This window comes from Archangium violaceum, from assembly GCF_016859125.1.
In the GTDB taxonomy this organism is placed as follows: Bacteria; Myxococcota; Myxococcia; order Myxococcales; family Myxococcaceae; genus Archangium; species Archangium violaceum_A.
This window is the reverse complement of record NZ_CP069338.1, coordinates 8,142,642-8,185,000: the sequence shown is the minus strand read 5'-3', so window position 1 is coordinate 8,185,000 and position 42,359 is coordinate 8,142,642. Positions and strand designations below refer to the sequence as shown.

General features: G+C 67.8%; 36 protein-coding genes, 1 rRNA gene and 1 pseudogene (1 of these 38 only partly in view). 8 read left to right on the top strand and 30 right to left on the bottom strand.

The features are described 5' to 3' along the window. From JQX13_RS35045 to JQX13_RS35035, 3 genes are all read right to left on the bottom strand, one after another. Positions 1-322: ribosomal RNA gene (locus tag JQX13_RS35045) — 16S ribosomal RNA — on the bottom strand; it reaches 1,213 nt to the left of the window's first position. A 1,058-nt stretch (positions 323-1,380) separates the two neighbouring features. Beyond that, a complete protein-coding gene (gmk, locus tag JQX13_RS35040) occupies positions 1,381-2,013 on the bottom strand; it encodes a guanylate kinase (RefSeq protein ID WP_203403806.1) in 633 nt (210 codons plus the stop codon). Beyond that, entirely contained in the window at positions 2,010-2,888 is an 879-nt protein-coding gene (locus tag JQX13_RS35035; protein WP_203403805.1) for a YicC/YloC family endoribonuclease, read from the bottom strand. Before JQX13_RS35035 ends, gmk begins: the two co-directional genes overlap by 4 nt. 76 nt (positions 2,889-2,964) lie before the next feature. Between JQX13_RS35035 and JQX13_RS35030 the strand changes: the two genes are divergently transcribed. Continuing rightward, positions 2,965-4,068 (top strand): glycosyltransferase family 9 protein, encoded by a 1,104-nt coding sequence (locus JQX13_RS35030; protein ID WP_203403804.1) that lies wholly within the window; start codon positions 2,965-2,967, stop codon positions 4,066-4,068. On the opposite strand, the gene JQX13_RS56005 is transcribed toward JQX13_RS35030, so the two are convergent. Genes JQX13_RS56005 through JQX13_RS35000 form a run of 6 tightly spaced genes read right to left on the bottom strand, consistent with a single transcriptional unit; the run spans position 4,057 to position 9,236 of the window. Continuing rightward, entirely contained in the window at positions 4,057-4,305 is a 249-nt protein-coding gene (locus JQX13_RS56005) for a Trm112 family protein (protein WP_203403803.1), read from the bottom strand. The genes JQX13_RS35030 and JQX13_RS56005 overlap by 12 nt on opposite strands. A gap of 7 nt (positions 4,306-4,312) precedes the next feature. After that, positions 4,313-4,804 (bottom strand): adenylyltransferase/cytidyltransferase family protein, encoded by a 492-nt coding sequence (locus JQX13_RS35020; protein WP_203403802.1) that lies wholly within the window; start codon positions 4,802-4,804, stop codon positions 4,313-4,315. Then, the gene (locus tag JQX13_RS35015) at positions 4,801-5,814 is read right to left on the bottom strand and encodes a bifunctional heptose 7-phosphate kinase/heptose 1-phosphate adenyltransferase (protein WP_203403801.1); all 1,014 of its coding nucleotides are present in this window, start codon (positions 5,812-5,814) and stop codon (positions 4,801-4,803) included. Before JQX13_RS35015 ends, JQX13_RS35020 begins: the two co-directional genes overlap by 4 nt. Before the next feature lie 49 nt (positions 5,815-5,863). Beyond that, positions 5,864-6,934 carry a tetraacyldisaccharide 4'-kinase gene (gene lpxK / locus JQX13_RS35010; RefSeq protein ID WP_203403800.1) on the bottom strand — a complete coding sequence of 357 codons (1,071 nt, stop codon included), beginning with the start codon at positions 6,932-6,934 and terminating at the stop codon, positions 5,864-5,866. Then, positions 6,931-7,953, bottom strand: a complete 1,023-nt coding sequence (locus tag JQX13_RS35005) for a glycosyltransferase (RefSeq protein ID WP_203403799.1) — start codon at positions 7,951-7,953, stop codon at positions 6,931-6,933. Before JQX13_RS35005 ends, lpxK begins: the two co-directional genes overlap by 4 nt. Next, the gene (locus tag JQX13_RS35000; RefSeq protein WP_203403798.1) at positions 7,950-9,236 is read right to left on the bottom strand and encodes a 3-deoxy-D-manno-octulosonic acid transferase; all 1,287 of its coding nucleotides are present in this window, start codon (positions 9,234-9,236) and stop codon (positions 7,950-7,952) included. Before JQX13_RS35000 ends, JQX13_RS35005 begins: the two co-directional genes overlap by 4 nt. 261 nt (positions 9,237-9,497) lie before the next feature. On the opposite strand from JQX13_RS35000, the gene JQX13_RS34995 reads away from it, so the two are divergent. Beyond that, positions 9,498-11,660: a M4 family metallopeptidase gene (locus tag JQX13_RS34995; protein ID WP_203412350.1), complete on the top strand. Its 2,163-nt coding sequence runs from the start codon at positions 9,498-9,500 to the stop codon at positions 11,658-11,660. A 163-nt stretch (positions 11,661-11,823) separates the two neighbouring features. Here the strand turns inward: JQX13_RS34995 and JQX13_RS34990 are convergent, their stop codons facing one another. From JQX13_RS34990 to JQX13_RS34980, 3 genes are read right to left on the bottom strand one after another with little or no spacing between them, the layout of a single operon-like run. Further along, a complete protein-coding gene (locus tag JQX13_RS34990) occupies positions 11,824-12,996 on the bottom strand; it encodes a PHP domain-containing protein (RefSeq protein WP_239014040.1) in 1,173 nt (390 codons plus the stop codon). Further along, positions 12,993-14,774 carry an ABC transporter ATP-binding protein gene (locus tag JQX13_RS34985; RefSeq protein ID WP_203403797.1) on the bottom strand — a complete coding sequence of 594 codons (1,782 nt, stop codon included), beginning with the start codon at positions 14,772-14,774 and terminating at the stop codon, positions 12,993-12,995. The genes JQX13_RS34990 and JQX13_RS34985 overlap by 4 nt, the downstream gene beginning before the upstream one ends. Then, on the bottom strand, positions 14,774-16,657 hold the full coding sequence (locus JQX13_RS34980; protein ID WP_239014039.1) for a DUF4388 domain-containing protein: 1,884 nt from the start codon (positions 16,655-16,657) through the stop codon (positions 14,774-14,776). Before JQX13_RS34980 ends, JQX13_RS34985 begins: the two co-directional genes overlap by 1 nt. A 239-nt stretch (positions 16,658-16,896) precedes the next feature. Between JQX13_RS34980 and JQX13_RS34975 the strand changes: the two genes are divergently transcribed. Together JQX13_RS34975 and JQX13_RS34970 are read left to right on the top strand one after the other, a co-directional pair. Beyond that, a complete protein-coding gene (locus tag JQX13_RS34975; RefSeq protein ID WP_203403796.1) occupies positions 16,897-17,079 on the top strand; it encodes a hypothetical protein in 183 nt (60 codons plus the stop codon). Continuing rightward, positions 17,079-17,645, top strand: a complete 567-nt coding sequence (locus JQX13_RS34970; RefSeq protein WP_203403795.1) for a GNAT family N-acetyltransferase — start codon at positions 17,079-17,081, stop codon at positions 17,643-17,645. Before JQX13_RS34975 ends, JQX13_RS34970 begins: the two co-directional genes overlap by 1 nt. Before the next feature lie 5 nt (positions 17,646-17,650). Here the strand turns inward: JQX13_RS34970 and JQX13_RS34965 are convergent, their stop codons facing one another. After that, positions 17,651-18,277: a TIGR02265 family protein gene (locus tag JQX13_RS34965; protein ID WP_203403794.1), complete on the bottom strand. Its 627-nt coding sequence runs from the start codon at positions 18,275-18,277 to the stop codon at positions 17,651-17,653. Positions 18,278-18,478: 201 nt separating this feature from the next. On the opposite strand from JQX13_RS34965, the gene lpxB reads away from it, so the two are divergent. From lpxB to JQX13_RS34950, 3 genes and pseudogenes are all read left to right on the top strand, one after another. Beyond that, positions 18,479-19,633 (top strand): lipid-A-disaccharide synthase, encoded by a 1,155-nt coding sequence (gene lpxB / locus JQX13_RS34960; RefSeq protein ID WP_203403793.1) that lies wholly within the window; start codon positions 18,479-18,481, stop codon positions 19,631-19,633. A 39-nt stretch (positions 19,634-19,672) separates the two neighbouring features. Beyond that, entirely contained in the window at positions 19,673-20,377 is a 705-nt protein-coding gene (locus tag JQX13_RS34955) for a polyprenol monophosphomannose synthase (protein ID WP_203403792.1), read from the top strand. Positions 20,378-20,385: 8 nt separating this feature from the next. Then, positions 20,386-21,012, top strand: a pseudogene (locus JQX13_RS34950) (MarC family protein); the annotation flags it as partial. A gap of 26 nt (positions 21,013-21,038) precedes the next feature. On the opposite strand, the gene JQX13_RS34945 reads toward JQX13_RS34950, so the two are convergent. From JQX13_RS34945 to JQX13_RS34875, 15 genes are all read right to left on the bottom strand, one after another. Beyond that, a complete protein-coding gene (locus JQX13_RS34945; protein WP_203403790.1) occupies positions 21,039-21,485 on the bottom strand; it encodes a hypothetical protein in 447 nt (148 codons plus the stop codon). A gap of 26 nt (positions 21,486-21,511) precedes the next feature. Beyond that, entirely contained in the window at positions 21,512-22,531 is a 1,020-nt protein-coding gene (locus tag JQX13_RS34940; RefSeq protein WP_239014038.1) for an OmpA family protein, read from the bottom strand. Between the two features lie 204 nt (positions 22,532-22,735). Next, positions 22,736-23,539, bottom strand: coding sequence for an LpxI family protein (locus JQX13_RS34935; RefSeq protein WP_203403788.1), 804 nt, complete (start codon positions 23,537-23,539; stop codon positions 22,736-22,738). 7 nt (positions 23,540-23,546) lie between these two features. Then, positions 23,547-24,323, bottom strand: coding sequence for an acyl-ACP--UDP-N-acetylglucosamine O-acyltransferase (lpxA, locus tag JQX13_RS34930; RefSeq protein WP_203403787.1), 777 nt, complete (start codon positions 24,321-24,323; stop codon positions 23,547-23,549). Between the two features lie 21 nt (positions 24,324-24,344). Continuing rightward, the gene (gene fabZ, locus JQX13_RS34925; protein WP_203412347.1) at positions 24,345-24,818 is read right to left on the bottom strand and encodes a 3-hydroxyacyl-ACP dehydratase FabZ; all 474 of its coding nucleotides are present in this window, start codon (positions 24,816-24,818) and stop codon (positions 24,345-24,347) included. Next, entirely contained in the window at positions 24,818-25,882 is a 1,065-nt protein-coding gene (gene lpxD / locus JQX13_RS34920; protein ID WP_203403786.1) for a UDP-3-O-(3-hydroxymyristoyl)glucosamine N-acyltransferase, read from the bottom strand. The genes fabZ and lpxD overlap by 1 nt, the downstream gene beginning before the upstream one ends. 7 nt (positions 25,883-25,889) lie before the next feature. After that, the gene (locus JQX13_RS34915) at positions 25,890-26,456 is read right to left on the bottom strand and encodes an OmpH family outer membrane protein (RefSeq protein ID WP_203403785.1); all 567 of its coding nucleotides are present in this window, start codon (positions 26,454-26,456) and stop codon (positions 25,890-25,892) included. 103 nt (positions 26,457-26,559) lie between these two features. Further along, positions 26,560-28,848, bottom strand: coding sequence for an outer membrane protein assembly factor BamA (bamA, locus tag JQX13_RS34910; RefSeq protein WP_239015420.1), 2,289 nt, complete (start codon positions 28,846-28,848; stop codon positions 26,560-26,562). Positions 28,849-29,085: 237 nt separating this feature from the next. Then, positions 29,086-29,760: an ABC transporter ATP-binding protein gene (locus JQX13_RS34905; RefSeq protein WP_203403783.1), complete on the bottom strand. Its 675-nt coding sequence runs from the start codon at positions 29,758-29,760 to the stop codon at positions 29,086-29,088. A gap of 5 nt (positions 29,761-29,765) precedes the next feature. Next, on the bottom strand, positions 29,766-32,123 hold the full coding sequence (locus JQX13_RS34900) for an ABC transporter permease (RefSeq protein ID WP_203403782.1): 2,358 nt from the start codon (positions 32,121-32,123) through the stop codon (positions 29,766-29,768). A gap of 12 nt (positions 32,124-32,135) precedes the next feature. Further along, on the bottom strand, positions 32,136-33,683 hold the full coding sequence (gene lysS, locus JQX13_RS34895) for a lysine--tRNA ligase (protein ID WP_203403781.1): 1,548 nt from the start codon (positions 33,681-33,683) through the stop codon (positions 32,136-32,138). A 76-nt stretch (positions 33,684-33,759) separates the two neighbouring features. Next, complete coding sequence (locus JQX13_RS34890) at positions 33,760-34,113, bottom strand: anti-sigma factor family protein (RefSeq protein WP_239014037.1); 354 nt, start codon at positions 34,111-34,113, stop codon at positions 33,760-33,762. Between the two features lie 26 nt (positions 34,114-34,139). Further along, the gene (locus tag JQX13_RS34885; protein ID WP_203403779.1) at positions 34,140-34,775 is read right to left on the bottom strand and encodes an RNA polymerase sigma factor; all 636 of its coding nucleotides are present in this window, start codon (positions 34,773-34,775) and stop codon (positions 34,140-34,142) included. A 114-nt stretch (positions 34,776-34,889) separates the two neighbouring features. After that, a protein-coding gene (gene prfB / locus JQX13_RS34880; protein ID WP_239014036.1) for a peptide chain release factor 2 occupies positions 34,890-36,009 on the bottom strand; the annotation gives its coding sequence in 2 pieces (ribosomal slippage) (positions 34,890-35,939 and positions 35,941-36,009; 1,119 coding nt in all). Between the two features lie 51 nt (positions 36,010-36,060). Then, positions 36,061-37,377 (bottom strand): DUF4105 domain-containing protein, encoded by a 1,317-nt coding sequence (locus JQX13_RS34875; RefSeq protein ID WP_203403778.1) that lies wholly within the window; start codon positions 37,375-37,377, stop codon positions 36,061-36,063. Positions 37,378-37,923: 546 nt separating this feature from the next. On the opposite strand from JQX13_RS34875, the gene JQX13_RS34870 reads away from it, so the two are divergent. Continuing rightward, the gene (locus tag JQX13_RS34870; protein ID WP_203403777.1) at positions 37,924-38,880 is read left to right on the top strand and encodes a UbiA family prenyltransferase; all 957 of its coding nucleotides are present in this window, start codon (positions 37,924-37,926) and stop codon (positions 38,878-38,880) included. A gap of 147 nt (positions 38,881-39,027) precedes the next feature. Here JQX13_RS34870 and JQX13_RS34865 read toward each other — a convergent pair whose 3' ends face one another. Beyond that, positions 39,028-40,362, bottom strand: a complete 1,335-nt coding sequence (locus JQX13_RS34865) for a cytochrome P450 (protein WP_203403776.1) — start codon at positions 40,360-40,362, stop codon at positions 39,028-39,030. Positions 40,363-40,369: 7 nt separating this feature from the next. After that, positions 40,370-42,265, bottom strand: coding sequence for a methyl-accepting chemotaxis protein (locus tag JQX13_RS34860; protein ID WP_203403775.1), 1,896 nt, complete (start codon positions 42,263-42,265; stop codon positions 40,370-40,372). Positions 42,266-42,359 lie beyond the last annotated feature (94 nt).

Genomic DNA, 42,359 nt, shown 5'->3' with positions numbered 1-42,359 from the left:
TGTGGCTGATCGTCCTCTCAGACCAGCTACCCGTCGTCGCCTTGGTGGGCCATTACCCCGCCAACTAGCTGATGGGCCGCGGACTCATCTGGATGTGATAGCTTGTATACAGAGGCCACCTTTTCCCTCAGGAGCCGAAGCTCCCGGGGCTTATCCGGTATTAGCCAATCTTTCGACTGGTTATCCCAGACACCCAGGCAGATTATCCACGTGTTACGCACCCGTGCGCCGCTCTACTAGGATTGCTCCATTCGCGCTCGACTTGCATGTGTTAGGCACGCCGCCAGCGTTCGTTCTGAGCCAGGATCAAACTCTCCAATTGAAATTGAAGGTTTTGAACCGGCATCCGTCAGGGCCCGGCTACGGGACTCCCGACTTCGCTGTTCAGGGCACCCCGGAATCGACTCACGCCGACTCTCTTGGGGCGCCGTTTAGAATTGACTGCGGTTTCCGCAATCGTCTTCTTCTTGGGCTTGCTATTTGGTTTTCAAAGACCGAGCCGCTTGTTGCCGCCGCGGCTTTCTGCTACGCTTCCTCTACTTCTCGGCTGCACCCCATTCAACCTCGGGGGCTGCATTCTTTATTTCGAAGCGGCTTTTCTGTCAAGCGGCCGTTGTCGCCCCGCTTCACCGTTTCGCCTCGTGGGGAGCCAACACCGCGCCGGGGCGCCTTGTTTCTTCCTGTCGAGGGGGCGCGGAATCTACTTCACTTCCGCGTCTCGTGTCAACCCGCTTCGTCGACTCTTTCTTCCGCCCCGTCCCGGCTTTGTCGCCTGCGCGACTTCCGCCGTTTCGTGGGGAGGCGGCTTCTACCACCGCCGCGTTGAGAGTCAACTTCGCTCGCTGACTTTCTATTTCCTCTTTCACTTCGCTCGTCCGGAACTCCTGGCCGCCGTTGCGACCTCGCTTCCCGTCCGAGGGGGCGCGGCTTCTATCACCGCCGCGCCTGGAGTCAACCACCGATTCAGCCCGGTTGATTCCACTCGCCGTCGGCTTTTTCCAGCCGGACTGACGAGGTTCTCAGTATCTAGGACCACCTTCAGGACTTGTCAACTTCATCGACCCGCCCCATCCAGCCCTGGCTAGTCGCCGCGTCTACAGCCGACTCTGCCCAAGCCTTCCGGTCCTAATATTGATGATCAAAAGAACAGCTCACTTCGCTGAAGTGTCACGCGTGTGACACCGCGCCGAGAGGTGAAGCGGCTTATCCACCAAGAGATCAGGCAGCGCAAGCTATTTCACCTACGCCACACCACCCCGTGTGGCCTTCCCGGACTCCCCGTCCTGGAGGAGGCGACGCCTCCCTGCCTGGTCATCCGCACCGACTCCAACTCGGCGGTGAAGGGGAAACCGCTCCCGAAACTCACTTCATTCCTTCCGTTCAGGTTCCCGACTTCTCCAGCCGGAGTTTCGAAAGATCTACCCGACCCCGGCGGCAGCGCTCGGCGACGACGATCGCGTGCAGATCCCGATAGGCGCGTTCGAAGTCGTCGTTCACGATGATGTAGTCGTATGAGGCAACTCCTCGCTCAATCTCCGAGCGGGCTGCCAACATCCGGCGCCGGATCGTGTCCTCCGCGTCCGTTCCACGCTCGCGCAAGCGTCGCTCGAGTTCCTCCATGGCGGGAGGTACGACGAAGACGAGCACCGTGTCGGGGTGCTTGCGCTTGATCGCCAGCCCGCCCTGCACGTCGATGTCGAAGAGGGCCACGCCCTTCCGCGCTCGGGCCTCGTCCACCACGGCTTGGGAGCTGCCGTAGAAGTGACCGTAGACCTCGGCCCACTCGACGAACTCGCCCCGTTCGATGCGCTCCTGAAAGGAGGCGACGTCCACGAAGTGGTAGTCCACTCCGTCCTGCTCCCGTCCTCGGGGCTTCCGGGTGGTGACACTGATGGAGAAAAGGGCATCCGGCAGCTCGCCGAGCAGGCGGCGCGCCAAGGTGGTCTTTCCCGTCCCCGACGGCGCGGAGAGGACGAGCAGGATGCCGGGCTGGAGAGAAGTGGGCTCGTTCATTCGACGTTCTGGACCTGTTCGCGGATGCGCTCGACTTCAGCCTTCATCGATACCACTCGCGAGGAGATCTCCGCGTGCTGGCTCTTCGAGCCAGTGGTGTTCACCTCGCGGTGCATCTCCTGCACGAGGAAGTCCATGCGGCGGCCCGCCGGCTCGCTCCCCGCCATCAACTGGCGGAACTGCTCGAGGTGACTGGCCAGCCGCGTCATCTCCTCGGCAATGTCCGTCCGCTCGGCGAAGACGGCTACTTCCTGAGCGAGCCGCTGCTCGTCCACGGAGATGCCTCGGGCCAGCTCCGCTACGCGTTCGGCCAGCCGCTGGCGGTACTCCTCCACTGAACGGGGTGCCAGCGCGGCGACCTCCCGGCTCCAGCGCTCGATGAGCCCGAGCCTCGCCTCAAGGTCCGCGTGGATCGCCTCTCCCTCCACCTGCCGCATCCGCTCCAACGCGCCGAGCGCCTGCTCCAACGCCGCCTGTACCGCCTGCGCCGCCGACTCCACGTCCATGCCCCGCTCCTCCAGCCGCATCACCCCTGGCTGGTTGGACACATGGGTCCAGGACACCTCGGCCATCATCCCGAGTGCCTCGGCGACCTCACGGAAGGCCCGCGCATACTCCCGCGCCAGAGCCACATCCACCACCGGCACCGTCCCGGCCGCCGTCGCCGTCTGCCTCTTGATGAAGACCTCCACCGAGCCGCGGGCGAGTCGGTCCTTCACCTGCTTCGTCACCGCCGACTCCAGCGCCGCCAGCTCCCTCGGCAGCCGCGCCTTCACCTCGCAGAATTTGTGGTTGAGGGAGCGCAGCTCCACGGAGAACTCCTCGTCCCCCACTCGCGCTCGTCCCGCTCCAAACCCGGTCATGCTCTTCAACATTGGCGGCTTGCTAGGCGCTTCCGGCCAGCAGGTCAAGCCACCTGCGCGGATCCTCTCTGCTATGGTCCGCCCCCCGATGGTCTGGCACAAGCGGCTCGAGTTGTGGGCAAAGTTGGCACTCGCTCTCGTGGCTTCCTCCCTCCTCTGGCGCCCTGGTCGCCGGAGAAAGGTGGGAGCCCCCCTCCCCTCCCCCCGGCGCGTCCTCCTGGTTCGTATCGACAACCGGGTGGGCGAGGCGCTCCTCACCACTCCCCTCCTCAGTACCCTCAAGGCCTCGCCCCAGCCCCCGGAAGTGCACGTCCTCGTCCACTCCAAGGTCGCCCGTGTCATCGCCGGACACCCCGAGGCCGACCGGATCATCCCCTTCAACCGGCGTCTGCTCTGGCTCGGGCCCCTCGCCCCCGGCATCCGCGACCTGCGCCGCGAGCACTATGATGTCGTCGTCGACTGCGCCAACTGGTCCACCCCCTCCGTCACCTCCGCCCTCATCTCCCGGCTCGTCGGGCCTCGCTCCATCGTCATCGGCCCCCGCATGTGGCCCGTCCACTACCTCCACTCGCTCTCCGTTCCGGCCCGCTCCGATACGAATCGCGAGGTGCTCCAACGCGTGCACCTGCTCTCCCCCCTCCTGGAGAGTCCTCCCCACGAGCTGATGTCCTTCCGCGCGCCCCAGGTCAGTGAGAAGTTCCGCGCCTGGCTCGAGGCCGGCTCCGGCTCCCCTCGCGCTGTCGTCAACCCTGGCGGAAGGCTCGGCTGGCGCCGCATTCCTCCCGAGGCCTTCGCCTCCGCCGCTCGCGCGTTGATCGCCTCCGGGCGAACCCCCATCGTCACCTGGGGGCCCGGTGAGGAGGGACTCGCTCGCACCGTCGTGGCCGCCGCCCCAGGCGCCCAGCTCGCTCCACCCACCAACATCGACGAGCTCGCCGCCCTCATGCGCTCCGCCGGTCTCACCGTCTGCAACAACACCGGCCCCATGCACCTGTCCGTCGCCATCGGCGCACCGACCCTCGGCCTCTTCCTCCGCATGGACATGGACCGCTGGGGACACCCCTACCCTCCCCATCGCATGGTCGACCTCACCCCCGTCGTCGACTCGGGTGGCGACCTCCAGGCTCGCGTCTTCGAGGAGGTTCGAGCCTTCGCCCACGGGTTTTCGGCCCGGGATTCTTCAACTCCCTGAGCTTGGGAGTGGGCGCGATTCTTCGGGCAACAGTTCCGGAACTCCGTCCCGGATGGGGTACGCGAGACGGCAGTTCTCGCAGTGCAGTTCCTCCAGAGGGGGGTTCATAGGATTCGTACTCGGGGCTCGCATACCCTCACCCCGACCCTCTCCCAGTGGGAGAGGGAGTGGGGGGGGCAGCGTGCCCTTGCACTTCGGGCATGCCAGCGTCGCGAGCAGCCAGTCCGGAAGTGGCATGGACTCTCTACTTCGACCCTCGCTCCGCCTGCAGCCTCCGCGCGAGCTCCGTCGTGCTGTGGTTCTTCGGATCCCCCGCAACCGCCACCCGGCCCCCGTAGGCCCTCACCTCGTCCGCCTCCGGTATCGTGTCCGGTGTGTAGTCCGTCCCCTTCACGTGCACGTCCGGTTTCAATGCCCGGATGATGTGGCGCACGTTCGGCTCGTCGAAGATGAGCACCCGGTCCGTACACGCCAGCGCCGCCACCATCTCCGCCCTCTCCCCCTCCGGAATGTGCGGCCGGCCCGGTCCCTTGTACGCCCTCGTCGACGCGTCCGAGTTCACCGCCACCACCAGGTAGTCCGCCAGCTGCTTCGCCCCCTCCAGGTAGCGTACGTGCCCCACGTGGATCAGATCGAAGACCCCGTTCGCCAGCGCCACCTTCTTCCCCTCCGCCCTCCAGCGCTCGCGCTGCTCCACCACCTCCGACAGCGTCTTCACCTTGTTCGAGGTGCTCACCGCGCGCTCCTCAGCTCGCCCAGTAGCTCATCCCGCGTCACCGTCGCCGTGCCCAGCTTCTGCACCGCCAACGCTCCCGCGACGTTCGCCAGCCTCGCCGCCTCCCCGAAGCCTCCCCCAGCCGCCAACCCCAGCGAAAAGGCCGCGATCACCGTGTCCCCCGCCCCCGTCACGTCCACCGCCTCCTTCGCGCCATGCACCGGAATCATGTCCACCCCGCCCTTCGCATCGAAGAGCGCCATCCCGTGCCGGCCCCTCGTCACCAGCAGCGCCTGACACTTCATCCGGCGCACCACCTCGTGCCCCGCCTCCACCAGCTCCGCTTCCGTCCGCAACGGCCGGCCCACCAGTGCCTGTAGCTCCGGCTCGTTCGGCTTGCACACCGTCACCCCGGTGAAGGCCGACAGGCTGTAGCGGCTGTCCACGCACACCGGTAGCCCGTCCGCCGCCAACCTGCCCAGGGCCTCGCGCATCTCCTCCCCCACCACCCCCGCGCCGTAATCGGAGACCACCACCGCGTCCATGTCCCTCGCGGCCTCCTCCACCCGCTTCACCAACGCTCGGCGGAGCTTCGGCGGCAACGGGCCCCGCTGCCCTCGATCCAGCCTCAACATCTGCTGCCGCGTCGTGTTCACCCCACCCGCCAGAATGCGCGTCTTCGTCTCCGTCTCCACGCCCTTCGCACTCACCGCGCTCAGCTCGATTCCCGCCTCGTCGAACAGCTTCCGCAGCGCCCTCCCCATCTCGTCCGCCCCCAATACCCCCACCGCCGTCACCCGTCCCGACAGCGCTCGCACGTTCGCCGCTACGTTCGCCCCGCCCCCCAGCTTCACCTCCGAGGACTCGTGGCGGACGATCAGCACCGGCGCCTCCCGGCTCACCCGGTCCGTCTGACCGTAGATGTAGTGGTCGGCGACCAGATCCCCCACCAACAGCACCTTCCGGCGCGCGAAGACCAATGGAAGTTGGACCAGGGGAGGAGTCACTCGGGCGGGCAGCACGGCAGCCATGGCGGCGCGTTGTCCCACAGCAACTCCCCATCCACAAGCCGACCGTTTCCTACCCGAGCCCGAGCGCCCGGCGAAGGTGCGACTCGCCCTCGAGCACCTCCACCCCCAGGCGCACCGTCCACGTCTCGAAGCCCCCAGGCAGCCTCACCAGGTCCTTCTCCGTCGTCACCACTCGCGCCCCCAGGCTCGCCGCCCGTGCGCCCACCTCGTGGAGCTCCCGCTCGCTGAAGCGATGATGGTCCGGAAAGAAGGCCGTGCCCCGCACGTCCGTTCCCAGCTCGCCCAGCGTCCGCAGGAAGCCCCCCGGCCGAGCAAGCCCCGCCAACGCCAACACCGGCTGCCCGGACAGTGCCTCGGGAGGATGGAGCGCTCCCGAGGGATCCACCCACGCCGTGGGCCGATACCTCGTCCGCACCCGCGGAGCCCCGTGCAATGGCAAGGCCCGCCCGGGCGTCGTCGCGGCTCGCACCCAGAAGAGCGTCGCCCGGTTCAAGCCCGACAGCGGCTCGCGCAACGGGCCTCTCGGCAACATCCGGCCGTTGCCGAAGCCCACCGCCTCGTCCACAACCACCACGTCCTCGTCCCTCGCCAGCTTCCGGTGCTGGAAGCCGTCGTCGAGCAGCACCACCTCCAGCCCGAACTCGTCCCTCGCCCGACGCGCCAGCATCCGCCGATCCGCTCCCACCAGCAGCCGGGCCTCGGGACAGCGGCGCGCGAGCAGCAACGGCTCGTCCCCCGCCTCCTCCACCGAGGGCAACGGCCCCGCTCCCGTGAAGGTCACGGGCGCCTTCGAGCCTCGCCCATACCCTCTCGTCAGGATGCCCACCCGCTTGCCTTCCCGCACCAGCAGCTCCGCCAGGTACAGCACCGCCGGCGTCTTCCCCGTCCCTCCCACGTTCAGGTTGCCCACCGAGATGACGCGCAATCCCTCCACCCGCTCGCCCCGCAGCAGGCCCGCGTCGTAGAGCGCTCCCCTCAGCCTCACCCCCGCCCCGTAGCCCCAGGCCAGAACCTCCAGCGGCGCCAGCAGCGCCTTCCGGCCCCAGTCCTCCTCCCTCCCCGGGTAGAAGACCCGCTCGATCGCCGTCGGCGCTTCCTGCCTCGGAGCCGGCTCGCTCACCGCTCCGCCCTCGCCTGCTCGTACAGCGCGAGCACTTCCGCGGCGATCTCCTCGTTGCTCGGGTGCGCCACCAGCGCCCTCGTCCCCGACTCCGAGGCCTCCACCACCGCCTCGGGCGTCGGCTCCTCCACCAGCACGTCCGCCAACGACGGCAGGTTGCCCTCCCCCACCGCCACCACGCGCACCCCACAGGCCCTCGCCTGCGCCGCGGCCCTCGCGCTCCAGTCGTTCCCCAGCCCCAGCACCCACACCTCGTCCAGCGCTCGCAGCCAACGCACGAACGTCTCGCCCTTCTGGTACCCCGCGAAGGTCACCGCCGCCTCCAGCCCCAACGCGCGCACCTGCTGGCGCACCGGCTCCACCAGCTCCCCGTCCCCCACCAGCACCAGTCTCGCTCCGGCGTGTCCCTGGCGCAGCCTCGCGAACGCCTCCACCCCGAGCGCGTGCCGCCGCGAAGGCTGGAAGGTCGACACCATCCCCACCAATGGCGAGCCCGTCAGCCCCAACTCCCGCCTCAGCGCCTCCCGATCCTCCGCCGGTCGGAACATCGGATCCACCAGCGGCGGCAACACCCTCACCCGCCGGCCCACCAGCCTCGTGATCACCGAGGACGACGGCACCGTGTACGCGTCCGCTCCCGGCAGCGAGCTCCTGAGCGACCTCGGCGCGTGCACCGAGCGGATCAACACCGCGCCCCTCGGCCGTCCCCACCTCGCCACCAGGTGATCATGCGTGAAGTGCGCGTGCACCACGTCCACGCTTCGCGCCTTCAACCGCCGCAGATCCCTCCACACCCTCCACGGCGGCGACTTCACCGACAGCTCCAACCCTCCCTCGTCCAGCAGCCCCAGCGCATCGAACCGCGGCACCGCCGGCTCCTCCGCCGACACCTCCGTCCGCAGGCGGTCCACCGCCACCGTCACCTCGTGCCCCGCCTCGCGCTGCGCCAACGCCAGCAACGCCACGTTCTCCGCGGGGCCACTCCAGAACGGGCTCGCGAGCAGGTGCAGGATTCTCATCGGGACCCGGGCAGCCGCTCGGCGAGCACTCGCGCCATGTGCTCCACGTTGCGCTGGCTCGCTCCTGAAATCTGCCGCACCGTCGCCCTCGCCAGCTCCCCCAACGACGCCACCGTCTCCGGCTTCGCCAGCAGCTCCGACATCACCCGGTACAGCTGCTCCGCGTCCTTCACCTGGATGCCTCCCCTCCCCACCAACACCTGCACGCTGTCCCGGAAGTTCTCCATGTGCGGCCCGAACAGCACCGGCTTCCCCTGCCCCGCTGGCTCCAGGATGTTCTGCCCTCCTCGCTTCGTGAACGACCCGCCCACGAACACCAGCGTCGCCAGCCCGTACGCCCTCGACAGCTCTCCAATCGTGTCCAACACCACCACCCGCCCTCCCTCCTCGTTCCCCTTCGAGCGCAACCCCACGCGCAGCCCCGCCTCCCTCGCCAACGCGACGATCCGCCCCGCTCGCTCGATGTACCTCGGGGCGATCACCAGCCTCAGGTCCGGGTGCGCCTCCAGCAACCGGCGATAGACCGCCAGCAGGTGCTCCTCCTCGCCCTCGTGCGTGCTGCCGGCGATCCACACCCGCTCCCCCACCTTCAGCCCCAACGCGCTCCGCAGCGCCTCGTCCTCCCGGCCCACATCCACCGCCGCCAGCGCGTCGAACTTCGTGTTCCCCGTCATGAACACCCGCTCGCCCGGCGCCCCCAACCCCAACACCCGTTCCGCCTCGTCCTCCCCTCGCATCAGGAACAGGTCCATGTCCCGCAGCGGATTGCCGATGAGCGAGAACAACAGCCGGTACTTCCCCTGGTGCGCCGGAGAGAAACGCCCGTTCGTCAGGGCCACGCGCACTCCCGCCCGCCTCGCCGCCCGGATGAGGTTGGGCCAGATCTCCGTGTACTCGAGCACCAACAGGTCCGGCCGTATCGCCCGCACCGCCCGCCGCGTGGCACCCCACAGGTCGTATGGCGCGTACACCACCCCGTCCACCTGCTTCGCCAGGCGCTCGCGCCCCATCATGTAGCCCGAGTTCGTCATCGTGGAGAGCACGATGCGGCACCCCGGGAAGCGCGCCCTCAGCGGGCCGAACATCGGCGAGAGAGCCAGCAGATCCCCCGCGCTCGCCCCGTGCAGCCAGAACGTCGGGCCGGGTCCTCGCTCAGGCAGCTCTCCCCGTGCGTAGAAGCCGAGCCGCTGCCGCAGCCCGTGCCGCGTCTTGCGGTGCAGCGACAACACCGGAAAGAGCACGGCGAAGAGCAGGTAGCTGGCGAGGACGTAGAGGAGGCGCATGGCGACCGGGGCCGCGTCCCTCTACCAGATGCCGCCCCCGCCAGCAGCACACGCCCCCCACGCCACCAGCACCACCCCGTCCCTTCATCGCCCATTATTTCTTAATTTCTAGGATAACAGCAAAACCATAATTTGCTCGAATTGCTTGAAATTGTCAGACCCATTTGTCACGCTCACGACACCCTGAGTCACAGGGCACAGGAGGCAGCCACAGTGGAGCATCAAATTCGTGGAGTCCTTGGAATAGCGGCGCTGTCATTGATGATGGGAGCGTGCACCGAGAGCAACGCGCCCGCGGGCAACAAGCCCGAGGCCACCCGGACGCTCGCGTCCGCCCTCGGCACCAACGTCGTGGATGCCGACGAGGCGGGCGTGGCCCGCTTCATCACCGGCGAGCTGGGCAACGTACCGGAGCTCGCGTCCCCTGGCGCCGCGCTCACCACGGACCTCGGCCCCACGCTGGCGAGCATCGCGCCCCAGTTCCGGCTCGACCCGGCCAACCTCGTCCTCAAGCGCGCCTACACGGACGCCCAGGGTGACACCCACCTGCGCTATGGCGTGCGCCACAACGGCCGGGCCATCTACGGCGGCGAGCTGCGCCTGCACGCGCGCGGCGGGAAGATCTTCGCGGCCAATACCAACATCCGCGGCGACCTGAAGGGCCCGGAGAAGGCGACCATCGCCCCCGAGGCCGCCATCTCCGCGGCCGAGCAGGACCGCTCGGCCCCCAAGTCCTCCCGCATCGCGGGTGAGCCGGAGCTCTTCTACTACCGCTCCGGCGACAAGCTCCTCCTGGTCTACGAGGTCCGCCAGACCGGTGAGCAGGCCGATGGCACCCCCGTGGATGACTCGGTGCTCGTGGACGCCGCCGATGGCTCCTTCGTCGCGCGCATCCCCCACGTGCACACCGCCGGCCTCAGCCGGAAGATGTACGACGGAAAGAACCTGACCACCCTGCCGGGCACCCTGGCCCGCACCGAGGGTCAGGCGCCCGTGGCCGATGCGATCGTCAACGAGAACTACGATCACCTCGGCACGGTCTACAACTGCTACAACAGCCTGTTCGGCCGTGACTCCATCGACAACGCGGGCGCCACGCTCATCAGTACGGTGCACCACCGCGTCAAGTACGTGAACGCGTTCTGGGACGGCACCCAGATGGTGTACGGCGACGGCGACGAGGTCACCGCCATCAACCTGGCCAAGTCGCTCGACGTCACCGCGCACGAGCTGACCCACGCCGTGACGGACTACGAGTCGGAGCTCATCTACTCGGGTGAGTCCGGCGGCCTCAACGAGTCCATGTCCGACATCTTCGGCGCCGTGTGCGAGTGGTACGGCGACGGCAAGGTCGTCAGCGCCGAGACCTGGCTGGTGGGTGACGACATCTGGACGCCGGCCACCCCGGGCGACGCCCTGCGCTACATGGCCAACCCCACCCAGGACGGCGACTCGCTGGACTACTACCCGGACTACTACTCCGGCGTGGACGTGCACTACAGCTCGGGCATCTCCAACCTGGCCTTCTACCTGCTGAGCCAGGGCGGCACGCACCCCACGGGCAAGACGACCACGGCGGTGGAGGGCATCGGTATCGAGAAGGCCGCGCGCATCTTCTACAAGGCCAACGCCGACATCATGACGGCCAGCACCACGTTCGAGCAGGCGAAGATCGCCACCGAGCAGGCCGCGCAGCAGCTCGGCTACGACGCGGCCACCATCGCCTCCGTCTCCAACGCCTGGAAGGCCGTGGGCGTGGGCGTGCCCATCCCTCCTCCGGCCAGCACCCCGGTCGAGAAGAACGTCCCCGTGTCCGATATCGCCGGCTCCAAGGGATCCAAGACGTACTACAGCTTCCAGGTGCCCGAGGGTGCGTATGATCTGAGCGTCAGCATCAGCGGCGGCACCGGTGACGCGGACATGTACGTGCGCTTCAACAGCGCGCCGACCACCAGCCAGTACGACTGCCGCCCCTACAAGTCCGGCAACGCGGAGACCTGCGCCTTCGCCGCCCCGTCCCAGGGCACCTGGTATGTGATGCTCAACGGCTACAACGCCTACTCCGGCGTGACGCTGACCGTGACCTGGAAGGGTGGCTACATCCCCCTCGAGCGCGGCGTGCAGCTGGACGGCCTCTCCGGCATCGCGGGCTCGGATCAGATCTACAAGCTCGAGGTTCCCGCCAACCCCAACGGCAGCCTCCGCAACATCCACATCCGCATCTTCGGCGGCTCCGGCAACGCGGACCTCTACGTGCAGCACGGCTCCGCGCCCAGCCTGTTCGAGTACGACTGCCGCGACGTGAAGGATCACAACACCGAGAACTGCAACCTCAACAACGCCCGCCCCGGCAACTACTACATCAAGCTCTTCGGGGCGAAGGGCGGGTACGAGAACCTCTCGCTCCGCGCTGACTACAACTGAGGATGACCTCGGGTGACGGCTCCGCTCCGTGGCTGAGCGGCGCGGGCCTCTCCTCCTGACGGGGTAGGATTTGGGACGGCCGCTCTCTCCTTGGCGAGGGCGGCCGTTCTCCTTTTTGGGCACGGATTCGATTCACGGAGGGGAGCCCGGGAGGTACATACCCTCACCCTTTCCCTCTCCCGGAGGGAGAGGGGGTGGTGCGCAGTACCCGTACCGGGCTCGGGACGAGCCACGGCCGCCACTGTGTGCCGAAGAAGCGTCCCGGTGCTCGCACCCACGCCTCCACCTGCACCGATCCTTCTTCCACCAGTTCCACCGACCTGCCATCCGGTCTCAACCGCCCCGCTCCCCGGACCTCGACTCGGACCTGGTCCCCCACCCCTGGCGGCAGGCGCACCGTGAGCACGTCGCCTACGTGCGCCTCCCGGCTCCCGGTGGACAGGCCCTCCAGTGCGAAGCCCTCCGGCTCGCCCAACGCCCGGAAGGCGCACACCGCTCCGCCTCTCGCGAGCCCCTTCACCACCAGTTCCGCCGCGGCCCGTGCGTCCCCCGGTAGCTCCCGGGTGTCCGGCAGGTACATCGCCAACGCTCGGAAGACGTCCTCGTAGCGCGGAAGCCCGTGCGCGTCGTGCGAGCACAGCGCCACCCGCGGTTTTCCCCGCTCGAGCTCCAGCAACCGTGCCATGGGCTCGGGCCCCGGCTCGACGAGCAGCATCACCCCGTGCACCGGATTGCTGAAAGACGCGCCCACCGCGGGCAGCAACCGGCTGAAGGGATGGCGCAGCGCGTCCCGGAAGAACGTGTCCGCGGAGTAGAGTTCGAAGCCATCCGCCCGCCGCGCGGCCTCCTCGTGGCGCCAGGGGTTGCGCTCCTGCACCGGGTGCGCGAGCACGCTCACACCACCCGCCTTCTCCACCGCCGCCTCCGCCTCCCCTCCGTCCATCCACGGCCGCACCCCCTCCAGCGGACGCTGCATTCCGAACGCCACGAGGTGGCCATGGGCCGTCGAGATCTCCACGCCCGGCACCAGCAACACCCCGTCCAGGAAGACGGGCTCCCGCGGGGTGAAATCGTTGTGGTCCGTGAGCACCACGAAGCGCAGCCCCGCCGCCTTCGCCGCCGCGGCCACCTCCTCCACCGTGCCCCGCCCGTCCGAGCGCGTGGTGTGCACATGGAAGGCCCCGCGCAGCCACCCGGGTCCCTCTGCCAGGGAGGGCACCACCGGATACTCGACGTACGAGGCCGCGAGGGTGAAGAACCCCGCCATCCCCAGCACCAGCAGCACCAGCCCCAGCAGCGCCCGGAGCAGCTTGCCCGCAAGCACCGCCGGCTTCACGCGGCACCCCGCTCCGCGCCCGACGTCTGCAGCGCCCACAGCGCCGCGTAACGGCCTCCCGCCTTCAACAGCTCCAGGTGGCTGCCCCGCTCCACCACCCGTCCCTCCTCCACCACGCAGATGACGTCCGCGTCCACCACCGTCGACAACCGGTGGGCGATCACCAACGCCGTCCGTCCCGGCAACACCGCCGCGAGCGCCGCCTGCACCTCGCGCTCGCTCTCCGGATCGAGGCTGCTCGTCGCCTCGTCCAGCACCAGCACCGGCGCGCGCGACAGCACCGCCCTCGCGATGCACAGCCGCTGCCTCTGGCCTCCGCTCAGCTTCACGCCGCGCTCGCCCACCCGGGTGTCATACCCCTCGGGCAGTGCCCGGATGAAGCCGTCCGCGTTCGCCACCCGCGCCGCCGCCTCCACCTCCTCGCGCGTCGCGTCCGGCCGCCCATAGCGCAGGTTCTCCAGCACGCTGCCCGAGAAGAGCAACGGCTCCTGCGTCACCAGCGCGAACTTCGCCCGCACGCTCGCCGCCGTGTACCGGTCCACGTCCACCCCATCGAAGCGCAGGTGGCCTTCCTGGGGGCGCTCGAAGCGCAGCAGCAGATGGGTGAGCGTGCTCTTGCCCCCACCGCTCGGCCCCACCAGCGCCACCACCTTTCCCAGGGGCAGCTCCAGCGTCAGTCCCTCCAGTGCCCGCCGCTCCCCGTAGGAGAAGCGCACGCCCTCCACCTGGATGCCTCGCTCCAGCGCCGGCGCCTCCGTGGCCCCCGGCGCGTCCTCCACCGGGTGGCGCAGGTCCAACAGCGCGAAGAGCCGCTCTCCCGCCGCCCCCGCCTGCATCGCGAACTGCGTCACCCGCCCCAGATCCTTGATGGGCTGGTACACGAGAATCACCGCGGTGAGGAACGACAGCAGGGACTCGGGCTCCATCGCGTGCGTGGCCGCCGCGTAGGCCAGAGAGCCCGCGAGCGCCGCCGCCGCCAGCACCTCCATCAGCCCGGGCACTCCGCCTCGCGCCCACGCGGCCCTCACCAGGGCCTCCTCATGGGCCCGCGCGTGCGCCGAGAAGCGCGCCAGCTCCGCCGCCTGCCCGTTGAAGGCCTGGATGGTGCGCATTCCGCCCAGTCCCTCCTGGATCTGCCCCGCGAGGTGCCCCAGCTGCACCTGGCCCTCGCGCGTGCCCCTGAGCGCCTTGCGCGTCAGCCTCGAGGCCGGCAGCGCCGCCAGGGGCAGCACACACAGCATCAACCCACCCATCAACGGGCTGATGGACAACGCCACACCGGCCAGCACCACCACCTGCAGCGAGTCCCGCAGGTACGAGCCCACGGTGTACATGGCCGCCATCTCCACCGCCTGCACGTCCGCGGAGAAGCGGCTGAGCAGATCGCCCATCCGCTCGCGCGCCAGCTGCGCCGGTGACAGCGAGGAGAGGCGGACGAAGAGCTCCCGCCGCAGGTCCGCCACCACCTTCTGGGCGAAGAGGCCCATGAAATAGAACTGGCCCAGGTACCCCACGCCCTTCACCAGCCCCACCGTCACCACCACCACGGGGAAGGCCCAGAGCGCGGCCTCGCGAGGGAGGCCCGACAGCCACGGCACCGGCTGCGCGCCGCCAAAACCCTGCTCGCCGCCCGACAGGAGGAAGCGCAGCGCCGGGCCCATCAGGTACGCGTAGGCACCCGTGGCGAGCCCCAGCACCGCCATGCACACGAAGGCCACCACCAGCACGCCCACGTGCGGCCGCGCATGACCCAGCAACCGCCACAACGACTTGTGCATCACCGACCTACTTTGCGCAGCGCGGCCTTGGCGAGCTGGGCATTGGGATTGAGCTCGAGCACCTTCAGCAGCTTCTTGCGCGCGACGGACGCCTCATCCATTTCGCTGTCGATGATGGCCGAGATGATGAGCGCCCGCTCCAGGTACGGGTTGAGCGAGAGCGCCTTGCGGAGCACCTTCTGCGCCGCCTTCGCCCGGTCCTCCTTCGGCCCCGTGCCGGCCAGGAACGTGGCCCAGGCCAGGTACGAGTAGTACTCGGGCTCCAGCGGGTTGAGCGTCACCGCCTCCTCGAAGTGGATGAGGGCCGAGCGGTACTGCTTGCGCTTGAGGGCCGCCTCTCCGCGCCGGAGGATGATCTCCGCGTCCACGTTCACCGTGGTGGCGCGCCCCACGTCCATGCGCGACATCAGGTACTGGAGGTACGCCTTGCGCTTCTCCTCCACCGACAGCACCCGGTACGCCGCCGACAGCTTCTCCTGCACCGAGTCCAGCAGATCCTTCATCTCCGAGGTGTCGAACTCGGCGTAGCTGTCCGGGTGGAAGCGCGTGGCGAGCTCGTGGTAGGCGCGCTCCACGGCCTCCGTGTCCGCGGCGATGTCCAACCCCAGGCACCGGAAGTAGCTGCCGGTGATGATCTTCACCGCGCCGTCGCGCAGGCTGGCCGCCGTCTCCGCGTCCAGCGGCTTGCGCTTGCGAGGCGCGATGACGTCCGGCACCGCCACCACCTCGCCGGGCCCGGTCGCCACGGGAGTCGGAGAGAAGCTCATGCAGCCGGCCAGCTTGAGGAACCACAGCAGCGAGTACCCACGCCGCAAGTCCCCGCGCCCGTGCGCCAGCAGGTCCCGCAGCGCGATGCGCCCGTTCACCTGCATGACGATCTTCAGGTCCTCCGTGTTCAGCCCCAGCGCGCCCAGGTCCCTGCCGAACTCGGGCGTGCGCACCGGGAACTCCGCCTGGTGCGCGCGCAACGGAGCGGCCAGCACCTTGAGCGGAATGGCCCGCCGCGCCCCATCGAGGATCGGCGCCAGCGCCGGCGTCTCCACCGTGGCCACCTCGGCCTGGAACTCCTCGCCGGGGTAGAAGGCATAACGGCCCTCGCGCATGCCGATGACCTGCGCCAGCCGATCCTGCGTGTAGTCGCGCAGCAGTTGCAGCAGTTCCTCGCCCGCCGCCTCCACCCCGGACTCCGCCAGCGCGGCGCCGATGCGCAGGCCCGAGGCCAGCGCCTGCACCAGCCGTTCCGCCTGGGCCTCGGTCACCACCTGGCGCTGCAGCAGATACTGGGGCAGCGTGTCCTGCCGCGCGCTCGAGTCGTAGTTCACCGCGCCACCGCGGGCGAAGAAGACCCGCCGCGTGAGATCCTTGTAGGCCACCACCAGCACGCCATCGCGGCGCACCCGGTACAGCGACACCAGCAACGCCGGCAACGGGAAGCCCTTGAGATCGCCGCTGACCACCGCCGGGCGCGACAGCATCGCCCGCACGCCCTTGAGCGGAGCCTCGTTCTGCGCGGCACCGGCCACCAGCGACTGCAGCTTGCCCACCAGCTCGCCCGGCTTGAGCGGGTCCGCCACGTAGGCATTCACCTTGAGATCCAACACCGATGTCACGCCGCGCGCCCGGCCCAGATGCCCCTTGTCGATGGCCACGATGGGCACCCGCGCACCCATGCTGTGGTTGCGGATGAGGTGCCCCACGTGGGTTCCCTGCAGGCGCGGCAGATCCACGGACACCACCACCAGGTCCGGGTTGTCGGCGACGAAGTGCTCCATCGCCGAACCGGGGTCGCTCACCGCTCGCACGGTGTACCCGGCTTGAGACAACAACCCGGTGAGGTGCTCCAGAGTGGGCGGATGGCTCTCGGCCAGAAGAAGCGTCTTCAAGGGCCGGCGAGTGTACACATTCGGCCCGCTCGCATCAGTGGGTATCCACATCCCCTGGCCCGCGGTCCCCTGCTTCCACCCGGGGCGCGACACCGCCTGGCCGCCCAGGGAGAGGCGGAGCGCTCTCCAGGTGAAAGAGTTCAGGGAGACCACCGCGAGGGTTGCCCCTCATGCTGGAGTCCGGCCGCCTTGAAAGCGGCACCCGGACGTCCCCACCTTCTTGGCGGAGGAGGTGCCCCATGGGCCAGGAGAGATCGGACGTCTTCGACAGAGAAGGAAAACCACCCGCGCGAGATGATACCCAACAGGACTTCGAGGAGGCCAAGCGGGAGCTCCAGCGACGCGCCGGCGAGAGCGAGCAGCCGAAGCACCCCGACGAGCGCACTTCTCCCGAGTATGAAGGCAAGGAGCCGAGCGATTGATGCGTGAGCGCGAGATGGAGGGGGAGACGACCTGGCGCGGCTACACCCTGCGGCGGGCCCTGCCGGAGGAGCTGGCGGCATTGCCGGAGCTCGAGCATCTCGCCGCCCAGCAATTCCTCCAGTCGGCGCACGCCTTCATCGCCGGGGCCGAGACCCAGACGCTCGAACAGCTCCGCGAGTACCAGCGGCTCGGTGGCGCATGGGTGGCCGTTCCAGCGGAGGGAGGGCTGGCGGCCTTCGCGCTCTGCAAGGAGGTGGATGGCACGGCGTACCTCGCGGAGATCGACGTGCACCCGGCCCACGCACGCCGGGGACTGGGCCGGGCCCTCTTCGAGGTGCTGAAACGTCAGGCACGCGAACGGGGCTACCCGGCGATGACGCTCATCACCTTCCGGGACATCGCCTGGAACGCCCCCAACTACGAGCGCTGGGGCTTTCGCGTCATGCGGGACGACGAGGTGGGTCCCGGGCTACGAGCCCTTCGCGAGCACGAGACCCGAGCGGGATTTCCTCCCGAGAGCCGCGTCTGCATGCTGCTGCCACTGGATGGGCGACCCGACTCGTGACGGCGTCACTCCCAGGAGATCTCGTACTCGCTGTCGAGCACATCCGTCTGGCGTCCGGCCACCGTCATCCGCTGGACGGGCATCTTCTCGAGCAGTTCCAGCAGCGTCCCCTCGTGGAACGGGAAGGGCATGAAGATATTCTTCAGTGAGAAGCAGGCACGCCCTGGCCCCACCCACGTCAAGTCGAACTCGCCGAAGCTCAACGCGACCCGATACACGACGGGCAGGGAGTCCAGCAGACGCCGGGCATCGCCTCCGTGCATCACGCCCATGGCCTTGCCGGCCTTGGACTCACGGAAGTCCCTCGCCGCCCTCCGCCCGAGCTGCCGCAGCGCCTCGTCGATGGTGCCGTGCTCCACCGCCAGCAACCGGATCGCTGTGGCGACCATCCGGAGATAGGTGGCCATGGGGTAGTTGAAGAGCTCCACGAACTCCTTCTCGCCACTCTCCGCCAGGCAACGCCGCACCATCACCCCGTCGCCGAGCTCACCCACGGCCCGCAGCAGGCCGATACAGAACACGCCCCGCGTGGTGTCACCCGGACGCGTCAAGGCGATCCGCCGCGCGAAGTCCCGCTCCCAGTATTCCGCGGCCTGGTTGTTCAGTTCGGCCATCTGGCTGTCCTGGCGCACGCGTCCTCCCCCTCGGTACCCGGCCCTCGAGGGGGTTATCGGGATTACCCGGGCGGAAGTTTCCACGTCCGGCTCGGAATGTCGACAAGCCGGTCCGGGATACCCCAGCAACCAGGCAGGGAAGCCCGTGTGACAGGGAGGAATCAGGAACTCGCGTGGAGCCCGCGAACGGCGCTTCGGATAGGATGCGCGCCGCTTCTCATGTCCCCATCCCCCCAGATTCTCGTCGTGGCGGGCGAGGCGTCCGGAGACGCCCACGCCTCCGAGCTCGTCGCCGCCCTCAAGGCCCGCCGTCCGGACCTCACCTTCTTCGGAATGGGAGGCTCGCGCCTCGCCGCCCAGGGCGTGGAGTTGCTCTACGGCGCCCATGAGGTCAGCGTCATGGGCATCACCGAGGTGCTGCCCAAGATTCCACGCATCCTCCAGGTGATGGGAGGGCTGGCCCGCGCCGCCGCCGAGCGCCGCCCGGCCTGCGCCATCCTCGTGGACATTCCGGACTTCAATCTCCGGCTCGCCGCCCGCCTCAAGAAGCTCGGCATCCCCGTGGCCTACTACGTCTCGCCGATGATCTGGGCCTGGCGCCGGGGCCGGGTGAAGACGATCGCGAAGCTCGTGGACCGGATGCTCTGCATCCTCCCCTTCGAGGAGGACTTCTACCGGGAGGCCGGTGTCGCGGCCCGCTACGTGGGCAGCCCCGTGGTGGAGCAGATGCCCTCCCCCGCCAGCGCCACCGCCTTCCGCCAGAAGCTCGGGCTCCCCGTGGAGACGCCCACGCTCGCCCTGCTCCCGGGCAGCCGGATGAGTGAAATCCGCCGCATCCTCCCGGCCATGGTGGGCGCGGCGAAGCAGCTGGTAGCCGAGCGCCCCGGGCTCCAGGTGGTGGTGCCGGTGGCCCCCACCATCCCGCGCGAGGAGATCGTCTCGCGCTTCGAGGGCAGCGGCGTCCAGCCCGTGCTGGTGGAGGGCCGGGCCCCCGAGGTGGTGGGCGCCAGCGACGCGGCCATCGTGGCCTCGGGGACGGCGGCCCTGGAGGCGGGGCTGATGCAGCGCCCCTTCGTGGTGGTGTACCGCGTCTCGCTCGTCACCTACCTCGTGGGTCGCATGATGCTGAAGGTGGCACACGTGGCGCTCGTCAACCTGCTCGCCGGCCGCCGGGTCGTCCCCGAGCTGCTCCAGGGCGACATGACGCCCGAGCGTATCGCCGGGGAGATCCGCCGCCTGTGGGTGCCTGGAGCACCCCGCGAGGAGATGCTCCAGGGATTGGAGGAGGTGCGCACCCGGCTCGGAGAGGCCGGGGCCGCCCACCGAGCGGCCGAGTCGATCCTGGAGCTGCTTCCCCCCGCCGTGAAAGTCTAGGAGCGGATGCCCCGCCGCTCTGGTATGTCCGGCCGCGCAATGAACCCAGCGCTGGTCTGCATCCCCACCTACAACGAGCGGGACAACCTCGAGCCCATCACCCGAGCGGTGCTCGAGGCCGATCCCCGAGTAGACATCCTCGTCGTCGACGACAACTCCCCGGATGGGACGGGGAAGCTGGCGGACGAGCTGGCGGCGAAGGAGCCGCGCATCCGCGTCCTGCACCGCGAGAAGAAGCAGGGCCTGGGGCGCGCCTACCTCCATGCGTTCCGCGTGGCGCTCGAGGCGGGCTACACCTACGTCATCGAGATGGACGCGGACTTCAGCCATGATCCGCGCTACCTGCCCACGCTGCTGGACACGGCGATGGGTGGAGCGGATCTGGTGCTGGGCTCGCGATACGTGAGCGGCGGCGGCACCGTGAACTGGGGCGTGGGCCGGAAGATCATCAGCCGGGGCGGCTCGCTCTACGCGCGCAGCATCCTCGGCGTGGGCACCCGGGATCTCACCGGGGGCTTCAAGTGCTTCCACCGCCGGGTGCTCGAGTCCATCGACCTGGAGGCGGTGAAGAGCACCGGTTACGCCTTCCAGATCGAGCTCACCTACCGCACCCTCAAGAAGGGCTTCACGGTGAAGGAGATCCCCATCGTCTTCGAGGACCGCCGCGTCGGGCAGTCCAAGATGAGCCGGAAGATCTTCCTCGAAGCCCTGACGATGGTGTGGAAGCTGCGTTTCTCGGTGTAGAGGAGCGCATGGCCGAGCACCTGTCCCTGTTCCTCGTATCGCTGCCGGCGGTCCTCTTCGTGGTGGACCCGGTGGGCCTGGTGCCCATCTTCCTGGCGATGACGGCGGGGGACTCGGAGGAGAAGATCCGCAGCACGGCGCGGCGCGCGTGCATGGTGGCCTGCGCGCTGATGCTCTTCTTCGCCGTCTTCGGCGGAGTCATCTTCAAGGTGTTCGGCATCTCGCTGGGCGCCTTCCGGGTGGCGGGAGGCATCCTGCTGCTCATCACCGCGCTGGACATGCTGCGCGCGCGGCCCTCGGAGACGCGCACCACTCCGTCCGAGACGCAGGAGAGCGTGGGCAAGGAGGACGTGGCCCTGGTGCCCCTGGCGATGCCGCTGCTGGCGGGCCCCGGCGCCATCGCCACCGCCATGGTGCTGATGGCCCGCGGCGGAGAGAATCTGCTCTCCGCCATCCCCGTGCTGGTGGCCATCATCCTCACCTTCTTGACGAGCTACTTCGTGCTGCGCGCCGCGGGCTTCGTGCAGCGCGTGCTCAAGCAGTCCGGCGTGGCCATCCTCGAGCGCGTCATGGGGCTCATCCTCGCGGCCATCGCGGTGCAGTTCATCGCGGACGGAGGCAAGGATCTGCTCCGCGAGAAGGGAGAACCGGCCGAGGTGTCTCAGATGCTGGAGGACACCCAGCCGCCCTCGCCCTTCGTCACCGCGCCCTTGGCCTCGCCGCCCAGCGACAACGCGTCGGGTGCCGCGCGCTGCGCGTCGTAGATGTAGCCATTCCCCCGGGGCTGGAGGAAGAACACCACCGCTTCACGGGTGATCGCCTGCACCACCTTGTAGTTGGGCCCGCCGCACTCGGGCTCCCCTCCGACGAAGAGGCGCTCCAGCATGGCCTCCTCGGGCCGGCGCACGAAGACGAGCACCTGCGAGGGCCCGTCGTGCCCGTCCGCCATCAACTCGGACAGGAGCTGCCGCGGCACCTGCTCGCGCATGAGCGTCTGGACCAGCTCGCACTTGCCAGCCTCCTCCGCCGGTTCGATGCGGGCCTCGGCCGAGTGCATGCAGCCGGTGGCGGCGAGGGCGAACAGGGCAGGCAGCACGAGTCGCTTCATCCGTCGGTTCTCCTTGAGAGGGTACATCACAGCTTCCGCCACTGCGGCGGGAAGGGGGTTGAGGACAGGGCCGGCGGCTCCACGGCCAGGATGTACTCGGCGCGCCGGTTGGCGGCCGCGTCCGTCTCGTCCGGAGTGGCCTCGAGCGGGGACTCCTCGCCGAAGCCCTCGTAGAAGATGGGCAGCTCGAGGCCCTTCTTGCGCAGGTACGTCGCGATGCCACGGGCGCGCGCGAGGGACAGCTTGCGGTTGGAGGCCGTGTCTCCCACCGTGTCGGTGTGCCCGAGGATGTAGAGGCGCAGCTCCGCGAAGCGGCCGTAGCGCTTCACCGCGTCGGCGATGAGCGCGTGGCTGGCGTCCAGCTTCCGCCGCTCGGGGACCGGGACCTCCGCGCTGCCCGAGGGGAAGTTGACCTCCTCATGAGGGATGTCCACCCGCCACGGGAAGAGGTCCACGGCCGTGTAGAAGTCGGAGGTGTCGAAGGCCTTGAGCGAGATGCGCAGCACACGACCCTCCGCCGCCGGCCACGTCACCTCCAGCGGCTTGCCCGCGGGCGCGCCGTCGAAGGGCACCTCGCCCTCGAAGGCCTTCTTGCCGGTGTCCATGAGGACCGTCACCTCCGCGCGTGACGCGGGCCGCGACAGCGTGAAGCGCAGCTTGCGCCCCTGCACGTCCACGTCCTCGGGGACCACCGTCAGCTTCAGTGGCCCCAGCAGCTCCGCATCGAAGGACAGCGGCATCGAGGCCTCCTCCGCGTCCGGGAAGCGCACCACCAGCTCGCCCTCGTAGTGGAAGCGGCCCTCGGGCTGCTCCAGCTGCACGGTGCGCGTCACGCCCGGCTCGCCGCCGCCCTTCACCCGGACCTCCTTGCCATCACCGCGCTTCAGCCTCACCTCGAAGCCAGCGATGGGCTCCTCGATGTGTACCTGGAGGGCTGGCAGACCCTTGCCCACCGCGGCCTGGGGTTGGAGCGACACGCGCACCGCGTCCGCGAGCGCGCAGAGAGGAGTCAGGGTGAGGCACAGCAGCAGCAAGCGTACGTTCATGCGGGGGGGTGACCTCCGAGCCAGAGCGTACCCTCGCCGGGACGCGCGGCACGTGCAACGCGAACACGGGTTGGGTCTTGGAGCAGTGTCCGGAACAGGCCCCTGGGGGGCGAGCATTCCACACAGGCACGGGTGAAGACGACCCTCACCCCAGCCCTCTCCCAGAGGGTGAGGGAGCCTGCACGGTGAGCGGCCTGGGAACCTTCACGGCACTCCGACCAGGGTGATGCCCGCCTTCTCCGCCCCCCGGAAGAGCTCCGGAGCGTCCAGCAGCACCGTCTTCCCCGCTTCCAGCGCCAGCACCTTCGCCCCCACCTCCCCCATCACCTCCAGGGTGCGTGGGCCCACCGCGGGCAGATCGAACCGCAGATCCTGCCCCGGCTTGCAACGCTTCACCACCACCGCGCCCTCCCCGCCGTACTTCCCTCCCCGGCGGATGGCCTCGTCCGTGCCCTCCACCGCCTCCAGCGCCAGCACGTGACCGTTGCGAACCACCACCGTCTGCCCCACGTCCGCCTGTCCCAGCAGCGTGGCCACCTCCCGCCCCAGCGCCACGTCCTTCTCCTGCGCGGGGTGGAGTCGCGGGCCCGCCAGGTGCCCCTCGGGGCACAGCGCCTGCGCCAGCCAATCCGTGGGCGCCACGATGGTGATGCCGTGCGACTCGAAGTAATCCGCCACCGCGCGCAGCAGGGTGTCATCCCGGAAGCTGCGCAGGCGCGAGATGATGCGCAGCGCACCCAGGTCCGGCCGTGCGTCCGTCAGCGCCCGCACCCGGCCGATGCCTCCGGCCATCGCCGCCCGCTTCACCCCCGCCTTGTTGAAGGCACGGACGATGCGGTCCACCTGGCCCAGCCGCACCCACGTCAGCTCGGCGACCTCCGCCTCCAGGGCCGGATCCGCCTCGTTGCGGTGCGCCACCGCCACTACCCGCAGCCCCTGCTCCCGGGCCGCGCTCGCGAACAGGAAGGGCAACCGTCCGTTGCCCGCGATGAGGCCGATGGGCTCCACGATCGCGTCAGCGCGTCAGCCCGCGCTTGCTCTGGCTGACGAAGTTCAACAGGTACTCGATCTCCGAGTGGCCACCCATCTCCGTCTTCAGCTGGGAGATGGCTTCGGCCAGCTGCAGCTTCGAGCGGAAGAGGATCTTGTAGGCCTCCTTGATGCGGCCGATCTGCTCCTCGGAGAAGCCGTGACGCTGCAGACCCACCACGTTGAGGCCGGCCAGCTCCGCCCGGTCCCCCTGCGCCGTGCAGTAGGGGGCCACGTCCATCGTCACCATGGACCCGCCCGCGATGAACGCGTGCTTGCCCAGGCGGGTGAACTGGTGCACCGCGGACAGGCCTCCAAGGATGACGAAGTCCTCCAAGTACACGTGCCCGGCCAGCGCCACGCTGTTGGCGACGATGCAGCCATTGCCCACCACGCAGTCGTGGGCCACGTGGCTGTAGGCCATGAAGAGGTTGTTGTTGCCCACCCGCGTCACGCCACCACCGCCGGCCGTGCCGATGTTGAGCGTGCACGACTCGCGGATGGTGTTGCCGTCACCGATGATGAGCTCGGTGTCCTCGCCCGCGTACTTCAGGTCCTGCGGGGCGCCACCCACCGAGGCGAAGGGGAAGATGCGGTTGCGCGCCCCCAGCGTGGTGCGCCCGTCGATGACGACGTGGGGGCCCACTCGAGTCCCCTCGCCCACCGTCACCTTCTCGCCGATGATGGCGTAGGGGCCAACCTCCACCGTCTCATGGAGACGAGCACCGGGGTGAACCACCGCAGTGGGGTGAACCTGCGCCATGGAGTCTACCTCCCTACCTTCTCAGGACGCCTCGGCCGCGGAGCCGCTCTCGTCCTTGTCCTTGTCCTTGTCCACCACGGTGGCGAGGAACTCGCCCTCGGCCACCTTCACGCCGTCCACCGTGGCCGTGCCCTTGGTCTTCCAGATGGCGCCCTTGTGGCGGATGACCTCGACGTTCAGCTGCAGCCGGTCTCCTGGCACCACCGGCTTGCGGAAGCGCGCGCCATCCACGCCCATCAGGTACGACACCTTCTGGGTGGGATCCATGTTCTCGGTCTTGTAGGCGAGAATGGCCGTGGCCTGCGCCAGCGCCTCCAGGATGAGCACTCCCGGCATCACCGGATGCCCCGGGAAATGGCCGTTGAAGAAGGGCTCGTTCATGGTGACGTTCTTGAACGCCACCAGCTTCTGGCCAGGGACGATCTCCACCACCCGATCCACCAGGAGGAATGGATAGCGGTGCGGCAGCAGCCCCTGGATGTCCATGATGTCCATCATCCGCCCTTCTCCTTCTTCTCGAGCATGTCCACCCTGCGCCGCAGGGTACGCACTTCCTTGAGCAGATCACTGATCTGCCCCAGTGCCGCCGACATGCGCAACCACTCTCGATGCGGCATGGCCGGGGTGCCGCTCACCACCTGTCCGTCCTCCACGTCATGCGCCACACCCGACTGGGCCCCGACCTTGGCCAGGTCTCCCACGCGGATGTGACCCACCACGCCCACCTGCCCCGCCAGAACCACGCCCGTGCCCAGCTCCGCGGAGCCGGACACGCCCGCCTGCGCGCAGATGAGCGTCAGCGGACCCACCTTCACGTTGTGGGCGATCTGCACCAGATTGTCGAGCTTCGAGCCGCGCCCGATGACGGTTTCTCCGATCGTCGCCCGATCGATGGTGGTGCAGGCCCCCACCTCCACGTCATCCTCGATGCGGACGATACCGGCCTGGGGCACCTTGTAGTGCTCCGGGCCCCGCTCGCCCTCGGGGTTGAAGGCGAAGCCGAAGCCGTCCGCGCCCACCACGCACGAGGCATGGAGGATGACGCGCGCGCCCACCTGGCAGTGCTCGCGCACGGTGACGTTGGGGTACAGCACGCTGTCCTCGCCGATGCCCGCCTCCTCGCCCACGTAGACTCCGGGGAAGAGCACCGCGCGCGCGCCCACGGTGGCGTGCTTCTCCACCGTGGCACCCGCCATCACCGTGGCCTCCGGATGCACGCGCGCCTCGGGGTGCACGTGCGCCCCGGGCCGCACGCCCGCCGCGTAGGAGGACCGTGGGTGGAAGAGGCTGGAGATTCTCGCGAAGGCCAGATGCGGATTGGACACACGCACCAGGGACACGCCCTCGCGGGGCTCGACATCCGGCCCCACCAGCACGGCCGAGGCCTTCGTGGCCTCGAACTGCCGGCGGTAGCGCGGATTGCCGTAGAAGGAGAGCTCGCCCGGGTTCGCCTCGGCGAGCCCGTTGAGCCCCGAAATCAGGAGGCCGGCATCGCCGATGAGCTCGCCGCCCACATGGGTGGCGAGCTCCCCGAGCCGGCGGGGGTTGGATGCGTGCACGGAAGGCCTACTTCTTGGGAGCGTCCTTGGCGACCGGGGCGTCCTTGGCCTTGCCCTTGGAGCTGTTGTAGGTGCGGATGACCTCGTTGGTCAGGTCATACTGGTTGAGCGCGTACACCAGACCGGAGTCCCGCTTCTCGAAGACCATGGCCAGGCCCTCGCGCTCGGCGATGGTGCGGATGACACCGTCGATCTTCGCGATGATGGGCTCCATCTCCTTGCGCTCGCGCTCGGCGGCCTCACCGCGGCTCTTCTCCCACTTCTGGGCCAGGTCGTAGACCTTCTTCTGCAGGTCCGTGGCCTTCTGGATGCGCGTCTCCTCGCTCATGGCGCTGGCCTGCTTGTCCAGCGTCTCCTTCTCCTTGCGGAGGGCCTCCTGCTGGGCGTCGATCTCCTTCTGACGCGCCTCCAGCCACTTCTGGAGGCGGGCCTTGGCGGACTTGCCGTCGTCCACCTCGAGCATGACGCGCTGGTAGTCGACGTAACCCATCTTCAGGTCGGCGGCGGCGGCCAGGGTCGGCACGGCGAGCGAGAGGGCAAGGGCCAGAACCGACAGTTTGCTTCGAAGCGACATGTGCGACAGCTCCTCGGGGAAGGTTTGAAACTCCGACGTCCCGTCCCGCTCCCCTGTTCAAAGGCCGGGAAGACGGTCACTTGGAGAGCGGGCGGACGACGTATCAGAAGAAATTGCCGATCGTAAACTCGAACAGCAGGGGGTCATCATCCGGTCGCCGCGTGATCGGGATTCCCCACTCGAAGCGCAAGGGACCGACCGGCGAGAACCAACGGAAGCCAAAGCCCACCGAGTGGAACAGTCCCAGGGGGACGTCGTCCTGCAGATCCTGGAAGAAGCGCTCGTTGGTGGCGAAAGCATTTCCCGCGTCATAGAAGACCACGCCGCGGATGCCGGCCTTCTCGAGGATGGGGAACTCCAGCTCCAGGTTGACGATGAGCTGCTTGTTGCCGCCCACGTTGAGCCGCTCGATGGGGGCGTCCGGCGAACCCGAGCGGGGCGCCAGCAGCGAGGGGCTGATGCTGCGCAGCAGGTAGCCGCGCACCGAGTTGATACCACCCAGGTAGTAGAGCTCGGAGATGGGCAGCGGGCGGTTGGGATCCAACTGCTGGATGTAGCCCACGGTGGCGTTCGTCTTGAAGACGGCGCCCAGCGGCAGCGGGAAGTAGAGGCGCGAGTAGGCGGTGTACCGGGTGAAGAGGAACGAGCCGCCGAGGAACGAGGGCGCGTACTCGACCGAGCCGTAGTGGATGAAGCCCTTGGAGGGGAAGAGGCGGTTGTTGCGCTTGTCGTAGGTGAGGGACAGGCGCACCGAGCTCGTCACGCCACTGAGGAAGCGGTTGGCCAGCAGCACGCCGCCGTAGCTCTCCGCGGCCTGCACGTCCACGTGCTCCTGCGAGTAGCCCACGTTGACGAGCAGGTCCTCGAGCACCTGATAGCCCAACGACAGGTTGCCGCCCGTCGACAGACGGGTGAAGTCGAGGTAGTCCGCCTCCACGCGGGAGAAGTCCACGGACAGGAGGAAGTTGGTGTCCAGGAAGTAGGGATCGAAGTACGACAGCTGGACGAGCGAGCGCAGGCTGGAGATCTGCGCCGAGGCCGACACGCTCTGCCCCCACCCCAGGAAGTTGTTCTGCGACACCTGGGCCGTGAAGATGAAGCTCTCCACGTTGGAGAAGCCGAGGCCCACCTGGAAGGTACCGGTGGCCTTCTCCTTCACCTCCACCTGGACGACGATGGTGTCCTCGCGGCTGCCCGGCCGCTGCGTCACCTCCACCGTCTCGAAGAAGCCGAGCGCCGTCACGCGATCCTTGCTGCGGCGCACGCCGGTGCCACTGTAGAGCTCGCCCTCGTAGACGCGCAGCTCGCGGCGGATGACCTTGTCGCGCGTCTTGGTGTTGCCGATGACGTCGATGCGCTCGATGGAGACCTGCGGACCCTTCTGCACGTCGAAGGTCAGGTCCACCGTCCTCTCATCCGCGTTGATCGACGTGACGGGGTTGATGTTGGCGTAGGCGTAGCCGCGGTCGTAGTAGACGTCGGTGATCGCCTGGATGTCCTGGCCGAGTTGCGTGCGGCTGAAGTGCGTGCCCGTCGAGGACGTCATCAGCTTCGCCAGTTCCTCCTTGGGCACCACCAGGTCACCCGCGAAGTCGATCTTCCCGATGTCGTAGCGCTCCCCTTCCGTCACGCGGATGGTGACGTAGATGTAGCGCTTGTCGGCGGAGAGCGAGACGGTGGGCTTGTCCACCCGGACGTTGATGAAGCCCTCGTCGTAGTAGGTGGCCTGGATGACCGCCAGGTCACGCTGGAACACCTCCTCGCGGTAGGTGCCCTCGCCGGTGATGAAGGAGAGGTAGCCGCCCTCCTTGGTGAGCATCACGTCCTTGAGCTTGGCGGCAGGTACCTTCTCCGCGCCCAGGAAGACGATGTCCTTCACCATCACCTTGGAGTTCTCGTCGATGTCGAAGACCACATCGACCTGGCCGCCCTCCAGGGGGACGACCCTGTGGTTGACCTCGGCGAGGAAGTAGCCCTTGTCGATGTACTTCTCCTGGATCTTCTTCTGGGTGCGGCGAACCGCGTCCATGTCCAGGATGGTGAGCGCCCGGATCTCGATGGACTCCTTGAGGTCGTCCTGACTGAGCTCCTCGTTGCCAGAGAGCTTCACGGTCCGGATGGAGGGGCGCTCCTGCACGCGCACCACGTAGGTGATGCCGCCGGTGGGCAGGCGCTGCACCAGCAACTGCACGTCGCTGAAGTAGCCGAGCGCCCAGACGGCCCGGAGATCCTCGGCGGTGCGCGTCTCGTCGAAGACCTGGCCCACCTGGGTGCGGAGGGCGCGGCGGACGGCCTCGGACTCGACGCGGCGGTTGCCCTCGATGCGGATTTCGACGACCTCGCCCTCACGGACCTCGCGATCGGGGGCGACCGGAGCGTCGGAGCCGGGCATGGCGGGAGCCGGAGGGAGCGCCGCGGGAGGCACGGAGGCCGGCGGAGTGCCCTGGTCGTCCGCCTGCGCAAGCACGCGACCGGGCATCACCGTCCAAACGGCGGCGAGGAGCGGGAGAAGGAACTTGAGCGAGAGAACGGGGAGCCTCAAGGCAATCGGGCCGGTAAAGGGCGGAGCAATCTACGAGAGGAATTCAGCGGGTCTCAATGAGAAAGCGCGACAAGAGAGCTGGAGACGTCATGCCTCGGTCACCTGGCCGGTCACCAACCGGAGCCGTCGGGGCATGGAGCGGGCCAGTGCCTCGTTGTGGGTGACGACCACGGCGGTGATGCCCAGGTCCCGGTTCACCTCGCGCAGGAGCTGGTGGATGCCCTCGCCGGTGGCCGGGTCCAGGTTTCCGGTGGGCTCGTCGGCGAGCAGCACCGCCGGCTTGAGGACCAGGGACCGGGCCAGGGCCACGCGCTGGGCCTCGCCGCCGGACAGCTCCCCGGGCCGGTGCTCCACCCGGCTCCCCAACCCCACCCGCTCCAACAGCTCGCGGGCGTAGGCATAGGACTCGGTCCGGTCCCGCCGCTGGATGAGCGCCGGCATGGCCACGTTCTCCAGGGCCGTGAACTCGGGCAGCAGGTAGTGGCTCTGGAAGACGAAGCCGATCGTCCGGTTGCGGAAGTCGGCGATCTCCGCGTCGTTCATCGCGAAGACGCTCCGGCCCTCGAAGAGCAGCTCGCCGGCGGCCGGGATGTCCAGCGTGCCCAGCACGTGCAGGAAGGTGCTCTTTCCCGCTCCGGACGCACCGATGAGGCTCACCAGCTCGCCCTTCTCGATGTCCAGGGACACGCCGCGCAGCACGTCGATGCGCTTGCCGTGCAGGAAGTAACTCTTGAAGACGTTGCGGATGGAGAGCAGTGCCATCGTCCTCACTCCGCCTTCAGACCTTCCACCGGCTCCACGCTGCTCGCCTTGAGCGCGGGATAGATGGACGCCAGGTAGGTGACGAGTACCGCGATGACCACCGAGAGCGCGGTCTGCAGCGGCTCGATCTTCACCGGCAGGTTCGGGATGTAATAGACGGACGGGTCCAGTTTGATGCCCACCTTCAGGATGAAGTAGCACCACGTCAGACCGGACAGGAGTCCGAGCAGGCCCCCCGCCACGCCAATCTGCAGGCCCTCGGCGAGGAAGATCTTCACGATGCCGCCGTCGGAGACACCCAGTGCCTTGAGCACGGCGATCTCCTTGCGCTTCTCCAGCACGAGCATGATGACGGTGGCCACGATGAGGCCGGCGGCCACCACGATGATGATGGACAGGATGATGCCCATCACCAGCTTCTCCAGCCGGAGGGCGGAGAAGATGTTGCGGTGGATCTCCCCCCAGTCGCGGGCGCGGTAGGGGTAGCCGCCCACCTCGCGCGACGCCGCCGAGGCGATACGCCGGGCATCATCCACGTCCGCCACCTTCAGCTCGATGCCGCTGGGGCCATCGGCGCCGAAGAGCTTCTGCGCCTCGGAGAGCAGGATGTAGGCGAACTTGGCGTCGTACTCGTACATGCCCGAGTAGAAGATGCCCGCGACGCGGAAGGCGCGGCTCTTGGGGATGAGACCGGCGGGGCCCAGCTCCGCGCCCTGCGGGGAGATGACGTTCACCCGGTCCCCCACCACCACCCGCAGGATGGCGGCCAGCTCGCGGCCGAGCACGATGCCGGGCAGCACCTTCTCCTCGGCGCTCTTCGAGCTCTTGCCGATGATGGGGTCTACCTCTTCCTCCTCGTCCTGCTCGTTGGAGGGCTGCTGGCCGAATCCCCCGAACGCGCGCCGGGGGACGATCTTCTGGGGCGTCTCGAGGTTGTCCAGCTCGCCGCCCGGCAGCATGTTCTTGCGCAGATCCAACACCGAGCCCACCGTCTCCGGATCGATGCCCTTGAGGACGATGCCCTGCACCTCGTCCTCGGCGAGCACCATCACCGGGTTGTCGATGGAAGGCGTCTGCCCGATCACCCCGGGCACCTTGGAGATCTGCTCCATCAGCCGCTTGTACTCGGGCAGGTGGCCCGCGTACTTCGACACCACCACGTGCGAGTGGGCTCCGAGGATCTTCTTCTGCAGATCCTCCTCGAAGCCGCTCATCACCGACAGGACGATGATAAGCGCCATCACGCCCACGCCCACCCCCCCCACCGAGAGCGCCGTCATCATCATGGTGGGCGACTGCTCGCGCAGCTTGAGGCGGTTGAGCGCGGACGCGGCGGCGAGCGGATCCTGCAGCCCCAGGGCGCGGATGCGGCTGCGCTCCACGGCCGCCTCCACCGCGCGGATGATGCCGTAGACGACGAGGGGCGGAATGATGCCGAACATCAGCACCGCCAGCGTGCCCAGCAGCAACGAGGGGCGGAACACGCCCACGTGGCGCCGGGCGACGAAGAGCTCGAAGCCGAGCTTCAGGTCCAAGCGCCCACTGCCCGCCGCGATGAAGCCGGTGTTGATGCCCAGCACCAGCATGAGCACCAGCAGCGAGAAGACGAGCCAGTACCCCACCACCGGGCGGCCGAGCATGTCCGCCACGTACGTCACCTCGCGCAGCCGGTAGCCCAGCGACACCTGGAGGTCGGGGATCTGCTCGATGAGCGTCAGCATGATGGGCACGGGCAGGCCCAGGTAGATGACACCGATGGTGGCCTCGGGCATGGCCACCCGCCGCGCGCGCGAGGCGCCGACGAAGCCGCACACGAAGGCCACCAGCGACGCGACGATCAGCGAGATACCGAAGGCGATCGTCGGCGCCAGGCCGCGCTCCCCGCTCCCTCCACTGGCCAGGAACGTCTGCAGGAGGATGAGCACCAGCTCCGCCAGCAGGATGCCGCCACCGTAGGCGCCCAGCGTGCTCCAGTAGAAATCACGGTACTGCGCCAGCCGCGGGTACAACGCCGCCCCGGCGGCCGGGCTCGGCCCCTCGGTAGGAGCGGGAGCCCGCCGGATGCCGGTGGCGATGAGCGCCCAGCCCACCAGCCAGGCCGCCGCACCGGAGAGGAGATACTCGGTGCCGACGATGCCCACCGAGGAAGGCACGGCGGACTGCACCGGCATCAGCGCCAGCGCGTTGAGCGTCTGCACGAGCCCGCCCCAACCGATCACGGACAGGCCGAGCACGCCCGTCACCCGCTCCCAGGCATCCGAACGGGTGATGGCCACGCCGAGCAGCACGGCGCCAACGAGCGCCACGAGGGCGCCGCTCCAGATGAAGCTCCAGCGGTAGACGGTCTGCCGTTCGGCGTTCACGAGGTTTCCTGCCTACTTCGCAAGCGGCTTGAGGAGGGGGAAAAGAATGACGTCGCGGATCGACGGTGAATCCGTGAACAGCATGGCGACGCGATCAATCCCGATGCCCTCGCCGGCCGTGGGCGGCATACCGTGCTCGAGCGCGCGGATGTAGTCCTCGTCGAAGTCCATCGTCTCCTGCTGGCCCCGCTGCCTGGCCTCCAGCTGGGAGAGGAAGCGTCCCTTCTGATCGATCGGATCGTTGAGCTCGGAGAAGGCGTTGCCGATCTCCCGGCCGGCGATGAAGAGCTCGAAGCGGTCGGTGATGTCCGGGTTCTGGTCGTTGCGGCGCGCCAGCGGGCTCACGGCCGTGGGGTAGTGCGTGATGAACGTGGGGTGCACCAGCTTCTGCTCCACGTGGTGCTCGAAGAGCGCGCCCACCAGTTCCCCGTGGTGCATCGTCTCGATGGCGCGGCGCTCGGCCTCCCCGTGCGTCGTCTCGAGCAGCTCGTGGCGCAGCCGGTCCGCGTCCGCCATGTCCTTGTCGCTGAGCGAGGGGACGACCTCGCGGATGGCCTCGGTCATGGGGATGCGCCTCCACCCCTTGCCGAAGTCCAGCACGTGACCCTGGTAGGACACCTTCGTGTCCCCCGTCACCGCCTTCGCCGCGCCCGAGAGCATCTCCTCGGTGAGGTCCATCAGGTCCTCGAACGTGGCGTAGGCCTGGTAGAACTCGAGCATCGTGAACTCGGGGTTGTGCCGGGTGCTGATGCCCTCGTTGCGGAAGTTGCGGTTGATCTCGTAGACGCGCTCGATGCCGCCCACCACCAGGCGCTTGAGGTACAACTCCGGGGCGATCCGCATGTACAGATCGATGTCCAGGGCGTTGTGGTGGGTGACGAAGGGACGGGCCGCCGCGCCGGACACCAGCGGGTGCATCATCGGGGTCTCCACCTCGATGAAGTCGCGCGCGTCGAGGAAGTCCCGGATGTAGCGGATGAGCTTGTTGCGCTTGAGGAACGTCTGCTTGACCTCCGGGTTGGAGACCATGTCCAGGTAGCGCTGGCGGTAGCGGACCTCCACGTCCGTGAGGCCGTGCCACTTCTCGGGCAGGGGCCGCAGGGACTTGGTGAGCGGCACGAACTTCGTGGCCGCCAGGGTCAGCTCGCCCGTCTTCGAGCGGAACACCGTGCCCTGCACGGCGACGAAGTCACCCATGTCCGTGAGCTTGAAGAGCTCATAGGCGTCCCCGAGCGCGTCCTTCTTCAGGTGCGCCTGGATTTCCCCGGAGCGGTCACGCAGCTTGACGAAGGCGGCCTTGCCGAAGCTGCGCACGGCCACGATGCGGCCGGCCACGTCATAGGCGGTGGGCTCGGCCTTCTCGAGCTCCTCCATGGACTGGTTGCCGTGGCGGGCGAGGATGTCCGCGGCCAGGTGCTGGGGACGGTAGCCGTTGCCGTACGGGTTGAAACCGGAATCCCGCCATTTGCGCGCCTTGTCGAGGCGCTGGTCGTAGATCTCCTGCTCCTTGGACCCGAGGTCCGCTTCCGCGTTCGTCTTGTTCTCTGGAGTGTCAGCCATGGGCATCCCGTAAGGGCGCGGCACCGTAGCCAAGCGCACCCCGGGACGCAACGAATGGACGCGGGATATGTTCCCTTCAGGGCGCGGACATGATGAGGAAGGCCCCCACCGCCGCCGCGAGGAGCAGCGGGATGAGGATCTCCACCGGCAGGCGGTAATGCGCGTGCATCAGGCTCAACCGCCTCAGCCCGAAGCGGCGCTGCCGCTTCACCCGCGTCATCACCCTGGAAGCCAGCGCGGGCGGAGCCTTCTGCTTCTCCACCTGGCGCAGCCGCAGCACGGTGCTCGAATAGCGCTGCCAGCCCTGCTGGCACTCGCCACACCCGTCCAGGTGCGAGCGGACCTCCTTCGCCTTGTCGGCGGGGAGCTCCTCGTCGGCGAGGGCGATGAAGAGGGCCCTGGTCTCGCGGTGGCTGAGCTGCGCTGGCATGTCCCGGAGTCTCCGCTGAAAGCCGTTCATTCCTCAAGCCGTCCCAGGAGATCCGCCAGCTTTTCCCGCGCCCGGTGGAGCCGACTCTTCACGGTTCCCAACGGTAGCTCGGTGATGTCGACGATCTCCTCGTACGAAAGCCCCTCGATGTCCCTCAACGCCACCAGCATGCGCGGCTCGGGGTCCAGCTGGGAGATGGCCCACTGCACCCTTGCCTGCTCCCGTGCCGACTCCAACGCCGCGTCCGGCCCCGGCGGCGAGCCCAGGAGCTCCGCCAGCGCCCCCTCGTTCTGCTCGCCGTACTCCTCCGACCGTCCCCTCCCCCGCCGATTCAGGTACTTCAGCCGGTTGATGCAGTGGTTCTTCCCGATGCGGAACAGCCACGTGGACAGCCGGGAGTCCTCCCGGAACTTCGCGAGGTGCTGGTGGGCGCTCACGAAGATGTCCTGCACCAGGTCGTTCGCCTCCTCCCGGTCCCCCAGCATCCGCACGCAGAAGTCATAGAGCCGGTCCTGGTGCGCCCGCACCAGCGCCTCGAAGGCCTCCGGGTCGCCCCGCCGCAACCGCGCCAGCAACAGGCGCTCCTCGCTCGAGGCGGCATCGGACTCGCCCGTCACCGGCGTCCCCTCCACATCCACGCCGAGCACCCCGCTCGATGGCACCGGTGACCTCCCACGCGGCCTACACCGCGCGTTTCCATCCTACCCGTCCCGCGCTCCCCTGTTCCGCGACCTTGGACAGCGAGGTCGCGGAAAGGTTCCCGCCTGCTTCCCGGGCTACTCGGGGGCGTTGCGGTTGGGGTTCTTCACGCCCATCAGCTGGGCGGTGACGAACTGCTCGAGGTCCCCGTCCAGCACCGCGTCCACGTTGCCCGTCTCCACGCCGGTGCGAAGGTCCTTCACCATGCGGTAGGGGGCCAGCACGTAGGAGCGGATCTGCGAGCCGAAGGAGATGTCCTTCTTCTGCGCCTCGGCGGCGGCCTGCTCGGCCTCGCGCTTCTTCAGCTCGATTTCGTAGAGGCGCGCGCGGAGGATCTTGAAGGCCATGTCCTTGTTGGCCGACTGCGAGCGCTCCGTCTGGCAGGTGATGAGGATGCCGGTCGGCAGGTGGCGCAGTTGCGCCGTCGAGGAGGTCTTGTTGACCTTCTGGCCGCCCGCGCCACCGCCGCGGATGAACTTCAGCTCGTAGTCCTTCTCCGGGATGTCGATCTGGATGGAGTCGTCGACCTCCGGGTAGACGTCCACCGAGGCGAAGGCCGTCTGACGGCGCGCGTTGGCGTCGAAGGGGCTGATGCGCACCAGCCGGTGCACGCCCACCTCGGCCTTGAGGTAGCCGTAGGCGAACTCGCCCTCGATGCGCAGCGAGACGTTCTTGAAGCCCGCCTCTTCACCCGGCACCGCGTCGTTGATTTCAACCTTCCAGCCCTTGCTCTCGCAGTAGCGCGTGTACATGCGCATGAGCATGGCGGCCCAGTCCATGGAGTCCGTGCCGCCCGCGCCCGCGTTGATGTCCATGAAGCAGTTGGACCGGTCCTGCTCGCCGGAGAGCATCCGCGCCAGCTCCAGCTTGGAGACCTCCGCCTCGAGCGAGGAGAGGGATTCCTCGGCCTCCTTCGCGCTGGCCTCGTCGTTGGCCTCGGCCGCCAGCTCGAAGAGCACCTGCGCGTCGTCCAGGCCGCGCAGCGTCTTCTCGAAGGAGCTCACGCTCGACTCCAGCGTGGACTTCTCCTTGAGCATCGCCTGCGCCTTGGTGTTGTCGTCCCAGAAGTTGGGGAGCGTGGACTCCCGCTCGATCAGCGCGATACGTGACCGCTTGCGATCGAGGTCAAAGATGCCCCCTGAGCGCCATCAGACGCTCGCGAAGCCCGCCGATTTTCTCCATCGAGTCGTTCGCCATGTGTTTCCTCAGTGTGCGAGCGAGGACTCCCCGCGCGCGATTTCCGAATCTTCAGCTGCCAGAAGCCTTCAGGGAAGGAGCGAGTGGCTCCGCGGAGCGATCCGCCGCCGGAGCCCGCCCCCGCGCCAGCGTCAGCGCGCCCGCCATCCCCAACGAAATGGGCAGGATGAGCGCGATGAGGCGCCAGTTGTCCTGATCGAACGGGGGCAGCACCTTGAGCACGAGCCCCAGCACCCCCAACCCGGCCAGCACCCGCCACAGCAGCCGCAACCGCTCCCGGGCCCTCTCCGAGCCGAACATCAACTGGAAGCCCAGCGGCAGCGCCAGCACGGTGAGCGGATTGGCCAGGAAGAGGTTCTCGTTGCGGTACGTCACCGTGTGGTCGGTGAACAGCCACATGACGAACAGGGCGAAGCCGGGAATCCCGAACACCAACCCCACCAGCACGTTCTGCAGGCCGAGCAGCACGCGGGGAGCGCGCCCTCCGCTCCGCCGGCCCCAGAGCGCGAGACCCACCGCGCCGCCTCCAAACACGAGGCCCAGCACCAGCAGCACGGGCCCGTACTTCGGGGGCTGCTCGGGAAGCGCCGGACGGCCCTGTGCCGTGTAGAGATTCACGGTCTTCGCGACCAGCGGGCGCTTCTGCCCGTCCTCCCCCACCACCTGCGTCTCCGCCACCCGCCGCTCCAGCTCGTCCGGGAGGAAAGCCTCCTGCCAGCGGGTGACGGGCTTGTCGATCTCGTCGTTCATCAGGAAGTCGAGCAGCAGGCTCATCGGCGGGCCGACGTCCGTGTAGCGGCGCGTATGGTCTCGCAGCGTCATCCGCCCGGGAACGTTCATCGCATGGTGCAGCTGCCCACCGAGCACCTTATCGATTCCATCACGCAACCGCGTCACGCAGTTGTCGTTGTAGTGGTGGTACACGTAGTGGCGGTTCTCCGGCAGCACGTTCACCGCCAGCAGCCGTCCCAGCTCCACCCGCTGCGCGGGCGTCAGGGCGAGTTCCTGCAGCCGCACGTCCCGGTTCTGCGAGCGGTAGAAGCGGAACGTCCCCGAGGCGCTCGCGTCGTCCACCCAGAACTCGAGCCGCCCCATCGCGTAGCGCGCCAGCATGCGCTCGTCGAAGGAGAACATCCCGTAGTTGTAGAGGCGCGACTGCCGCAGCCGATGGTCCTCCACCACCAGCGAGCCATGCCCCCACCATGACGCCACATCGTCCCCGGGCCCGAAGGTGACCAGGTAGATGGACAGGTCCTCGCCGCGGCTCTCGCCCGTCCCCCAGGGGGGCATCTCCTGAGCGCGCGCCGGGGTGGCGGCCATCAGCAGCAGGCCGAGCAGGCAGGTCATCACTGGAGCAAGACGAGGCATTGTCCGTCCCAACAAACGAGGGCGGCCTACCTATCATGTGTGCCGCCCGACTCAACCCCGCGTGTACCCGTCAGGTGAGCGGGCGTTCAGTAACTCCCGCGGCCAGACAGGCCCGCCCCTGGGCCGCTGCCGCGAAGCACGGTGAGGCCCGTGGCCTCTGTCTCGGCATCGTGACGGAGCGAAGCCAGGGAGCAGAACCCATCCGGCTTTCACCCCAACTGCGAACATTGAAATGTGAATGTACAGAATACTCGCGCCACACTGTGCTGAGGATGACTGCTTAGCTAGCGAGTCATAACGATGTATAATCCAGTGCGCATCAAAGGCTGCGGTTGCCAGGGCCATCCCATCGAATTCCAGGGGTGGAGCCAATAAGCCCTGGAGCCATTCCTCGCCTTTCGAACAGAGAGCCCCACAGCACCTGAAGCCAACCCATCTGGGGGAAGACACATGGAGCCGGTTTCAACGAAAGCGCCAGGGTTCCCCAATGCGCCGACTCCAGATCCCGGGTTTCAGGCTGACCCCCCACTTCCTTGGTGGAAGCAGATGGAACACCTGTCCCTGCTGTCCCGGAGCATTTCCCAGAAGGATGTGAGTGCCTCGGCGGTCGACGCCGAGCCCCAGACAGGACGCGAGGGTGCACTGGCACTCGTCTACCGCGAGGTAAGGCTCGTCTGGGACTTCATCCGCTACGACCTGTCTTCGACCGTCGTCCCCATGTTCCTCTTCATGCTTGCCGCCGCGAAGCACGGCGACGTGAGGGGAATCGAGTTCCTGGCTGGCCTGGGTCGGGGACTCATCTACTTCGTCCTCTTCGTGCTGTCTTTCTGCATCGCCAATCAAATGGCGGGAGTGGAAGAGGACCGGATGAACAAGCCCGACCGGCCCCTCGCGCGAGGAGATGTCTCCCTCGAAGGTGCCAGGGTGCGCTGGCTCATCAGCATGGGCCTCTTCACCCTGGTGGGTTGGTGGTTCGGGGTGCTGAAGTGGACTGTCGGATGGCAGGCCATCATCTACCTGCACAATTTCAGGAGCTGGGCCAAGCACTGGCTCACCAAGGACCTGAGTATGGGCCTGGGTGTGCTGTTCCAGCTGTTGCCCTCGTGGGCGCTCATGTCGCCGCTGACGCCTGAGGTGTGGCGCTGGACCTGGGTGCTCGCCACCACCATCTTCCTGCTGGTTCCCGTGCAGGATCTCCGGGACATGGCGGGAGATCGGCTGTCCGCCAGGAGGACCATGCCCCTGGAGATCGGGGAGTGGCCGACCCGGCTCATCCTCGCGGCGGGCTTCTCGCTGCTCCCCCTTGCCATGCACTTCTGGATGTTCGCGCCCGAAGGGGCGAGCTGGACCGTGTGGGGATGTGAAGCCACCGCGACGCTCATCAGCCTCATGATCGCTGGCCGGGTGCTTCTACTCAGAACACCTCGCGCCGATCATTGGACCTACGTGCTGTTCACGATCTGGTTCTGCGTCATACTCGGCAGTGCCATCATCCTGCTGTGAGAGCCACCGGGGGCCAGGCACCGTCAAGGCCTGTCCGCTGGAAGCTGGGACAGGCGGGCCTGCCGGCTCCCGGCCGTGTCCCCCCGGCTGCGCTGAGGGGCACGGCCTCCACGGGTGAGCCCCGAGCCCCGGATGCATCACGCTCCCCTACGAGCGGTGATGGACTCGCGCGAGAATGCGGCTGGGCCGCAGTGTCACCTCGACGACGGGCTTGACCGTCTGACCGGGGAGGACATCGATGTGGACGCGTTGAACGAGTGTCGCGAGCAGGAGCGGCGCTTCGATCATGAAGAAGTGCACCCCCAGGCAGGCGTGGACCCCCGCACCAAAGGGGAGGTAGGCATACTTGGGGAGCTTCGACTCCTGCTCCGGAGCGAAGCGATCCGGATCGAACCGCTCCGGATCCGGGAAGTACTCCGGGTTGCGATGCAGTGTGTACGGGCAGACGGCCGCGAAGGTCCCCTTGGGAACTTGATACCCGTCGATCTCCACGTCCCGGCGGGCCTCACGCCCGAAGAAATAGGCCACCGGGTAGATGCGCATGACCTCTTTGACCACCTGGTGGACGTAGGGAAGACTGGCGAGATCTTCATACGTGGGCGCCCTGCCCTGCAGAACCTCGTCCACCTCTTTGCGCAGCCGCTCGTAGACCTCCGGGTGCTTTGAGAGCAGGTACCAGGTCCAGGCCAGGGTATTCGCGGACGTCTCGTAGCCTGCCGAGAAGATGAAGATCAGGTTGTCCCGCAGCTGCTCGTCGCTCAATCCCTGCCCATCCTCCCCGCGAACCCCCATGAGCATCGAGGCGAAGTCCTGGGTAGCAGGGCACCCGGCGTGACGGCGCGAGGAGAGCTTCTCCATCAGCATTCCGCGAATGAAGGCAAGCGCCTTCTTCAACTCACGATTGCGCTTCGTGGGCAGCCAAAGCGGAACCGGAACGATGTTGGCGACCAGGTGATTGGAGTACTCCAGGCAGGTGGTGAGCGCGGCCCCGAAATCGTCCGCCTCATCGAGCACCTCCAGACCGAGGAGCGTCTTGCCGACGATCCGCATCGTCAACCGGAGCATCTCCTGGCCGACGTCGATCTCCTGACCATCCGTCCACCGCGCCTGAGCCTCCAGGGTCGCCTTCACCATCGGCTCGGCGAACATGCTGACCCGGCGCGGCTGGAACGTGGGCGCCATGATCTTGCGGTAGGTGCGGTGCTCCTTGTTGGGCAGCAGAACCAGGCTGTACCGGCCGAAGATGGGCAGCAGCGCATTGACGGCGAGCCCGCCCTCGAAGGCATCCGCGTGCAGAGAGGTCACCTCCTGGAGCGCCCGCGAGGAGTTGACCAGCATGATGGAGAGTGGGCCGACCCTGAAGAGGCCAAGCTCCCCACATTCGCGCCGGACACGGTTGAACAGCTCGAGCCGCTCGTTCCGGAAGGACCGGAGGCTACCAATGAGCGGCGGCTCCTGAAGCCTGGGGAGAGCCTTGGGCATGATGGGATTACCTCAGAACATCTGGCCGAGAGCGACCATCCACGCCCCCGACCGGCGCGATGTCGGAAACAACGTCCTCTGACATCTGGGTGGAGTTCTTCGCGCTCATCTCGTGCCAGCTATAGGCGCCAACGAAGTCGTTCACCTTCGCCGCGACCTCGCGCACGAGGCTCATGGCACTATCCGACGCACGGACGCCGCTCAACGTCTCGTCCATCATCTTCGACAGCTCGTTGACCGCCTGGAAGATCTGCTCGATGCCGGAGTTCTGCTGGGTGACAGCCACGGAGATCTGCTTCACGGACGACGCGTTGTCGCGGACGATCACCGACAGTTGGCCGATGTTGTTACCCGAGGCCCGGACCTGCTCGAGGCTCTCCTCGATCCTCTGGCTCCCCTGCTCCGTGATCTGCACGGTGGTACGGATCGCCGAGCTGATGTCATAGAGGATGTCACGAACGTTGTTCGTCGACTTGATGGACTTGTCAGCGAGCGTTCGGATCTCCCGGGCGACGATGCCAAAGCCCTTGCCATGCTCTCCGGAGCGCACGGCCTCGATGGCGGCGTTGAGCGCGAGCATGTTGGACTGATCCGCCAGATCCTTCACCGTCGTGGTGATGTTGGCGATCTGCCGCGCGCTCTGGTCCAACGCCTTGATGCGGTTCTCCATCTCCTTGACCTGCTCGCGGATGACCTTGAGGCCATCGAGACTCTGCTCGACAGCGGCCTCTCCGGAGCGGCGGATCAGATCGGCCTGCTCCGCCTGCTTGAGCACGGCCTCGGCCTTCTGGGCCGCCAGCGCGGAGGTCTGCTTGATCTCCTGCGCGGTCACCTGCGTCTCCTGCAGAGCCGCGGCCTGCCGCGTGAGGATCGTCCCCTGCTTGCTGCTGGAATCCCCGAGCTCCTCGGCCGACCTGCCCAGCAGGCGCGCCCACTCCGCGAGCGAGAGCGACAGGGACTTGAGCTGATCGAAGGCGTTCGCGGTGGCGCGAGACAGATCGCCAATCTCGTCCGTGGACAACCACTCGGGCAGCTTGGGAGCCCCGGTCGCCAGACCCAGGATGGACTCGCGAACCGCCATCATGCCCTCCGCCTGGTGTCGAGCCAGACGCACGCCAGCCAGCAGGGCGTTCGCCAGCAGGTAGGTCTCGATCAGCAGCAGCGGCAGGAATGAATCGGCCACCAGCTCCGACCGGGCCGCTTGCAACAGGGTGGAGAGCTGGGAGGAGTCGAGCTGCGAGCTCTGGGCGATCAACTGCTCGAACTTGTTGTAGACCTGACGCACCACGATGGTGCCGTTCACAACCACGGCGGTGATGGTGGAGAGACCGAACGCATAGCCCAGGTACCAACGCTGCCGGGGCCACAGCAATCCCCCGCCCTGAAGCTTCGCCTTGGGATTGGCATGGAACAGCTCGATCGCGTACGGACGGAACAGCCGCTCGAGGCTGATGCGCACCTGCAGCATGCCGAGCTGGCAGAACATCATCGTCACGAACACGCCCCAGAACACCGTCCACAAGCTCCGGTTGAACCAGAGGCACGCGGTGATGATGAACCCGGCAGTCCCAGCCAACACCAACAAGGACCAGGCCATTTCAAGGGCCCGGGGGGCCTTGAGGATACGCTCGAGCCTTCTCTCCTCCGGCTCGCCGGGAACGGAGATCAGAGCCCCTTTCGTAATCTTGTAGGCCGCGAACCAGGGACCCAGCATACCCACGAGCGCGTTCACCGGTGGGATGATGTACGTCAGAGCGAGCACGCCTTCCTCGCCCGTGAGTCCTATCACCAGCGCCACCGTGTAGACCAACGGCACGAGCGCCGGCACGAGGTTGAGCTGATAGGTGAAAAAGACCCGCCAGGTCAGGCGCTTGGCCTCTTCTTGAGTTCTTGGCTGGAGCATTGGAACAGGCACCTTCGCGCGATCACGCCGACAGTCCTTTCTCAGAGGCTAGCAACCGCGACGTGACACGTAAAGAGAAGCTCCCTCCACACCC

Excerpts from the sequence above, each read along its gene's own strand:
- lpxB (WP_203403793.1), top strand. The coding sequence starts at position 18,479 with ATGTCCCCATCCCCCCAGATTCTCGTCGTGGCGGGCGAGGCGTCCGGA.
- JQX13_RS35015 (WP_203403801.1), bottom strand. The coding sequence starts at position 5,814 with ATGGCTGCCGTGCTGCCCGCCCGAGTGACTCCTCCCCTGGTCCAACTT.
- JQX13_RS34905 (WP_203403783.1), bottom strand. The coding sequence starts at position 29,760 with ATGGCACTGCTCTCCATCCGCAACGTCTTCAAGAGTTACTTCCTGCAC.
- JQX13_RS34955 (WP_203403792.1), top strand. The coding sequence starts at position 19,673 with ATGAACCCAGCGCTGGTCTGCATCCCCACCTACAACGAGCGGGACAAC.
- JQX13_RS34995 (WP_203412350.1), top strand. The coding sequence starts at position 9,498 with ATGATGGGAGCGTGCACCGAGAGCAACGCGCCCGCGGGCAACAAGCCC.
- lpxA (WP_203403787.1), bottom strand. The coding sequence starts at position 24,323 with ATGGCGCAGGTTCACCCCACTGCGGTGGTTCACCCCGGTGCTCGTCTC.
- lysS (WP_203403781.1), bottom strand. The coding sequence starts at position 33,683 with ATGGCTGACACTCCAGAGAACAAGACGAACGCGGAAGCGGACCTCGGG.
- JQX13_RS34970 (WP_203403795.1), top strand. The coding sequence starts at position 17,079 with ATGCGTGAGCGCGAGATGGAGGGGGAGACGACCTGGCGCGGCTACACC.
- bamA (WP_239015420.1), bottom strand. The coding sequence starts at position 28,848 with ATGCCCGGCTCCGACGCTCCGGTCGCCCCCGATCGCGAGGTCCGTGAG.
- gmk (WP_203403806.1), bottom strand. The coding sequence starts at position 2,013 with ATGAACGAGCCCACTTCTCTCCAGCCCGGCATCCTGCTCGTCCTCTCC.
- JQX13_RS56005 (WP_203403803.1), bottom strand. The coding sequence starts at position 4,305 with ATGCCACTTCCGGACTGGCTGCTCGCGACGCTGGCATGCCCGAAGTGC.
- JQX13_RS34975 (WP_203403796.1), top strand. The coding sequence starts at position 16,897 with ATGGGCCAGGAGAGATCGGACGTCTTCGACAGAGAAGGAAAACCACCC.
- JQX13_RS34915 (WP_203403785.1), bottom strand. The coding sequence starts at position 26,456 with ATGTCGCTTCGAAGCAAACTGTCGGTTCTGGCCCTTGCCCTCTCGCTC.
- JQX13_RS35035 (WP_203403805.1), bottom strand. The coding sequence starts at position 2,888 with ATGTTGAAGAGCATGACCGGGTTTGGAGCGGGACGAGCGCGAGTGGGG.
- JQX13_RS35030 (WP_203403804.1), top strand. The coding sequence starts at position 2,965 with ATGGTCTGGCACAAGCGGCTCGAGTTGTGGGCAAAGTTGGCACTCGCT.
- JQX13_RS34860 (WP_203403775.1), bottom strand. The coding sequence starts at position 42,265 with ATGCTCCAGCCAAGAACTCAAGAAGAGGCCAAGCGCCTGACCTGGCGG.
- JQX13_RS35005 (WP_203403799.1), bottom strand. The coding sequence starts at position 7,953 with ATGAGAATCCTGCACCTGCTCGCGAGCCCGTTCTGGAGTGGCCCCGCG.
- JQX13_RS34945 (WP_203403790.1), bottom strand. The coding sequence starts at position 21,485 with ATGAAGCGACTCGTGCTGCCTGCCCTGTTCGCCCTCGCCGCCACCGGC.
- fabZ (WP_203412347.1), bottom strand. The coding sequence starts at position 24,818 with ATGGACATCATGGACATCCAGGGGCTGCTGCCGCACCGCTATCCATTC.
- JQX13_RS34890 (WP_239014037.1), bottom strand. The coding sequence starts at position 34,113 with ATGCCAGCGCAGCTCAGCCACCGCGAGACCAGGGCCCTCTTCATCGCC.
- JQX13_RS34870 (WP_203403777.1), top strand. The coding sequence starts at position 37,924 with ATGGAACACCTGTCCCTGCTGTCCCGGAGCATTTCCCAGAAGGATGTG.
- JQX13_RS34865 (WP_203403776.1), bottom strand. The coding sequence starts at position 40,362 with ATGCCCAAGGCTCTCCCCAGGCTTCAGGAGCCGCCGCTCATTGGTAGC.
- JQX13_RS34985 (WP_203403797.1), bottom strand. The coding sequence starts at position 14,774 with ATGCACAAGTCGTTGTGGCGGTTGCTGGGTCATGCGCGGCCGCACGTG.
- JQX13_RS34940 (WP_239014038.1), bottom strand. The coding sequence starts at position 22,531 with ATGAACGTACGCTTGCTGCTGCTGTGCCTCACCCTGACTCCTCTCTGC.
- JQX13_RS34875 (WP_203403778.1), bottom strand. The coding sequence starts at position 37,377 with ATGCCTCGTCTTGCTCCAGTGATGACCTGCCTGCTCGGCCTGCTGCTG.
- JQX13_RS35000 (WP_203403798.1), bottom strand. The coding sequence starts at position 9,236 with ATGCGCCTCCTCTACGTCCTCGCCAGCTACCTGCTCTTCGCCGTGCTC.